Annotated in this window: 52 protein-coding genes, 3 tRNA genes, 1 other RNA gene and 1 pseudogene (2 of these 57 only partly in view); 22 read left to right on the top strand and 35 right to left on the bottom strand. The window is 44.1% G+C overall.

The annotated features are described in order from the left end of the window. Positions 1 to 506 carry the start of a phosphate ABC transporter permease subunit PstC gene (gene pstC / locus HOP38_RS04265; protein WP_198557483.1) on the bottom strand. The gene continues 880 nt to the left of window position 1, outside the view, so 506 of the gene's 1,386 nt are visible here — the first part of the coding sequence; its start codon is at positions 504 to 506; the stop codon falls past the left edge of the window. Positions 507 to 512: 6 nt separating this feature from the next. Further along, positions 513 to 1,544, bottom strand: coding sequence for a PstS family phosphate ABC transporter substrate-binding protein (locus HOP38_RS04260; RefSeq protein WP_198557482.1), 1,032 nt, complete (start codon positions 1,542 to 1,544; stop codon positions 513 to 515). A gap of 316 nt (positions 1,545 to 1,860) precedes the next feature. Between HOP38_RS04260 and HOP38_RS04255 the strand changes: the two genes are divergently transcribed. Continuing rightward, a complete protein-coding gene (locus HOP38_RS04255) occupies positions 1,861 to 2,331 on the top strand; it encodes an arsenate-mycothiol transferase ArsC (RefSeq protein ID WP_198557481.1) in 471 nt (156 codons plus the stop codon). Positions 2,332 to 2,541: 210 nt separating this feature from the next. Here HOP38_RS04255 and HOP38_RS04250 read toward each other — a convergent pair. Continuing rightward, positions 2,542 to 2,831: pseudogene (locus HOP38_RS04250) on the bottom strand (putative quinol monooxygenase). Between the two features lie 51 nt (positions 2,832 to 2,882). On the opposite strand from HOP38_RS04250, the gene HOP38_RS04245 reads away from it, so the two are divergent. After that, the gene (locus HOP38_RS04245) at positions 2,883 to 4,067 is read left to right on the top strand and encodes a radical SAM protein (protein ID WP_242456503.1); all 1,185 of its coding nucleotides are present in this window, start codon (positions 2,883 to 2,885) and stop codon (positions 4,065 to 4,067) included. A 15-nt stretch (positions 4,068 to 4,082) separates the two neighbouring features. Then, positions 4,083 to 4,631, top strand: a complete 549-nt coding sequence (locus tag HOP38_RS04240; protein WP_198557480.1) for a beta-xylosidase family glycoside hydrolase — start codon at positions 4,083 to 4,085, stop codon at positions 4,629 to 4,631. 264 nt (positions 4,632 to 4,895) lie between these two features. Here the strand turns inward: HOP38_RS04240 and HOP38_RS04235 are convergent, their stop codons facing one another. Continuing rightward, complete coding sequence (locus HOP38_RS04235; protein ID WP_198557479.1) at positions 4,896 to 6,623, bottom strand: CocE/NonD family hydrolase; 1,728 nt, start codon at positions 6,621 to 6,623, stop codon at positions 4,896 to 4,898. A 98-nt stretch (positions 6,624 to 6,721) separates the two neighbouring features. Further along, on the bottom strand, positions 6,722 to 7,063 hold the full coding sequence (locus HOP38_RS04230) for a Crp/Fnr family transcriptional regulator (RefSeq protein WP_198557478.1): 342 nt from the start codon (positions 7,061 to 7,063) through the stop codon (positions 6,722 to 6,724). 592 nt (positions 7,064 to 7,655) lie between these two features. On the opposite strand from HOP38_RS04230, the gene HOP38_RS04225 reads away from it, so the two are divergent. The 5 genes from HOP38_RS04225 (at position 7,656) to HOP38_RS04205 (ending at position 13,634) form a co-directional block, all read left to right on the top strand. After that, positions 7,656 to 8,867 (top strand): TniQ family protein, encoded by a 1,212-nt coding sequence (locus HOP38_RS04225; protein WP_198557477.1) that lies wholly within the window; start codon positions 7,656 to 7,658, stop codon positions 8,865 to 8,867. Between the two features lie 2 nt (positions 8,868 to 8,869). Beyond that, positions 8,870 to 10,957, top strand: a complete 2,088-nt coding sequence (locus tag HOP38_RS04220) for a type I-F CRISPR-associated protein Csy2 (RefSeq protein ID WP_198557476.1) — start codon at positions 8,870 to 8,872, stop codon at positions 10,955 to 10,957. A gap of 6 nt (positions 10,958 to 10,963) precedes the next feature. After that, on the top strand, positions 10,964 to 12,001 hold the full coding sequence (csy3, locus tag HOP38_RS04215) for a type I-F CRISPR-associated protein Csy3 (protein WP_198557475.1): 1,038 nt from the start codon (positions 10,964 to 10,966) through the stop codon (positions 11,999 to 12,001). Next, a complete protein-coding gene (cas6f, locus tag HOP38_RS04210) occupies positions 11,976 to 12,611 on the top strand; it encodes a type I-F CRISPR-associated endoribonuclease Cas6/Csy4 (RefSeq protein WP_423250080.1) in 636 nt (211 codons plus the stop codon). The genes csy3 and cas6f overlap by 26 nt, the downstream gene beginning before the upstream one ends. A 549-nt stretch (positions 12,612 to 13,160) precedes the next feature. Then, a complete protein-coding gene (locus HOP38_RS04205; protein ID WP_198557474.1) occupies positions 13,161 to 13,634 on the top strand; it encodes a hypothetical protein in 474 nt (157 codons plus the stop codon). Between the two features lie 265 nt (positions 13,635 to 13,899). Here HOP38_RS04205 and HOP38_RS04200 read toward each other — a convergent pair whose 3' ends face one another. The 4 genes from HOP38_RS04200 to HOP38_RS04185 all read right to left on the bottom strand — a co-directional run bounded on the left by HOP38_RS04200 (position 13,900) and on the right by HOP38_RS04185 (position 19,969). Then, on the bottom strand, positions 13,900 to 14,763 hold the full coding sequence (locus HOP38_RS04200) for an AraC family transcriptional regulator (protein ID WP_198557473.1): 864 nt from the start codon (positions 14,761 to 14,763) through the stop codon (positions 13,900 to 13,902). A gap of 430 nt (positions 14,764 to 15,193) precedes the next feature. Then, complete coding sequence (locus tag HOP38_RS04195) at positions 15,194 to 17,530, bottom strand: AAA family ATPase (protein WP_198557472.1); 2,337 nt, start codon at positions 17,528 to 17,530, stop codon at positions 15,194 to 15,196. A 514-nt stretch (positions 17,531 to 18,044) separates the two neighbouring features. Next, entirely contained in the window at positions 18,045 to 19,427 is a 1,383-nt protein-coding gene (locus HOP38_RS04190; protein ID WP_198557471.1) for a DEAD/DEAH box helicase, read from the bottom strand. After that, entirely contained in the window at positions 19,421 to 19,969 is a 549-nt protein-coding gene (locus HOP38_RS04185; RefSeq protein WP_198557470.1) for a hypothetical protein, read from the bottom strand. Before HOP38_RS04185 ends, HOP38_RS04190 begins: the two co-directional genes overlap by 7 nt. A gap of 101 nt (positions 19,970 to 20,070) precedes the next feature. On the opposite strand from HOP38_RS04185, the gene HOP38_RS04180 reads away from it, so the two are divergent. After that, the gene (locus tag HOP38_RS04180; RefSeq protein ID WP_198557469.1) at positions 20,071 to 20,373 is read left to right on the top strand and encodes a helix-turn-helix domain-containing protein; all 303 of its coding nucleotides are present in this window, start codon (positions 20,071 to 20,073) and stop codon (positions 20,371 to 20,373) included. A 6-nt stretch (positions 20,374 to 20,379) separates the two neighbouring features. On the opposite strand, the gene HOP38_RS04175 is transcribed toward HOP38_RS04180, so the two are convergent. The 5 genes from HOP38_RS04175 to HOP38_RS04155 all read right to left on the bottom strand — a co-directional run bounded on the left by HOP38_RS04175 (position 20,380) and on the right by HOP38_RS04155 (position 25,132). Next, positions 20,380 to 21,486, bottom strand: coding sequence for a TniB family NTP-binding protein (locus tag HOP38_RS04175; RefSeq protein ID WP_198557468.1), 1,107 nt, complete (start codon positions 21,484 to 21,486; stop codon positions 20,380 to 20,382). A gap of 1 nt (position 21,487) precedes the next feature. After that, positions 21,488 to 23,344 carry a Mu transposase C-terminal domain-containing protein gene (locus tag HOP38_RS04170; protein ID WP_198558246.1) on the bottom strand — a complete coding sequence of 619 codons (1,857 nt, stop codon included), beginning with the start codon at positions 23,342 to 23,344 and terminating at the stop codon, positions 21,488 to 21,490. 12 nt (positions 23,345 to 23,356) lie between these two features. Next, the gene (locus HOP38_RS04165) at positions 23,357 to 23,980 is read right to left on the bottom strand and encodes a TnsA endonuclease N-terminal domain-containing protein (protein WP_198557467.1); all 624 of its coding nucleotides are present in this window, start codon (positions 23,978 to 23,980) and stop codon (positions 23,357 to 23,359) included. 121 nt (positions 23,981 to 24,101) lie between these two features. After that, positions 24,102 to 24,198: signal recognition particle sRNA small type (ffs, locus tag HOP38_RS04160), an RNA gene on the bottom strand. A gap of 193 nt (positions 24,199 to 24,391) precedes the next feature. Then, positions 24,392 to 25,132 carry a VP0952 family biofilm-associated protein gene (locus tag HOP38_RS04155; RefSeq protein WP_031496556.1) on the bottom strand — a complete coding sequence of 247 codons (741 nt, stop codon included), beginning with the start codon at positions 25,130 to 25,132 and terminating at the stop codon, positions 24,392 to 24,394. Between the two features lie 51 nt (positions 25,133 to 25,183). Here HOP38_RS04155 and HOP38_RS04150 point away from each other — a divergent pair, with 51 nt between their 5' ends. After that, positions 25,184 to 25,486 carry an MGMT family protein gene (locus tag HOP38_RS04150; RefSeq protein WP_124940781.1) on the top strand — a complete coding sequence of 101 codons (303 nt, stop codon included), beginning with the start codon at positions 25,184 to 25,186 and terminating at the stop codon, positions 25,484 to 25,486. Between the two features lie 20 nt (positions 25,487 to 25,506). Here the strand turns inward: HOP38_RS04150 and HOP38_RS04145 are convergent, their stop codons facing one another. Continuing rightward, positions 25,507 to 25,962, bottom strand: a complete 456-nt coding sequence (locus tag HOP38_RS04145; RefSeq protein ID WP_006071391.1) for a YbaY family lipoprotein — start codon at positions 25,960 to 25,962, stop codon at positions 25,507 to 25,509. Positions 25,963 to 26,167: 205 nt separating this feature from the next. On the opposite strand from HOP38_RS04145, the gene tesB reads away from it, so the two are divergent. Beyond that, complete coding sequence (gene tesB, locus HOP38_RS04140; protein ID WP_038222333.1) at positions 26,168 to 27,043, top strand: acyl-CoA thioesterase II; 876 nt, start codon at positions 26,168 to 26,170, stop codon at positions 27,041 to 27,043. Between the two features lie 51 nt (positions 27,044 to 27,094). Here tesB and HOP38_RS04135 read toward each other — a convergent pair whose 3' ends face one another. The 3 genes from HOP38_RS04135 to HOP38_RS04125 form a co-directional block, all read right to left on the bottom strand. Further along, on the bottom strand, positions 27,095 to 28,534 hold the full coding sequence (locus HOP38_RS04135) for a coniferyl aldehyde dehydrogenase (protein WP_198557466.1): 1,440 nt from the start codon (positions 28,532 to 28,534) through the stop codon (positions 27,095 to 27,097). Further along, positions 28,534 to 29,709 carry an iron-containing alcohol dehydrogenase gene (locus tag HOP38_RS04130; RefSeq protein ID WP_198557465.1) on the bottom strand — a complete coding sequence of 392 codons (1,176 nt, stop codon included), beginning with the start codon at positions 29,707 to 29,709 and terminating at the stop codon, positions 28,534 to 28,536. Before HOP38_RS04130 ends, HOP38_RS04135 begins: the two co-directional genes overlap by 1 nt. A 108-nt stretch (positions 29,710 to 29,817) precedes the next feature. Then, positions 29,818 to 30,279, bottom strand: a complete 462-nt coding sequence (locus HOP38_RS04125; RefSeq protein ID WP_063605778.1) for an Lrp/AsnC family transcriptional regulator — start codon at positions 30,277 to 30,279, stop codon at positions 29,818 to 29,820. Positions 30,280 to 30,402: 123 nt separating this feature from the next. Here HOP38_RS04125 and HOP38_RS04120 point away from each other — a divergent pair, with 123 nt between their 5' ends. Then, a complete protein-coding gene (locus HOP38_RS04120; protein ID WP_198557464.1) occupies positions 30,403 to 31,470 on the top strand; it encodes a PLP-dependent cysteine synthase family protein in 1,068 nt (355 codons plus the stop codon). 70 nt (positions 31,471 to 31,540) lie between these two features. Here HOP38_RS04120 and HOP38_RS04115 read toward each other — a convergent pair whose 3' ends face one another. The 4 genes from HOP38_RS04115 to HOP38_RS04100 form a co-directional block, all read right to left on the bottom strand. Continuing rightward, positions 31,541 to 32,635, bottom strand: coding sequence for a methyl-accepting chemotaxis protein (locus HOP38_RS04115; RefSeq protein WP_006071397.1), 1,095 nt, complete (start codon positions 32,633 to 32,635; stop codon positions 31,541 to 31,543). Positions 32,636 to 32,845: 210 nt separating this feature from the next. Next, positions 32,846 to 33,166, bottom strand: a complete 321-nt coding sequence (locus HOP38_RS04110; protein ID WP_006071398.1) for a DUF1244 domain-containing protein — start codon at positions 33,164 to 33,166, stop codon at positions 32,846 to 32,848. A 124-nt stretch (positions 33,167 to 33,290) separates the two neighbouring features. Continuing rightward, the gene (gene vexH / locus HOP38_RS04105; RefSeq protein ID WP_198557463.1) at positions 33,291 to 36,419 is read right to left on the bottom strand and encodes a vibriobactin export RND transporter permease subunit VexH; all 3,129 of its coding nucleotides are present in this window, start codon (positions 36,417 to 36,419) and stop codon (positions 33,291 to 33,293) included. After that, a complete protein-coding gene (locus tag HOP38_RS04100) occupies positions 36,419 to 37,504 on the bottom strand; it encodes an efflux RND transporter periplasmic adaptor subunit (protein ID WP_081875878.1) in 1,086 nt (361 codons plus the stop codon). The genes vexH and HOP38_RS04100 overlap by 1 nt, the downstream gene beginning before the upstream one ends. 321 nt (positions 37,505 to 37,825) lie before the next feature. Here HOP38_RS04100 and HOP38_RS04095 point away from each other — a divergent pair. From HOP38_RS04095 to HOP38_RS04085, 3 genes are all read left to right on the top strand, one after another. Continuing rightward, positions 37,826 to 37,910: transfer RNA gene (locus HOP38_RS04095), tRNA-Tyr, on the top strand. Positions 37,911 to 37,991: 81 nt separating this feature from the next. After that, positions 37,992 to 38,076, top strand: a tRNA-Tyr gene (locus tag HOP38_RS04090). An 81-nt stretch (positions 38,077 to 38,157) separates the two neighbouring features. Beyond that, positions 38,158 to 38,242, top strand: a tRNA-Tyr gene (locus HOP38_RS04085). Between the two features lie 101 nt (positions 38,243 to 38,343). On the opposite strand, the gene HOP38_RS04080 is transcribed toward HOP38_RS04085, so the two are convergent. From HOP38_RS04080 to HOP38_RS04070, 3 genes are all read right to left on the bottom strand, one after another. Continuing rightward, positions 38,344 to 38,856 (bottom strand): GNAT family N-acetyltransferase, encoded by a 513-nt coding sequence (locus HOP38_RS04080; RefSeq protein ID WP_198557462.1) that lies wholly within the window; start codon positions 38,854 to 38,856, stop codon positions 38,344 to 38,346. A gap of 82 nt (positions 38,857 to 38,938) precedes the next feature. Continuing rightward, on the bottom strand, positions 38,939 to 40,111 hold the full coding sequence (locus HOP38_RS04075; RefSeq protein WP_198557461.1) for a BamA/TamA family outer membrane protein: 1,173 nt from the start codon (positions 40,109 to 40,111) through the stop codon (positions 38,939 to 38,941). A gap of 112 nt (positions 40,112 to 40,223) precedes the next feature. Then, on the bottom strand, positions 40,224 to 41,108 hold the full coding sequence (locus tag HOP38_RS04070) for a Tim44 domain-containing protein (protein WP_006075271.1): 885 nt from the start codon (positions 41,106 to 41,108) through the stop codon (positions 40,224 to 40,226). A 263-nt stretch (positions 41,109 to 41,371) separates the two neighbouring features. Between HOP38_RS04070 and HOP38_RS04065 the strand changes: the two genes are divergently transcribed. From HOP38_RS04065 to HOP38_RS04055, 3 genes are all read left to right on the top strand, one after another. Continuing rightward, entirely contained in the window at positions 41,372 to 41,962 is a 591-nt protein-coding gene (locus HOP38_RS04065) for a TetR/AcrR family transcriptional regulator (RefSeq protein WP_006075270.1), read from the top strand. A 15-nt stretch (positions 41,963 to 41,977) separates the two neighbouring features. After that, positions 41,978 to 43,852, top strand: a complete 1,875-nt coding sequence (locus tag HOP38_RS04060; RefSeq protein ID WP_038229821.1) for an MFS transporter — start codon at positions 41,978 to 41,980, stop codon at positions 43,850 to 43,852. Between the two features lie 170 nt (positions 43,853 to 44,022). Next, a complete protein-coding gene (locus HOP38_RS04055; protein WP_198557460.1) occupies positions 44,023 to 44,949 on the top strand; it encodes a YeiH family protein in 927 nt (308 codons plus the stop codon). Here the strand turns inward: HOP38_RS04055 and HOP38_RS04050 are convergent. From HOP38_RS04050 to HOP38_RS04020, 7 genes are all read right to left on the bottom strand, one after another. Beyond that, positions 44,894 to 45,103, bottom strand: coding sequence for a hypothetical protein (locus tag HOP38_RS04050; RefSeq protein WP_006075267.1), 210 nt, complete (start codon positions 45,101 to 45,103; stop codon positions 44,894 to 44,896). The genes HOP38_RS04055 and HOP38_RS04050 overlap by 56 nt on opposite strands. Before the next feature lie 72 nt (positions 45,104 to 45,175). Continuing rightward, positions 45,176 to 46,561, bottom strand: a complete 1,386-nt coding sequence (gene menE, locus HOP38_RS04045; RefSeq protein WP_198557459.1) for an o-succinylbenzoate--CoA ligase — start codon at positions 46,559 to 46,561, stop codon at positions 45,176 to 45,178. Positions 46,562 to 46,564: 3 nt separating this feature from the next. After that, positions 46,565 to 47,566 carry an o-succinylbenzoate synthase gene (gene menC, locus HOP38_RS04040; RefSeq protein ID WP_198557458.1) on the bottom strand — a complete coding sequence of 334 codons (1,002 nt, stop codon included), beginning with the start codon at positions 47,564 to 47,566 and terminating at the stop codon, positions 46,565 to 46,567. A 194-nt stretch (positions 47,567 to 47,760) separates the two neighbouring features. Further along, positions 47,761 to 48,627 (bottom strand): 1,4-dihydroxy-2-naphthoyl-CoA synthase, encoded by an 867-nt coding sequence (menB, locus tag HOP38_RS04035; RefSeq protein ID WP_198557457.1) that lies wholly within the window; start codon positions 48,625 to 48,627, stop codon positions 47,761 to 47,763. A 3-nt stretch (positions 48,628 to 48,630) separates the two neighbouring features. Beyond that, a complete protein-coding gene (gene menH / locus HOP38_RS04030) occupies positions 48,631 to 49,485 on the bottom strand; it encodes a 2-succinyl-6-hydroxy-2,4-cyclohexadiene-1-carboxylate synthase (RefSeq protein WP_096441645.1) in 855 nt (284 codons plus the stop codon). Further along, positions 49,478 to 51,190, bottom strand: a complete 1,713-nt coding sequence (gene menD, locus HOP38_RS04025; protein ID WP_198557456.1) for a 2-succinyl-5-enolpyruvyl-6-hydroxy-3-cyclohexene-1-carboxylic-acid synthase — start codon at positions 51,188 to 51,190, stop codon at positions 49,478 to 49,480. Before menD ends, menH begins: the two co-directional genes overlap by 8 nt. Continuing rightward, positions 51,187 to 52,494 carry an isochorismate synthase gene (locus HOP38_RS04020; protein WP_038230150.1) on the bottom strand — a complete coding sequence of 436 codons (1,308 nt, stop codon included), beginning with the start codon at positions 52,492 to 52,494 and terminating at the stop codon, positions 51,187 to 51,189. Before HOP38_RS04020 ends, menD begins: the two co-directional genes overlap by 4 nt. Before the next feature lie 228 nt (positions 52,495 to 52,722). On the opposite strand from HOP38_RS04020, the gene HOP38_RS04015 reads away from it, so the two are divergent. From HOP38_RS04015 to HOP38_RS04005, 3 genes are all read left to right on the top strand, one after another. Beyond that, positions 52,723 to 53,937 (top strand): pyridoxal phosphate-dependent aminotransferase, encoded by a 1,215-nt coding sequence (locus HOP38_RS04015; RefSeq protein WP_006075260.1) that lies wholly within the window; start codon positions 52,723 to 52,725, stop codon positions 53,935 to 53,937. An 83-nt stretch (positions 53,938 to 54,020) separates the two neighbouring features. Beyond that, positions 54,021 to 54,605 (top strand): 5'-deoxynucleotidase, encoded by a 585-nt coding sequence (gene yfbR, locus HOP38_RS04010; RefSeq protein ID WP_006075259.1) that lies wholly within the window; start codon positions 54,021 to 54,023, stop codon positions 54,603 to 54,605. Between the two features lie 18 nt (positions 54,606 to 54,623). Next, positions 54,624 to 55,955 carry an anti-phage deoxyguanosine triphosphatase gene (locus HOP38_RS04005; protein WP_198557455.1) on the top strand — a complete coding sequence of 444 codons (1,332 nt, stop codon included), beginning with the start codon at positions 54,624 to 54,626 and terminating at the stop codon, positions 55,953 to 55,955. 20 nt (positions 55,956 to 55,975) lie between these two features. Here the strand turns inward: HOP38_RS04005 and HOP38_RS04000 are convergent, their stop codons facing one another. Further along, complete coding sequence (locus tag HOP38_RS04000) at positions 55,976 to 56,596, bottom strand: tRNA-uridine aminocarboxypropyltransferase (RefSeq protein ID WP_198558245.1); 621 nt, start codon at positions 56,594 to 56,596, stop codon at positions 55,976 to 55,978. On the opposite strand from HOP38_RS04000, the gene rrtA reads away from it, so the two are divergent. Further along, the gene (gene rrtA, locus HOP38_RS03995; protein ID WP_198557454.1) at positions 56,595 to 57,158 is read left to right on the top strand and encodes a rhombosortase; all 564 of its coding nucleotides are present in this window, start codon (positions 56,595 to 56,597) and stop codon (positions 57,156 to 57,158) included. The genes HOP38_RS04000 and rrtA overlap by 2 nt on opposite strands. Here rrtA and HOP38_RS03990 read toward each other — a convergent pair. Beyond that, positions 57,141 to 57,434: a ComEA family DNA-binding protein gene (locus tag HOP38_RS03990; protein WP_006075255.1), complete on the bottom strand. Its 294-nt coding sequence runs from the start codon at positions 57,432 to 57,434 to the stop codon at positions 57,141 to 57,143. The genes rrtA and HOP38_RS03990 overlap by 18 nt on opposite strands. Before the next feature lie 171 nt (positions 57,435 to 57,605). After that, on the bottom strand, positions 57,606 to 57,671 hold the final stretch of the coding sequence (gene ppiD, locus HOP38_RS03985) for a peptidylprolyl isomerase (protein ID WP_198557453.1). Its footprint extends 1,794 nt past the window's final position; the window shows 66 of its 1,860 coding nt (coding positions 1,795-1,860); its start codon lies off the right edge, out of view; it ends in the stop codon at positions 57,606 to 57,608.

Raw genomic sequence — 57,671 nt, 5'->3', positions numbered from 1 at the left:
AGAGCGAGTCGCACAAAAACCTCAACCTTGTTTCGTGCTTTGAAAGTTGCTGAGGTGCGAGTCACACCATAAAACCCACCTGCAAAAATTAGACTGACTAAGCCCACGTATAGTATTGCATTGCCGGTTGTGGCGATTGAGTCGTAGTAGCGTGCGGACGAAGCTAGTGCATCAAAGTAGGAGAGGTCTCTGAACTCTCGGTCGAGAGATGCGACTATTTGGGAGTAAACTAAGTCTACACTGACGCCGGTCTCTTGGATGGAGTACAGTTTGTCAAAGTGTGCCAGTGTCAGCGATTTAAGCAGTATTGGAGTCGAAAACACCCACAATAAAAGGAAAAACAAACTAGGTAACAAGGTTACCCAAGCTGCGTACCATCCATAATAATTGGGTAATGAGTGAAGGTGTTTGATACCACCGACATGCCCTGCTAGTTGTAATGCACGATATCGTCCGATTACAAACGTAAACAGGGCACAAGCGGTGAGTATGACAAGTATTGTCATGGCAAATTACAAGTTTGGTTTCATCGTCGTTGCGTACTCTCGTACTTGCTCCCACTCTCGCACGGCAAGCGGAATGAGTCCACGATCGGCTAGGTAGCCATCCTCGCCAATCGCATCTTCACTCGTGAAGGCGTTGACGTACTCTTGGATCCCCGGAATTACGCCCAGGTGAGCTTTCTTAACGTAAAAGAAGAGAGAGCGGGATACGGGATAAGAGCCATCACCAATAGCTTCGAATGTTGGTTCTACACCACCGATTTTAGCACCTTGAACTTTGTCTTTGTTTTGGTCCAAAAAACTGTAGCCAAATATGCCGAAGGCATTAGGGTTAGCAGCGAGCTTTTGAACAATTAGATTATCATTTTCACCAGCCTCGACAAACGCACCATCTTCTCGAATACCGTGGCATGCAGCTTTGTATTTCGTCTTATCAGTCTTAGAAAGAGCCTTCATTATGGGATTGGAGTCACATCCGGCTTCCATTACTAGTTCTACGAATGCATCACGAGTTCCTGATGTCGGTGGCGGACCAAGTACTTCGATTTTGGCGTCAGGCAGCTTAGAGTTAATTTGGTTCCAGGAGGTATATGGGTTAGGTTTTAGCTCACCGTTTTCATCAGGTAATACATTTGCAAGAGCCATGTATATTTCTTGAGCTGTTACATCTAGTTGAGGGCCTTTAACTGAGTTGGCAAATGCTATTCCATCATAGCCAATCTGAACTTCAATGATGTCAGAAACGCCATTGGATTTACATTTTTCTATCTCTGAAGATTTGATTTTACGAGAAGCGTTAGTGATATCTGGAGTATTCTCACCAACTCCAGCGCAAAAAAGTTTCAGACCGCCACCTGAGCCAGTTGACTCGATTTTGGGGACGCTAAAGTCACTCGCTTTACCAAACCGTTCCGCAACAACGGTCGCGAAAGGATAGACGGTTGATGAGCCTACGATACTGATTTGATCGCGAGCCTGTGCGATGCCACTTGCAGAAACGACCATTGCCGCAGTTAACAGTCCACTTGTTATCTTACGCATTTCTATTCTCCAAAACAGAGTATTGATTAAGTTGTATACCAACATAAGCGTAGTAGGTGAACTGTGACTTTTGACTGATTCATAAATTGTTCATTAAATGTTCAAACTGACTGTTTTATAAATATCTATTTTCATTTAAGTGAATGAAATTATTTATAAAAAAACTTTTCTGTATACCGGCTCGTCAAGGTAGATAGCAAGTTGAATGTCTGTTCGTAACTTATGATGCTGAAGTGATGTAGTAAAATTATGGTCAGCGAACTGTGCTTGACCTACTCCCGAAACATGAGTAGGTACCGGATTAGAAGGGGTTGGCATGTACAAGATATTGTTTATCTGCAGACACAATGCTGTTCGAAGTGTGATAGCACAATCACTAGCAATGAACACGCTCTCAGAGCAATTTGAAATTGAGAGTGGAGGCTCAGAGCCGAAAGGGCAAATTGATCCAGTGGTTCAGTCTTTTCTTAGTGACAATGAGTTGCCGCAAGCTCATCGGTACTCCCACTCTTGGGAAGAGAGAACAAAGTTTCTGCCGGATGTTGTGATTATATTGTGCGATTCACTACACCAAGAACCTGTTCCTAAGTGGTTATCTGGAGGGATTAGAGTTAACTGGCAACTAGATGTTATGCCCAAAGATGCAAGTGACAGCGAAAAGTATGCTTATTGTGAACAGGTTGCTCTTTCATTGCAGCGGAGAATAGATAGGCTTGGTGCAAATCTTGTTAGTGGTCTCAGTAAAGAGAGTATTCGTCAATGTGTTGGAGAGCTAAGTACCTTGTAATCTTGGGGTATGCAGTAGGTTTTGTTCACTCCTGTGCAATATGGGTAAGCGACTGTATATTGTTGTTTTCAGAGACGATGCGATGATGACTCCTTCGAAAGAGGATGCATAACGAGTGTAACTGTCACTGCCGTTCGGGGTACGCTGAAACATCGACAGACAAAATAGAAGGCCATGATGTCCTTCCTGACACTAGAGTCTTAATCGTACTTACGCGATTTGCGTCATCTCATTCAGTGTGAAACTTGCAACACACCCTCTTGTTGCTGCCATGTATTCTGCAAGGTGTGTATTACCTATATGAGCTTACCATAATTCACGAGATACCCAGTTCTCGTAAAACATGAAATGTGCTGGATTTTCATTATCTTGGTGAAGGTCGTTTTAATACAACCTTCTTCTGCGCGAGTGATATATATCAGCTTCAGTCGTTCAGCTTTTACCAGTTCAATTTCATCTTCATTTGCAACGATGTTAGTGATAAAAGTTAGCTTGCTCATAAGACTTTCCCCATAGTAATCAGTGCAACCTTCTGAGGTTGCCGTGTTTTGATGGCTGGTTGGTATGACGTGATTGGTATTGGAAAAACAGGGATGAAGAAGATTCATTATCAAACACAATTTGATAATGAATCAAAACGTACCTTGTTTTTGATTTACCTTGTTTCAAGTAGCATGAGGATACTGAGTTTACTAACAAGATTCGCTATGACACACATTCAGTTTCAACAAGGTCCTATTCGTCCACCCTCTGAAGCAGACAGTCTGCTGATAAGAACAACACAAGGCTGTCCATGGAATAAATGTAAGTTTTGCACTTTATTTGAAGGAATGGAGTTTGCTATTCGACCAGCTGAGGATATTAAGCGTGATATTTGGGCGGCAAAAGCCTTCTATAAAAATCGACAGTTTGAGAGCTGTTTTTTACAAGATGGTGATTCGTTTGCAATGGAAACGGACGATCTACTGGATGTGCTTAATACACTAAAAGAGGCGTTCCCAGAACTCAAGCAAATCAGTTCCTATGGCAGAGCTCAAACCATGACTAAAAAGTCTCCAGATGAAATGAAGGCGATTTGCGATGCAGGGTTAAACATGCTGTATTGTGGTATGGAGTCGGGCTCACTTGAGGTACTCAAGTTGATGAAAAAAGGGGTCACTCCTAAGTCAATTTTAAAGTCTGCCCAGTACGCGAAACAAGCGGGTATGAAGATGATGACATTCATCATTCTTGGCTTAGGTGGAAAGTCGTTGTCTGAGCACCATGTTGTACAGACTGCCCAGCTATTAAATCAGATCAATCCTGATGAGATCCGGATATTATCACTAGCTGTTAAACCCGATACCGAATTGGATGACATGGTTCAAAACGGCCAGTTTACGCCACTTACCGAGCGTGAGATGCTTGAAGAGCAATATCAATTGCTCAGTCAATTAGATGGCATCAACAGCAATTACGGTAATTATCATGGGATAAACTTGCTGATGGAACTCAATGGACAACTTCCTCATGATAAAGAGGTCTTTTTGCGTACTATTGATCAATTCATGATGATGAACGAAAACGATCAAAATAACTTTATACTAGGTCGTCGCACCCACCATTATGCGACATTGAATGACATGAACAATAAGCTTATGTATGACACGGTGCAGCAACAACTTCGACGCATTGAGCAGCAAAAACTTGGCGACCTAGAAGACATTTTTTATAGCCTTCGCCAACGTATGATCTAAACCCAAGGAGCCAAAATGATGAATTTAGACGACTGGTACATTCAAAATGAGAACCCAAGCCATTGGTCATTTGATAACGGGCTGTTGTCGATGCAAGTGCAGGAGGGCAATATTTTTGGTGCGGGTTCAAGTGACGTGGATAACATTTTCATCCACCCAGTATCTCAACCCAATTATAGTGCAGAGGTCACTATCGTCTTAGAGCCAAGATTGCCATTTGAACAAGCTGGTCTAGGCGTTTACTGGGACAACAATAATTACATCAAAATTAGCAAAGAAATGTTCATGGGCGAGCCTTCCATTGTGTTTGTTGTAGAGCAAAATGGTCAGCCTGAGATCAAACAACGTCGCTCGTTTAAAGGAGCAACAGCCTCAGTTAAGATAGAAAAACATGAGGACACTATTACTGCTTACTTGGGATGTAATCAACACGGTGCTTGGCAAATCATTGGATCTACGAAGACATTAACCGGCCAAGCAAAAGGACTTATGCTTTATACCTTCAGTGGTGGTTCAAACACACCTAATTTTGCTAAGTTTAGTAAATTTCAACTAATGAGTTGAGCCAATTTGGTATATATCAATTGGTTTTTTGTATTAGCTTTATTTTTGAAAAAGTCATATTAGTCGGTAGCGCTTAGTGGGGGCGCAACACACAATGGGGCACTTTCGTGCATCATACCCCGCTAGCATGGCTTTGAACAAAACGTCCTTGAGTTTCCACTAAACTGTAATTAGTTTTAGCAACGAAAAACAAAAACCACCTCTATCACGGTGGCTCTTGTTTATCAGGTTTGAAGTCTGATTCGGTTGTAGCGGAATTCCGTGTTATCTGATCAATGGGAGTTGTAAAAGCGCATCGTATTGACCACCAAAATGAATTCGGTGTTTACCGTCTATATTCGCATCAGGACGCTTGAAAAATGGCGCTGATTGGTACGTTTCATGAGAAGATAGCGTTAACTCCAACGCCTCTCCTTTCTCGAAAAATACGGACACTGGTGGGAAGGGTATCGTAAGCTCCACAACCTCGTTTTCTGATAGATACTGATGCTCATCAAACGCCAAGAAAGGAATGATATCCGTTGATTTCTGCTCATCCAACTTCCTTAGCGATGCACGTTGATAACCACGACTTAGGGTATCTTGTTGATTACCAACCGTGCCATTAAACGGAACACGATTGCCTGAGCGATCGCGCTTGTTTAACACTGCAAATAGATCAATGTCATTCGATGAGCTTTCTTCAAGTGATACAAACAATTTAAGCTTAGCGTGTCCGGTGATTTCAGTATCTTCATCGAACGTTATCGAGAAACTGGTTTCGCCTTTTTTTGCTTCATAAGTCACTGACATTTCCTGCTCAGCCTTATCCGTTTGTAGCGCCTCGCTTACCCCCAAGAAATATGGAATATATTGAGTTCTAGCCAGTGGCCACTCGTGCTCATCACGAATTTCATGAACCGTCGTACGATCTTTTTGAACTTCTAGATGAACAGGCGGAACACTGTCCATGCCATTCTCTTTGCCTTTTAAGAAATGGTCCATGAAACGTAAAGTGAGCGCTTGAACCTCGCTGCTGTAGTATTTGTCCCACTTTCCATCACGGTGCATGTACATCCACTTCTGAGTACTAGCCACATCAGTGAAGCTACGGTAAGCACCGCCGCTGTGAAGCCCAACATCAGAGAAAGAAGCACAAGTTAAAATTGGGACCTTAATGTGCTCCAGAGGTGTCTGCTTCTCTTTCCAGAACTCATCGAAGAGTGGGTGTTTAAACGCCCAATGCTCAGGCTTGCCACCTTCAGTGTCTAAAAATGTCTGAATATCATCGGTGACGGTGCCTTTGAGCTCGAGCGGATACCAAAACGCTGGGAAGCCAATCTGTGGTATTCCACCGTTGCAGAAGATATCACGATAGGCATCAGTAAGACCTTCCCAAGGGACGATGCACTTCAAAGCATCAGGGGCTTCATAACCATAGTCTTTAGTTGCAGCTACATGAAACTGGGTAATTGCAAGGAAGCTCACGCCATTCAAACCCACATTCCCATCGCACCACTCTTGTGCTGCTACCCAATTTATTGCCTCGTAGTAAGCCTTGGATTGGTTGTAACGGAATGTGGTCGCTTGCCCTTCTGAACCGGCATATCCTGGCATATTCATATTAACCACAATGTAACCATTCTTAACCCAAAAGTTTGGATCAGGGGACTCCCAGCTCGTTTGAGTCGAAAACGTAGGTCTGCCATTTTGATTGATAATTCGATACTGAGATGGCGGTGTATTTTTATCACCTTTTAATGCGGCAATATTGTGATTGTCATAGGGGTGGGCACACATCACCACTGGCAACGCGCGATCTTCTGCCATTGCCTTTTTCGACTTAAACACATTGACTAAAACGTGGGTGCTATCAGAGAGTAGCACTTTGACATCATACTCGGCATGAACATCATCAATTGGGTTGGTCACGTTAGCTTTAGGGTTAAAAATTTGCCCTGACTTGAATGCGTTTTTCACCAATGGGAATACGGCTTTGATGGTATCTTTCATATCACTCTCCTATGCAGTGATGTTAGTTTATGAAATTAGCATTTAAGAAAGATCAACCTAGGTTAACTATGCGGAAATCTGGAGGCTGAAAGTAGCTTCTACCCACTTTTCCCATGGAGGAAGCGACTGTACCCCTGCGGTGTAAGCCCAAGAAAACTTGCAATATACTTCTGAGGAACTCTTTCTATTAACCACGGTAAATCTTTCTCTAAGATTTCTTGTTTAGTTTGCGCAACTGATTGAGATTTGATTGAGATGATCTTTTTTGTCGTTAGCGTATTCAATAACAGTTGCTTCCGTAGATATAAACCGAAGTGCTCGGAGCCTAAATACATCTCTTCAAAACGTTTAAAGGGGAGTGTTAAAACTTTTGCTTGGGTAATAGCAAATAGAGTGTCCGATGCATATTCGCTCTGAAAAACACTTTCAAGTGTTGGCACATAAATCTCCCTCACAAAAGAATCGAGAGATAGAGCTTTCATCGTTATTGATGAACTCTGATGCTAATACTCCGTCGATAACGATTCCGATGTGACTAGCAACAACTGCTTGACTGAACACAACCTCACGCTTTTTGTAATGGTGAACACGCGCCTCTTTATTCAGAATTGTGAGTTCTGAATCACTAACGCAATGACCGTTCCCTCTTAAGTGATCTATGAATAACCTTACTTCGTGACATGCCACTATTCATTCCCTTTTTTGTCATGAGCTAGAGTTAATTTCAACATTACTGGCATTACAAAAAGTAAGTCAAGTTCTCGCCCATACGGTGGGTTCTTTGGGTTGTCTAAATGATAATGGGGCAATTTCGTGTTAACCGTCCCAGTCAGCACTGTATTCTTTTAGATATAAGCAGGCTAGGCTTGTGTATCAATAGCATTCAGCAACCAGATTATGATAGTCATGAAGATTGTTACAGCTTAGTGTGACGCACCAGATCAGGTTAACAGATTTGTAGACTTGAATTTGCTTTTTGTGCCAAGGGACCTAACACTAAAACTTAGATTTTCTAAGTTTTAGTGGTGGCATGTGAATACGAACATTCAACTTTACCCTGATGAATCGCTTGAAAGCTTTCTGTTGCGCTTGAGCCAGTATCAAGATTATGAGCGCTACTCTCACTTCGCAGAAGATATTTGGTATGAGACGCTAAACTTACATGAAGCCATTCCCGGTGCTTTCCCATTAGAGCTCAATCGCGTTAATACCTACCACGCTCAAACCACAAGCCAAATGCGGGTTAGAGTGCTGCTCCAACTTGAAAAGCGACTTAAGCTTAATAATTATGGCGTACTTAGGCTTGCGTTAAATCACTCTAAATCTGAGTTCTCTCCTGATTATAAAGCTGTTCACCGTTTTGGAATCGATTACCCCTTCGCTTTTCTTCGAAAACGTTTTACGCCGATCTGTCCACTTTGCTTGGCCAAAGCACCTTATATTCGACAAAGCTGGCACCTTGTTCCTATCCAAGCTTGTGAAAAGCATCAATGTGAATTGATCGCTCGCTGTCCTGAGTGCAAATCGTTACTTGAATATCAAAATACCGAGAGCATCACACATTGTGAATGTGGTTTCGATCTGCGAGAAAGCGAGGTTGAAAGAGCACCGAACACGGAACTATTGACGGCAAAGTGGCTAATTGGAGAGAACTATTTAGAAGCAGGTTTGATGAGCAAAGCAATGACCATATCAGAGCGATTCGGTGTTTTACTTTGGTATTTGAATCGGTACGGTGACACTGGTGATATTAGCTTTGACTCATTCGTTGATTATTGCTCGGCTTGGCCTACGGGTCTTGAACAAGAGCTTGATGCGTTGGTTGAAAAAGCGGACGTTATTCGAATTAAAGACTGGAGAAACGTCTTTTTCTCAGAAGCGTTCGGTAGTGTACTGAAGGATTGTCGCCATCTACCGAGCAGAGAGCTAGGTAAAAATGTAGTTTTGGCGGAAGTGCTCAATCACCTATCTAAGCTTGTAGCGGACAACCCAGCGTCATCGAAGGGAAACATTGCAGATGTGCTGTTAAGCCCTTTAGATGCTTCTACTTTGCTTTCCTGCACAACGGACGAGGTGTATAGGTTGTATGAGTTCGGTTATATCAAGGCGGCTATCAGGCCGCGTATGCACACCAAAATAGCCAGCCATGAGTCCGCCTTCACTCTAAGAAGCATTGTAGAAACAAAGTTAACTCGAATGTGCTCGGAAACCGATGGGCTTAGCGTTTATTTTCCGGAGTGGTAAGCATGACTAAATTTGCAGATTTGCTAGGAATCGAAGATGTTGCGGTAAAACAAGCGGCAATGAAAAAATGGTTTATGCCTTACACTGCCGACGTAGAAGTTGATGGGCTTGAGGAAGAGGCGTTAACGGTACTAGCTAACCTAAGCTCTCATCATAAAGGCGATAAATGCAAGGATTGGTTAGATAAAGTCCGTGCGAAGCAGCATTTGAGCAATTCAGAAAACATAGAGTCATCATTGGCAGAGTTGAAATGGTTTCACTCGCACAATTTGAAGTTTCCGGACTGCCGAGTAAGAGAGCAAAGGCTCATCGCAAAACCGCTTCCAACGGATGAAGTGTTTATTTCGGGAAGAAGTCTTGAACCGAGTTTAGGCTGGGCACACAACTCAGCATATTACCGACATGTATTGTGGTTATTGAATCCTTTTCGTTGGCAATCCAAATCAACCAATGTTCTCACGGTAGTGCGAGAAGGACAGCCGATTTGGTTGGCGTTATTGCAAGAATTTGGATTGGAGGTCAAATCGCTCGTCTCTTTGCAAAAGGCGATTAACGCACAAGTTCCAGATTCAACCTTTCCAACATCAGTCAGTTCGTATAGTAAGCAAATGCGATTTCCGTGTGGTGATGATTATGTTTCCATCACGCCAGTCGCGAATAATTCAATACAGCGAGAGTTAGAAGTTCGGGCTCGTGATAAAGACAGTAAGCTTAGTTTTGTAACCTCTTCACTGCCTAATTCTGCCAGTATTGGTAGCTTGTGTGGGAGTCTTGGCGGCATTATGAAAGTGATGAACTATCCGCTTGAGATTAAACCAACACAGCAAGCTACGTTGGCAGCAAGCCGCAATAAAAGTGGGCGTTACCTTGATGACTATCAGGTGACGAATTATCAGATTTGTCAGGTGCTCAATAGGATGATTGGCGCCGAACCCCTTAAAACCAAAAAGCAAAGAGACAAAGCGCGTAACGTTCAAAGCAAGATCCTAAGAAAGCAGATAGCACTATGGATGCTGCCATTGATTGAACTGCGAGACCGAGCCGATTTAACCCCAAGCGAACAGCTTTTAGAACATGACGATCCTTTAGCTCATGATTTTTCGACGCTGCCTGAAGTAGAGCTGAAATCACTCGCAACGCAATTCAACCATCGGCTTCACTATGCGTTTCAGGAGAATAAATTTACTCATAAGTTCGCCTACCACCCAAGGCTGCTACAAGTTGTTAAAGCTCAGATAGTGTGGGTACTTAGCAAACTGAGCAAACCAGGCACTAGTGATGAGACGGTCCAAAGCGAGCAATACATTTATCTTTCTTCCATGCGAGTTCAAGATGCCGTGGCGATGAGCTGCCCATATTTGTGTGGCGCACCATCACTTACGGCCATTTGGGGCTTCATGCACCACTATCAAAGAGAGTTTAATCTGTTGATAGGAAGCGACTCACCGTTTGAATTTTCAAGCTTCTCATTTTTCGTTCGAAGTGAAGGTATACGGTCTACTGCAAAACTGACCGAGCCGAATTCAGTTGCAACCAAACGAACGGTTTCTAATGCCAAACGCTCAACGATTCGCAGTGAGAGATTAGCCGATTTAGAGATAGATATGGTGATTCGAGTCAATGGTAGCGAGCGATTGTCGGACTACTTATCTGAGTTAAAAGCAACGTTACCAACGGCCTTTGCGGGAGGATATTTATTTCAACCGCAGATTTCAGCTGAAGTTAATTGGTTGAAAACGTTTAGCAGCCAATCTGAACTGTTTCATACTATTAAGGGCACTCCGGCTTACGGGCGTTGGCTGTACCCTATTGAGCAGCAACCGATTAACTTTGATGAACTTGAAGAAATGATTGTTGATGATAGCGATAACATCCCTGTTTCCCTTGGTTATCATTTGTTAGAAAAACCGGCAGTCCGTGCGAACTCGATAATGGAACATCATGCCTATGCTGAGAATGCGTTAGGGATTGCGAAGCGAGTAAATCCGATCGAAGTTCGATTTAGTGGGCGAGATCACTATTTTGAGAGAGCATTTTGGTCGCTAGAATCCAGTGGCGAAACTATTCTTATAAAAAACTATAGGAATTAGATGCTTATGGATTTGTGTAGCCAGCTTAACTATGTTCGTTCTCTGTCCTCAGGGAAGGCGTATTTTTACTACTTATCAAAGAATGATGAGATGTGTCCTATTGGTGTTGATAAGACACGATTACGAGCACCAAAAGGAGGATATGCTGAAGCGTATAAAGGCAGTAATTTCTCTCCTAAAAACGTGGCTCCTCAAGATTTAGCTTACGCCAACCCTCAGTATATTGAAGAGTGCTACGTTACCCCTGGGGTAGATGATATTTATTGCTCTTTTTCTCTTCGTATTCGAGCCAATTCCCTAAGCCCTGAGGTTTGCAATGATGATGGTGTTCGCGATAAGTTGCTGTTGCTGGCCGCTACCTATAAAAAGCTTAATGGCTACCAAGAGCTGGCGCACCGTTACGCCAAAAATATTTTGTCAGGTAAATGGCTGTGGCGAAATGAAGAGTGTCGAGGTTTGTCTATTGAGGTGACGACGAGCGACAAAGGAAAAATAGTGGTGGTGGATGCCACTAGGCTCTCTTGGTATGGTAAATGGGATGAACCATCTACGCAAAGCCTTGAGCTGTTGACGGCTTATCTTACTCGTGCGTTGTCAGAGCGTTCTGAGTATTTCTACATGGATATTCGAGCCAAACTGTCTGTTGGATGGGGAGATGAAATATACCCGAGCCAAGAATTCCTAGACAGCAGAGAAGATGGGGTTCCGACTAAAAAATTAGCAACGGTAGAACTGAAAAATGGTAAAGAAACCGCTGCGTTTCACGGACAGAAAGTTGGCGCTGCACTGCAATCAATCGATGATTGGTGGCATGAAGATGCAGATAAACCTCTACGGGTGAATGAGTATGGTGCTGACCGAGAGTATGTGATTGCAAGAAGGCATGTTGCGCTAAAAAATGATTTCTATCACCTGATTAAAGACACGGAGAGCTGGATTAAATCGATGAATGACACCCAAGTCATTCCCAATGAGGTGCACTTCATTATGTCTGTATTAGTGAAAGGTGGTCTATTCAATGGTTCAAGTAGCAAGGCTAAGTGAGGAGAGTATGAAGCAAAGGTATTATTTCGCCATATTATACCTATCCGAGCATGCGGACTGTTGTCTTCTTGCTGGAAGATGCATAAGCCAGATGCACAAGTTTATGGTTAACAACAAGAAGGCCATGAACAAGATTGGAGTGAGTTTTCCAACTTGGGGCGTCGACTCAGTTGGTAGCAGCATCGCTTTTGTTGCCGAAGACAAAGAGCTTTTGATTGGATTGTCCTTTCAGCCTTACTTCTCAGTCATGGTACAAGAAGAACTTTTCGAGCTTTCTGCCGTCAGCCCGATTCCAGACGGGGTGGCTGACGTAAGGTTTGTTCGAAATCAGGCCATAGGCAAAAGTTTTATCGGCTCCAAAAAACGAAGAATGAAACGCAGCATGGCTAGAGCCGAGTTGGCAGGTGAAGAGTCAATTCCAGTCGCAGACGAAGAGCGAGAGTTTGAACATTTTCATCGAATTCCAATTTCAAGCGGCTCGTCAAAACAGGAATTCTTTTTGCACGTTCAAAAAGAACATGTTGATGAACGTAACGCGGTCAACTTTAACACTTATGGTTTCGCCAATAATCAAGATAGGCGCGGCACGGTGCCTGATATTCGGTTTTAACCCTTTTTCTACAGCTACACTTATAGTCAATAGAAACATAGGTTTACAACAATGTTGTAGAAAAGGGTTAATTTTGGCTTTTGTGATGCAAATGGAGTTCTACCAGTTGGTTAGGGTCTATAATTAACGGTGACCTGCCGTATAGGTAGCTAAGAATTCCCATTGTCGGCCTTGTCTGTCGCCAGAGACGTGACCTGCCGGATAGGCAGTTAAGAATAGGTCAGGAAGAGAGCAACCCATCTGCTGAATAAGCAGTAGATAATCAAAACCATTGAGTTTAGGCTTGATGGTTTTTCTTTGTTAGTGCGTGGCAAACGCTGTGGAGAGAGGATAGTATCAGATTGTTGACCAACAAATTAATACTCGGGTTCTTTGGCATTTTGGCCAAATACGCTAACGCACTTTTGTCTCCTTCCATATTTTAGGGCAATCATTACGTTGTGGCTAGTAACTCAGAGTGTTACAAAATTACTGATCCACGATAGTATGTTGTGACTATTCACATCCCAGAAGCACTTTCTAAATCAATTGATAAGGGTTCAAACCTCAGTGAATTTAATTAAACTTAATAAGTTGGATATGGGTTATCAGGATTTTGAACCCGGTATGGAACGTTCTGTCAGGTGCATATGGGGCCTACATATGTACATGCAGCATGTGTTTCGTGCAAAGCTTTCAGATTCACTTGTTCAAACGATCAACAAGACGAATGAAGCTATGGGGATTACAGTACAGAGCATTGATTTAAATGACTACAAACATGACTTTACGACATCAGAGACTCTCAATAAATTGATTGATGAAAACGAATATCCTAAGTTTTTATGGATTTATGGTGTGGACGCTTTAAAAGATTCCCGTTATTCAGGTTGGTTACGATCTAAATTAACAGTGAGAGCCATCAAAAATCTGAGAGTAGTTTTTGTTGCCGATTCTCGTCAGGATTATCGGGAGGTTTTTTGTGATCAAAGAGCTCGCTTTTATCAATCTACGATGTTACTTCAAGCAGATGATAGTAACTAAAACCGCATATTAGTGAGAACGACTGAATTTGTTGCTCCGCAAGCAAGGAAAGGCCTGTCCCAGAGCCTTCGAAGTCCGATTTCTAACTCGAAAATGCCCCGAAACGCGTTAACGTAATTACTCAGAAGAGAACCATGTCACTGAAGTCGCCTTATTTTTCCTCATGGTTAGCAACAGAGAAACCGCAATAAAAAGCACCTATACCAAGCAACATGTAACAAATCGGCGGTGGTTTGATACGCTGACCAACGCTCATAGCCACATACTATTTAATTGGTAGGTAGATCTCCGTTAACAACTCACATTCATTTACTTCATGAACAAAATTTAAGTAACGGAAGTAACAAGGGTAGTCTCTTAATTCTTCTTCACTATTTGGCAGCCATTTTTGATATAAGTGATAAACGGTATCGCCAATGCTGTCATGGCTTCCTTTATGGACTGCCATGGCGCACCTCCCACTTGGTATTGTTCCAGATTTAATTCCATAGGCATTATCTGGAACCTCTCCTTCGTGCGAGCCACAGATATCAAACTGAAACTGATCATCTGGCGTATCGCTTGGGTCTGAGTGAGGAATACCAAATGTTTCGCTGGTTTTTATTGGAGATAAACCTGTTGATTTTCGCCAATTTATAAACTTAGCTGCTGTCTCGTATACTAGTCGTGGGCTACCTTTATGTTCAATTAATGCAACTTCTCTTTTTTCGAAATCTACGATTTGAACATCCATTACACTTTCTCCTGTTATTGGTGGATGATATTCATACTTTGAGTGCCAAGAACGCCACTCAGGCTGATTTCTAAATTGGGAAGGTGTTTGCCCAAATATCCTTGAAAAAGCACGGGTAAAAGCTTCTAGGCTTTCGAATTGAGCTTCAAAAGCAATATCAGTAACACTGAACTCTGACTCAAATGCTAACCTAAAGGAAGCTCGTTTCATTCGTGCAAGTAACACATACTGCATAGCACTGATCCCCATAAACGCCTTAAAGATACGGTGAAAGTGGTACTTTGAACTGGCAGCCACAGTACTGAGATGCTCAAGTGAGAACTCGTCGTCTAGGTTACTATCTATAAAGTCGCACACTTTCTTTATCTGTCGTTCATGACGTTTTATCGCGCTCATTGTTTTTGATACTCCCACTCAGAAATCGTAGAGATGATACCCACGAAGGTTTAATTATGCCTGATTGAAATTGCTGGATTACGGCTAGAATAAAGCTTATGGAGGACGAATAGGTATGCTTAGTTACCACACCAACAAGTAATAACGCACTTTTTAACTGCATGGTACTCAGTGCTTACTTCAGTCCAGAGTTTTATCAGCAATGATCATCGTTAGCAAAGTTCTGCACCATTCCGTTCCAGTGACGCTCAACCTCTCAAACCACAGTGATGTGGTTTGCCCTACTTTCTCTCATACCTCGAAAGTGTCTGCTGATTGGCATTAACTGCGCACCAAGAGTATAAGATGGAAGATTGCCAAACGCGCCACCTGTTCAGCGCAACCAATTGAACTGTATAAAAGCCGAGCATTTGCTCGGCTTCCTTATGTTTTACATGCGGTTATAAATCAAATCCATCATATTAGTTGCGGTATTGCGAACATCTTCAATATTCATCTCCATCAACTCGTGCATTGGTGGGTTTAAAGTTGTTCTAAAAGAATGAATCTCGCTTGCTACTGCCTCCGTTATAATGCCACTGTCCTTAAGGGTATCGATACAAACTGAAAAATCGGTTCTCAAAGTGGCTCCGTTGGCTCTAAGTTGGTCTTTGTATCGATGGCGAAGCTCTGTTTCCAAGAACGGTCTAAGTATCAGTATCTTGTTGTCTTGGGTTTCATTGTTTATAAATGCAGTGATTTCGTTGTATGCGTCATCATGCTCCGTCGCTGTCATCTCTGCTTCTGTAGTAGCAGCAAAGTCCGAACCATTCGCTACTTTTACAATTTTTAGTGCGCTCGTATTAGCGAACTTCTTAATTGCTGTCGCGGCCATTCCACGGTAGTGGGTTGTTATGAACAACTGCTTTATAGTTGGCGAAATCTCATAGAGCTTATTCAAAATGCTAGAGATTCGTTCATTATCAAAGCTGGTCACAGGGTCGTCCATTACTAATATCGCTTTGGCTTTATCCTCATTTGAAAGCTTGTTAATTTTAGCTAGGTAGATGCACAGCGCCAAAGCGCGTCTATCAGACTCGCTGAACAGGCAGTTCATCTTGTTTCTTGGAATTGTTGTGCCGTTGAAGCTGACCTCTAAGTCATAGACTATTTTTCTACCACTATTGTTTTGCTTTCTACTGATGTTGAAGTTCCGAGAGCCAAGGCTTTGGAATAATAGATTAATCTCATCAAAGTAGTTATCTAGAAACTCCTCTTGTGATGCTTCTAATGTTTCCTTGTTGTTATTGTATGTTTCTTGGTCTTGTACCGCTTGAGTGCTAAGTTGCCTATAAGTTGCGCATTTTTCTTCTAACGTATGACGTAGCTTTTTATTCTCTAGTGCTTTCTGATTCGTATTTTCAGCGGTTTTAGTAGCAGTTAGCGCCGCAGAATCAAGACCGTCTTTAAACTCAATAAGCTTTTCATTTATCGATTTGATTACGATCTTATAGGCTTCTTTGGCATCATTAAATGAGTCTATCGCCGACTGTAGAGGCGAGAAATCAATTGCTTCAACAGGGTTGTATGCTGTTTCGATTTTAACATTTAGAAGCTCAAGAACTTGAGGCTTTAACTCATTGTGTTTTTCGCTTAACTGTTCAATCGACCCCTTAACTACCTCATACATATCATCGACAAGCGGAATTAGCTCCGCTATTTGCTCAGTCACAGATTGTTCAGGGTATAGATCAAGTATTCCTTTATTTTCTTCGTGAATCCTATTAATGGCTTGCTCATCAATTGTAATCAATTGCTTGGTCAGTAGTTGTGTAGCACTTGCTTTGGTTTCCCTAATGAAGTTAGAAAAAGCTTCATTGAATGCAACTTTGTAGCTTTCGATTAGTTCTAATGAATCGCCTTGAAGCTCTTGACCGCAAAATGGACAATTTTCATCTAAATGAGTCAGACCACTGGAAGCCCAGCCTTTGAAGCCGTTTCGCTCTTTTAGGTGTTCCATATGTGCTTGTACTAGAGCTTTCGCGTCGGTGTGAGCTTCTTCCATGCTAGTAGCTAAGCACTCATTGATTTCATTGCTTGTCGCTGTGATATCAAAAGTAGTAGAAATCTCTTTTAAGTTCTTTCGTGCTTTAGATTGAGTGACGCTACCAATCTGTACCGTTAATGATTCTTGCTCAGCGATAGATGCGGCAATTGCAACATTCAGCTCTTCGATAGACTCTGTTGGAATTTCAGAAGCAACGTATGTTTCTACATCGGTGATACCGCTCGCTTCTAGTGCAGCCTTAGCTGTTCGTAAACTTGCATTTGTAGTAGCTAAAGCCTCTTTTTCTGCCTTGAGGGCTTCAAAACGCTCGGTATTCTCTTCACCTAGAATGAAGTTTGAAATGTTCTCTGAGTTTTCACGGTTATTGACCGTACCGCTCATTACATTTCGATGAATGAAGTTGTGGTCAAAGATATGCAGTTCACAATCAGCAGGTAATCCAGGTGCCCAAGTTTCGTTTGCAAACACAGAGATTGGCGCATTATCGAACTGAAATTCGACTTTCATTGCATTAGCCGCTGTTCCTTGCCTTGGTATAGCTTTGCGGTCTTTGATTAGCTCAGGGTTGTTCGACGCTAGAGAATAGAAAATGTCACATAGCGTACTTTTACCATTTCGGTTTTCACCATAGATTATGTTCACGTCAGAAAATTGCGTGCCACCAGCTCTTGCGCTGTGATAGCTACCGATGCCTTCAATTTTTCGTATTCTTCTTAGCATTATGATACCCATTTGACAGATGATGTTTCATATTACCAAAGGTTCATATCTAGAAAGTGGTCGATAGTCACAACAACCGTCAATCGGAAGCGGAACAATAAGGATGGCAGCATATTAGGTTGTTGGGTAGTGCTAATATATGTGAACTAATAGTATGAATTTGATAGTTATTAGGTGAATTTTACGTTTTGCTACGTGATATAGGCTTACTTTCCCTAATCCAAACCAGCAGAGTTTGAATAGAAACTCTAACTCACTTTTGTCCAAAAACGTTATAAAGACTATCTGTTGCAAAGACTATCTGCATCTTACATAACTAAAAGCACTACCTAAGCTTCAACAAGTCCGAGTTAATATTTCTAAGGCTAAAGCGGGAGCGTTTTTATATCTGCCAATAAGCAATATATTGCTTATTTCAGTGACAGCTAGCATTCGATAAAGAACTTGGTGAAGGCAGCAGATGTTGTTTTATCAATCACATTACCGCTATATACATAAGCACGATTGCTTTAACTTAACTATCAAAAAACGCCGAAATAACACGTTGCTTGAATTGGCAAAGTTTCAGATCTTCTTGAGATAGAGTTGAAGTCGATACTCCTGCCGACTGTGCTTCTAAGTCTTGCCAATTGAGATAGGAACTAGATGTTTGAAAAGGAGTTTTACCTGTACTTACACTTACGCTCACTTCTGGCTCACCAGTAAGACAACTTAATTCCTTAGAATGTTGTTTTAGATACAAACATGTCTCAGGGATGTCTTGCTCAATTCGCTCAGCGAAACCTATTAGCTTTTCTTCGGCAAATGTATACAGCCAAGCTTCTTGGTTCGAAGCCTTATTGACCCTCAAAATTCGCCCTAACACTTGCCTAAAATACAACTCGGTTTTTACTGCGCTCAGATGACAGCAAACTTGCAACCTTGGAATATCAGTACCCTCACTTATCATGCCGACACTGACAATCCACTGAGTATTGGAGTGTCGAAAAACCTCAATCTCCTCTAAGGGATTCTCATGCTGATACGTCACTATACTGGCTGATTGCCCCAAATAATGGATCAACAATGATTGAATAGTTTTAGCATGTTGCACAGAAGCTGCGACGATCAACCCACCGGCCTCTGGAGAGCTTTGTCGAATCTCATTCAGCTTGTTAACGCCTAGTTCGAGTAAGTGGGTCATCGCTGACTCGTTTTGAATCACACTACGGTAGGAAGCGTTTGATTGCTTGAGCATTTCCAAAATAGATGCGTACTTTTTAACTTCGGTACCTTCCGTTAGTGAAAGCTGCTCGCTGTCTACCAAGACAATCTTGGGAGCACGGCACACTCTCTCTTGTACTGCACGTCTTAAATCGTATTGATAATCGCAAAGCAAACAACCGTCGGGATCGGTATACTCCGCCATCGCTATAGGTACGCTATCTGAACGCCATGGAGTCCCTGATAATGCTAATGTGTAACGAGCAAGACCCTGTATCTTAGTGATAATTTGCTCGCCCCAAACATTTGAACGACCTTCGTCATCAAATGAACAGTGATGGATTTCGTCAAAAACAACCAAGACGCGATACTTTCTTATAGTGTTCCAAAAAGCATCATCTAAAAAACGGATAGACTGGTACGTATAGGAAGCGCCCACAGCTCCCATACCACCATCAAAAGAACAATTTAAATGCCTAGCAAACGTCTCTTTAATTCCAAGTGCGACGATGGAAGATGGAGAGAAACAGAGAACAAGGTCAATTTTGTCCTCTCGAATTAAGCACTTCGTCAGTTCAGCTGCCATCACCGTTTTACCAGCACCGGGCGTCGCTTGGCAAAAAAAGTGCCTTGTTGAAGTCTTATACTTTTCGAGTGCAGCGGCAACACACTCTTCCTGCCACAACCTCAGCATGAGAATGAGCCTTCTGTTTTGGACACCAATAGAACCTTAGATAAGGCATTAATCTTGCCCAACAACTTAGCTGAATACTCCTTACTTTCAGTAAACATGGTCAGAAACATATCTTTTTTCTTCGGAAATCGTTCCATCAAAGATTGATACTCTTCGACTTCACTGAGCACAATAGCAAGCTCACCTTCGTACTTGCTTTTCTCTTTTTGCAAAACCCTCAAGTCTACGTGTTCTAGTGTATTTGGGGTGGCTACAACTTCACTTAAATCACTTTTTAGCTTACGCGGAGTCAAAGAGAGAGACTTCATCAACTCAGTTTTTTGATACTTTTTCGATCTATTGTCCCCCTTGGATACTAGCCAACCTTTGCGCTCAAACGCCAAAATTTGCCGATAGACATACTTCCTAGCTTCCTGTTGGTTTTTAAATTCTTCGCTTAGGTCCATCAAAGCATCTCTTGCCTCTGTTACCGAAAAGTTATCCATCTCTTTTTTTATCAGTAGGTTAAACATGTAGGCATTGATTTTTTGGGGCTGTGTCATTTGATCATTCATACGCATAAAAACTTAGGATTGCTAAGTATACAAAAATCAGTAAAACTTAGACAATCTAAGTTATCGAAAGGTTGATAAGAAATGTCTAAGTGCAAAAAGACAACCCAATCCCAGCGAGGCTCAAAGCTGCGCGTAAAAAAGCCAAGATCACCCAAAGAGATTTAGGGGTGAAAATTGGCATGGAACCAAGCTCAGCGAGTGGGCGGATGAACCATTATGAGAAAGGTAGGCACGTACCAGATATTGGTACACTCGAACGAATGGCTGAAGAGTTAGATGTACCGCTGAATTACTTTTTCTGTAGGAATGAGTTGAGTGCTGAGTTGGCGTGTATCATAGATAAATTAAGCGATGAAGAGAAAGCCACCTTGATAGCTAAAATAAAGCAATAAACGGAGCTAAATCAATTTTAGTGGCTTTTTGCTTAGTAGCAATTCTATAGGTAAGATGTCTGTGAACGATTGATTTATAAGGCGTTCTTCTTTTTTCTTAGCTAGGTGGTTGTAGTCAGTTTCAATGGCTAACTCAACAATCTCAAGGCCTTCAAGACGACAAGTAAAGGGGTTGCTCGGTGCATCTGGGAATTTGAAGTCATAAGTTTGAGCCAGCAAGGACTTATCTACAGTTCCCTTGGACTCTTGAAACGAACTCAGAAGCGCATCCGCTAGGAAATGCTTTAGAGCCCTACATTCTCCTCTACACATCGCAAATAAAGGTAACAATATATCATCACTAGTAAGATTCGGCCTTTGCTCAAAACCCATCCTAGTAGCCAAACCCGCGACGAACTTGCCAAAATGCAGCTTTCCAATGGGGTCCGCCAGATAATACTTACCCGATTCCGTTTTTATTGCCCCATCAGCAACTTTGTCAATAGAGGAGTCTAACCTTTTAAAAAGCCGAAAGTAGTCTAGGCTTCGCCTCCAACCTAGCCGAGAACTCCATTGAGCTTCATCCGCTAGTAAGTTAGCATAAGGCATCCCGACTAAGACAAAGGACACCTTCGCTTGATCACTAATCATCTTCAGGGTATTGACAATAGCCTGGCGATCTTGAGCATCTTTGAACTCTATTAGCTCCTGAACCTCATTTACTATTACCAATCTCACTTTTTTCCTCTGAAGGTGGCTAATTACACTCTTCTCTAAAGATGCCTCTTTTAATCCTCGCCTTGCACGAACCGATACCTGACTATCGAGATCTTCAAGAAACCTTTCAAGCATGTTTTTTTCGTGAATCTGGCTTGGGATCCCTGTTTTAAGAACCGGAAGTTCTGACCAACGTGTGTGGGGTTTTGTGTGCCCTGAAACATAATTATCTATCAACGCTGACTTTCCTGAGCCAGTATCTCCCGTGAGCAACATAGATTGTTGTTCACCTCCATACAAACTGTTTAATGCCAGTCTGTCGAATATAGCGTAGATATCCGTAATTTGTTGGTATTCAATGAAACAGTCACGAAACGATGTATACTGCGCTTGCTGGGCCAAAGTCAGGTTATTCAAATCAATAGCCCTCAATATCACTCAAATCATCATTTATGATCTCTGTTTCATTAACACTCCGCACATTAGTTCCCTTGTGCTCTTTCGGTTCAACGACTATCGTTCCGCCTCCTTCACTCCCAACTCCTCGCTGCTTGGCAATCTTAGAGGCGTGAACGGATTTGGGTAGGGTTTTGTTGTTAGACCCAGTACGAGACATTTTGTCTATTGCACGATCCATAGCTCTATCAATTTCTAAAGATGCGACCGCGAGTGAAACCTCATTTTCTCCCATTTGTACTTTTTTCCTCTTAGCCGCGCGAATTCTATCGTGTTCATATAAAGAACGCCCCTTGGTATAACCATCTAGGTCAACAGCCGGAACTTTTATGTAACGCTGTTCTTCTTTGAGAAAAACATATATCGAGCCAATATCATTTGGATCAGTCTTAGTGATTACTTTAAGAGAGTCCGATGTGCGGCTAGGATAGCGCTTCCCATAAGCCTCTAGCTCATCAGATTGATATCGTAGAGAATGCACTTGCACAGCTCCTCTAGATAAGGTTCTTTCCTTTACTATCCCTAGTTCAATTTTTAATTGTTCCGCTTCTAAACCCTCGCAATAAGTAACCTTGTCCTGTGACTCTAACCACTTTTGATAAGGGATACGTTGGTAACGGGTATCGGCTTTTTGGTGGTAAACATCTATTAGCCACTTGTGCAGTAGTGATAAAAAAGTAGAAACAGTGACAACCGCATCTCGTTTCGGATTGTAGTCGTATAACTGCGTAGGGTTGGTGAATGTTTTGCCTGGGAAGCGACTAAAAAGTTTCTTGTAAAACGTATCAAAAGACTTCTCTACACCCGCTTTTCTCCATGGCTTCCCTCTCTGGTTATATAGAATGTCAGTTACTAGCGGCTTTAGCGCTGACTCTAGGCTATCGCTCCAGAACTCAGCACCATTATCTACGATCAAATATGAAATATTGCCGTGACATGGCCACTTCTCTTTAACATCCGGATATCTACTTTTTACCCAGTCCTTTTTCAACACTGCATTAATAAATGCCGCTCTCACAGTTTCATAGCTCGGGTTGCGATAGTTTACAGAAAGACCGACTATACATGCTGAATATCGATCGTAAAGGATCGTAAGATGAGGACGACCCAACGGAATTTCTAATTCATCATCAAGTAGAACAACAGGGGCGGTCGTATGATCGATCTCTACATATTCCATCGGTCTAGTTGCAGGAATGTTAGACCCGACTTGCTTATACTTGCTATCAGCATACCGCTTACCGTATCTCGCCAAATCTACTTTATAAGGCTCTAGATTATTGATTCGGTTGTAAAATGTTCGTTGAGAGATGGCTCTTAGTTTTTGAGCTATGTTTGATTGGTTTACTTCTGTAACTCTATTCTTATAGTAATCATATGCTGTGTTAACCGAAAAGCGTTCTTTAGTCAGATATTTACTGTCTATCGCTTCTTTAATCAGCTCGTCAGTTGGATGGTCCTTTTGACGACAACCCTTTTTATGATGCAATGGAGTTAGTGAAGAGAGGCGCTTTCCTGACTCGTAGTAGTCTTTTTTCCAGTCAGCAACTGTTCTAGCCGATGGCACTGTTGAGTTTTGCGAGTCTGCAAACTCTTGCAGTAATGGATTCAAATTTTTCGGAGTCCATCCTCCAGACAAACGTTTTTCCAGATAGCGAATTAAATCACGCCGAAAAAGCGCAACATCTCTGGCTTTGTCGTCTATAAACTGACCTTCTAGAGATTCTTGCTCATCGAATAGGTCATCGCACACTAGCTCGCCAGAGCGATCTAGTGTCGATTTAAACTCATCAACGAAGTCAAAGAAGTCATCTTCCATAATGAGCAATATCTAGCACCAAACATGACTATCCAAGCCAAAGCGGACTGATTTCAAATCTGCCTTTATGTCACCAGAGGCTAACCAACAAAGGGCAGAAGTTACAGCTTGATCATCCGATATACAAAGCTCATTTGCTACGTCAGATAGAAGCACAAAGCGTTTTTTCTTAATAATTTGCAAAAGACGCTTTTGCAAAGGTGTGACGGTTCTCAACCCAGAATAGCTATGTAACAGTTTTAAGTTGGCGAGAAAAAAGCCTGTTCTTATCTGCTTTTCTGTTACGAGTATCAGACTCTTTTGATGTTCCTGCTTCGCCACTCTTTGTTTCTCCGAAAATCTCGCTCGAAAATCAGCCTTGTTAATTTGGCTAGAGTGCTTAACTTCAACGAGTGTTGAAAAATTGTCATAATTACATATTTGGAAATCTGGTGTGTATCTGCACTCACGTCCATTAAACCGATATTTAAAGCCGAATGGCTGAGATTCGAATCGCGTAACTTTGGGGTTGTATTCAGCATGAAAACAGAAATCAAACTCTAGCATCGACATTGTACGGATCACTGAATCATTTTTCAGACTCATGAACTTACAAATATTATGAACTGCCGATGATTTTTTGGTTTGGTCGTACATAAAAGATTCCACTTTTTGTTGTAAACCTACAACAAAAAGTAGTCTATGCAGACTTATAGTGCAAATATGCGAAGAAGCCTGCAATTTATGCGAACATATATTGCAGGCTTCAGATGGGTGGAAGCCCCAGCCACATCCCGGCACACAAGTCACTCGCTGCGGCTGCTTCCTTCCGGACCTGACCGAGTTCACGAGCTATTGTTGCGGGAGGACCAGGGCCTCCATAGATTTTGTTGCTTTGCTTGGTGAAGGGTCACTGTTGCAAGGCGTGGGAGGATTATCAGGTATCGTGACGATGAATGCAAGGCCATCACTGCAAATTTGTACCATAAGTAGATTAAGTGCTTACAGAATAGTCAAAGCGCAGACACTGTAGTCAATGTCTGCGCTTTGACTTGTTCAAAAAGGGCTTTAAGGTTCTTGCTGTTCTTCGTCTATGCTCAGAATGTAATCGGTCATCCATGCTGTGCCCAATAAACAGAGCCAAACAACAAATACTGGTTTAGGCACCTCTATCGATGGCACCACGACTAAGGCGGCAAAACCTACCGTGGGCAGTGTCCAGCACAACAGCTTGTTCCAACGAAATGTTTTCAGCCTTCCGAGACTTTCCATCGAAGCTAAAATTCCGGTCATACACAAAGATACCAGCGCGGCGTATGGCAAACCGGCCGCCCAAATTGGCAATATCAATGCCAATGACCACCAGCTATGCTCAGTTGAACCTTTCCAGTTTCGCGCCGCATACCAAGCAACGAAAACTGAGAAAGCTTGAACGAGTGTTACCATAGGGGTGCCACCTAATTTACCCGCGGATTGGGTGAGCATAATACCCACATTCAGGGTCAAGACTATGAGCCCTATGATGCTGACGACCCATATATTACTTCGTTTGGAAAACGCGACAGAAAACACTGGGATTAGTATCCAAACCGCCACCGACATCGCAATGGACTGAAGGGGCAAAGTGAGGCCATATACCACCATTGATGCAAGCAGCATCAGTCCTGCTATGCCACCCTGAGGCAAGATCCACAGCGCAGGGATCATCATCGCTAGCACAGGGATATCCCCTTCGGTAACGCTGATAGTTCTAGCACAAACTACAACAAGTAGACTTGTGATTATGAATTGAAAAACGGAAAATACCATAGCTCCTCCTTATTACCTATCCTTGGCAAAATGAACTAGGACATCTTCAGTATGGATCAATTTAAGGCGCAAATCTTTGCAGTAATTCACCAAATTCCACTTGGAAAAGTCGCGACTTACGGCCAAATTGCCAAAATGGCGGGCTATCCGGGTTATGCGCGCCATGTTGGTAAAGCCTTAGGCAACTTACCTGAAGGCAGTACATTACCTTGGCATCGAGTGATTAATGGCAAAGGGGAGATATCGCTGAAAGGAGATGATTTCTTGAGGCAGAGAGCGCGATTAATGGAGGAAGGTGTGGCGTTTTCAATCAAAGGTAAGGTTCGTTTGAAAGAATTTGGATGGCAGCCATAACTGCCATCCAGTGATAGGTATTAGCGCACGCCAACTAACATCATATTTACGTTTGCTGTTTGGTTCGCGTCTGTGATAACAGGGTATGAGGTGTCACTGATAAAACGCAGCTTGCCATCTACTTCAATGCGAGCGCTCACACTATAAGTATGCTTCGCTTTAATATCTGCCATGTCGTAGCTTAACTCAAAATCAAACGGCACTTGTGCACCATCGGTTGTAAAGGTTTGCTCACTGATCACTGTGGCAGCAACGTCTTGTAGCGATACATCTTGAAGTTTCACTGTCACTACGGCATTAGGCGGTAATGCAATACGCTCTCTGTAAGCAATTGTGCCTTTCACTGATGACATACTGTCTTCCATCTTCTTCTGTTGTTCAACTTGAGATGCCGCGTCTGATTGAGGTGCAGATTGACACCCTACCAAGCCTAGACCTAAAGCAATAACTAGCGTGCCGATGAGTGTCTTTTTCATGATGCCTCTCTTGAGTTTTTGATTACAACCTGTGCAAAAAACAGGAACAATATGCAATAAACATATCAGATATACGGTATCTCGCTTAACAAAAACACGCTTTTTTTCAATAAATTCACCCAATTCCTACATTTTTCTCTGCTTGACGAAATTGACAGCAAAACCCACACTTGGCTAATAAAGTTATGAATAAAAGATGGGTGCTATGAGTAAACCACTAAGCGATTTATTAGAACTATTACAGCTAGAACAGCTCGAAGTTGACTTGTTCCGAGGGCAAAGTGAGAACCTTGGTTTACCGCAAGTTTATGGCGGCCAAGTGATTGGACAAGCGTTGTCTGCAGCGCGTTATACCGTAGCTGAAGATAGAACAGTTCACTCCTTCCACAGTTACTTTCTCTACCCCGGTGACCCAGAAAAGCCCATCATTTACGATGTGGAGAACTTGAGAGATGGTAAGAGTTTTAGTACTCGCCGCGTCAAAGCCATCCAAAATGGTCGCCCCATTTTCTACTTAACGGCAAGTTACCATGGCGAGGCTCCAGGCTTTGAGCATCAAAGCGCTATGCCAGAAATACCGGGACCAGAAAACTACGCTTCAGAATCTGAATTGGCAGCACGAATCGCTGACTTTCTCCCAGAAAAGCTTCGCAAAGCTTTTTGCGGTGAAAAACCGATTGAAATGCGTCCGGTGACCGTCATCAATCCATTGAAGCCAGAGAAGGCAGAGCCCAAACAATACCTTTGGATTCGTGCGAACGGTGAGATGCCAGACAATCAGCTTATCCACCAATACCTACTTGGATACGCATCTGATTGGGGTTTCTTAACTACCGCACTGCATCCCCATGGTGTTACCTTGTTAACCCCTAAATTTCAGGTTGCCACCATCGACCATTCCATCTGGTTCCATCGTCCTGTAAAAATGGATGAGTGGTTGTTGTACGTAATAGATAGCCCGAACGCTAGTAACTCTCGAGGATTGGTTCGTGGCGAAATTTTCAACCAAAAAGGTGAGCTCATTGCTTCTTCAGTTCAAGAAGGGGTTATGCGCTTTACCGACGAAACGTCACGATACTAATAAAAAGGCGGGGAATCATCCCCGCCTTTCGTCCTGACTCTGATTCTCAGGTTAGTGAGGGTATTTGCCCCACTTTCGATTGATTAGATAATTCACCACACGACGAGCGAATCCTGAGTAAGGTGAATGCAAAAAGCCAATCGCTGACATCTTGCCTTGGTGCATAATTGGACGCAGTTTAGAAAAAGTCTCAAACCCTTCGCGCCCATGATAATGCCCCATACCACTTGGTCCTACACCACCGAACGGCAAATCATGCTGTGCCACATGAAGCATCACATCATTGATAGTTAGCGCGCCGGACATGGTGTTTTCCAACACCGCTTGTTGCAGTTCTTTATCATCAGAGAATAGATACAGCGCCAGTGGTCGGTCACGTTCATTAATGAAATGGTAAACATCGTCCATGGATTTGTAAATCAGCACTGGCAAGATAGGACCAAAAATCTCTCTGGTCATGACAGGCTCATCGCAAGCGGGGCTTACCACTAAATGTAAAGGAAAACGTCGAGTCTGAGCGTCTGGCTCACTTGCTGGGATAAGGTTAATCACCTCGCCCTGCCCTTCCTTCGCCGATTGAAGCGTCTCGTTAAGACGAGTAAACGACACCTCATCTATCACTGCAGTGTAGTCTGGGTGGTCAATGGTTTTATAACGACTCTTCATCACTGATTTCGCCGCTTTAATCACCTGCTTGAGCTTGTCTTCCGGTACTAACAAATAATCTGGTGCCACACATGTCTGCCCAGAGTTATACACTTTGCCGCCAAGGATACGCTTTAGTGCTTTCTTCACATCGTAATCTGGTGCGATGATGGTTGGCGATTTTCCGCCCAATTCTAAGGTCACCGGTGTTAGATTTTCTGCCGCCGCCGCCATAACCTTGCGGCCCGTCGCACCTGAACCAGTAAAGATAAGATGGTCAAATGGCAGTTTTGAGAACGCTTTACCCGTCGAGCCAGTTTCGGAGATAAAACACACTTCATCTTCGGTAAATGCACTGGAAAATGCTTGCGCTAAAGCTTGGCAGAGATGAGTTGAGTTCTCCGACATTTTTACCATGACACGGTTACCCGCAGCTAACGCGGCGGTCATAGGCCCCACAGCCAAATAAAGGGGATAGTTCCAAGGTACGATAATCCCAACGACACCTAACGGTTGAGGCACGACTTTATTTTTCGCAGGCCAGAACCAAACTGAAGTATGACGTTGTTTTGGACGCATCCATTTTTTTAGCTGCTTTCTGGCATCAATAATGCCATCAATGGAAGAAAAAATTTCTAGCAGCGCTGTTTCTGTTGAAGAACGATGCCCAAAGTCCTTAGCGATGGCTTCACAGATCTCAGATTGATTCTCTCGCAGGATTTTTTCCAGTTTGAGCAGGTTGACGCGTCTGAGTTCGCGACTAATACAAGGAGACTCTTTAAATGCGACTTTCTGTTCTTGAAGCCGCTCTATCATCTGTTGTTCATTGAGTTCAACTGCACTCATTAATGCGCTCCTGTATCAAGTAATGTGTCTAATAGTTGTTGGCACTCCGGTACCGTCATCTCTTCAGGTACCGGATACTCACCAAACGCTTCCTTAATCGCTTGTTTTGCCAAGCGAGGAATGTCGGACTTCTTAAGCTCCGGTATCACCGTTGGAATATTCAGAGTACGGAGCAACGAATCGACATTTTCAATAAAGTGATGACTGTCTTTATATCCCAAGGCCAACGACAGCTTTGTCAGTCTTGCGTTATCTCTTTGTTCAATAAAGCGAAGTACATGGGGCAATACCACCGCATTCGCCCTACCATGAGGAACATGGTAAAAAGCCCCTAGTTGATGGGCAATTGCATGAACATAACCAATATAAGTTCGGGTAAACGCCAAGCCAGCCTCATAACTCGCTATAGCCATTTTTTCTCGCGCGTCTTTGTCACTACCTTGCAGATAAGCAGCTGGAAGATAGTCGAAAATTGCTTGAATTGCGTTGATTGAGCACGTTTCAGTAAAGGTATTTGAATATTGGCTCAGATAGGATTCAACGGCATGAGTTAAGGCATCCGCCCCCGTTTCTGCGGTAATTTGTGGGGGTAAGCCCAACATAATATCAGGGTCTAACACCGCCACTTTCGGGACTAAGAACGGATCGGTAATAGAGCGCTTCATTTTGGACTCTACATCGCTGACTACCGCCGCTACCGTCCCTTCAGAGCCTGTGCCTGCTGTTGTTGGAATCGCAATAATGGGCATCAGTGGACGGTGTACTTTAAGCAATCCCGTCAGCTTAGAGACATCTTTGTTAGATTTCGCACTGCCAGCAATCGCCTTAGCGCAGTCCATTGGTGACCCACCTCCGAACGCAATAATGCCATCGCAACTCTGCTGTTTATAACGCTCAACGCCTTTGCGAACCGTGGCAAAGTCGGGGTCAGGAAGGACTTCATCAAACAAACTGTATTCAATAGCGGCGGCGTCTAATGCGGCCAGCATATCATCGAGCAGCCCCAGTTTTCTCAACACTCCATCCGTTACCACTAACGGCCTTTTCACTGAATACTGATGACATAGTGATGGAACGTTAAGTACTTGACCAGAGCCCGACAAGCACTCTGGCTTAGGCACTGGTACCATTTTGATAAACGGTTTTTTTACCGACACCATTAACTGATGCAGCATATGACACTCCTTTGCCTGCCAATTTTGATATGAATCTAGTCTATTTTTATAGAGTGATTACTCAGACGAAGCAAGCTTGATGGCAATAAGTTGAGAGCTTTTACTGAATCAACGTATCGGTAACGCCGTGGTGTACTTCAACGGTTCCATGGCAAATGTCGAGGTCACATTAGATAAACCATCAATACTATTGACCAACTTTTTGTAGAACTCATCAAAACATTTCATGTCTTTAACCAGTACTTTCATCATGTAGTCATACTCACCCGCCATGCGATAAAACTCCATCACTTCAGGAAAAAGTGATGCGGTTTCGACAAATTCTTTATACCACTCATGTGAGTGATCAGTCGTTTTGACTTGCACGAAAGCGGTGAATGACAAGCCAAGCTTTTCTGGGTCTAGCAAAGCGACGCGCTTTTCAATAATGCCGTTGTCTTCAAGCTTTTTTAGGCGCTTCCAGCATGGGGTCGTGGTCAGGTTGACGGCCTCTGCCAGATCGTTCAACGACAAGGTGCCGTCTTGTTGCAACAGCGCTAACAACTTCTTATCAGTATTATCTATATCCACAAACAGCTCCAAATAGAAAAGTTTTCTACCTATAGGGGAATTCAAAGTCAATATAGCAAAGTTTTTCTCTTGATACGTAGGTAAATTATCACCATACCGATAACAAAGTAGGAAACAAAACTTATGTGTACCGATATTAAATGGATTAACAGCGCCGTTCGTAAAATTGAGGCAGACTTCCAACGCTCAGCCGATACGCACCTCATCAAACTCGATCTTCCAAGCATCGAGGGTATCGATGTTTATCTAAAAGATGAAAGTACACACCCTACTGGTTCGTTAAAACACCGCTTAGCGCGTTCTCTTTTCCTTTATGCGCTTTGTAACGGTTGGATCGGTCCAAAGACGACAGTTATTGAATCATCATCAGGTAGCACTGCGGTTTCTGAAGCTTACTTCGCGCGCCTACTTGGTTTGCCATTTATCGCGGTTATGCCAAAGAGCACAGCTCGTAAGAAGATCGAGCAAATCGAATTCTACGGCGGTAAAGCTCACCTAGTTGATCGTCCTGACCAAATCTATGCAGAGTCTCACCGCTTAGCGAAAGAACTTAACGGTCACTATATGGACCAATTTACCTACGCAGAGCGTGCTACAGACTGGCGCGGTAACAACAACATTGCCAACTCGATTTTTAATCAAATGGAGCTAGAAGATCATCCGATTCCTACATGGGTAGTAATGAGCCCAGGAACTGGCGGTACATCTGCAACAATCGGACGCTTTATACGTTATCAAATGCACGACACTAAATTGTGTGTTGTCGACCCAGAGAATTCCGTGTTCCATGACTTCTTCAAAACAGGTAATGCTGATATTACCGGTGACTGTGGTAGCAAAATTGAAGGCATTGGCCGTCCTCGTGTGGAGCCTAGCTTTATCCCAGGTGTGGTCGATGAAATGCGCACCATTCCTGATGCGGCAAGTATTGCTACCATCCACTGGTTGGAGAAAATGTTAGGTCGTAAAGTCGGGGCATCGACAGGTACTAACTTATACGGTGTGTTGCAATTGGCTGGCGAAATGAAAAAGCGCGGCGAGAAAGGCTCTATTGTCACCCTACTATGTGACAGTGGCGAGCGTTACCTAGACACTTACTACAATGCTGAGTGGATTAATAACAACATTGGCGATCTACAACCTTACACTGACAAGCTACAAAGCTTCGAAGCGACAGGTGAACTGGCTTAATCTTCAATGAAGACCAAACGCCACTTCGGTAAGCGAAGTGGCGTTTTTATTTGTTACGATTCAAACAGTATTAATAGCGCTGATAATCAGATTTAACACGCTCTTGAGCTTCCGAAATATAGTGTACAAGGTCTCTATAACTATCATCTAACTGGCCAATCAGTTCCACATCAGCTTCATCATTCGCCACGCGCTGCAGGCAATCATGATAAGACTTGGCTTTGTCACCGAAAAACTGCAAAGGCCCGCCAACACTAGCTAACTGGCGGGTTTCATCATGATGAGCCACTATTTGACCAAAGATGGTTTCGTGTTCTTTGAGCTCTAATAGCGAATGTTCGTATTCGGCGCCGATGAGTTTAGAATGGGCAGTCGTCCACATATTGGTGTATTGTGCGATTGCGCTTGAAGCGTAAATATCTACTGTGCTTTTGTAAATCACATCTACCGTATCAGATGAGAGAGACAAAATAGACTGGGTATCTTGCACTATCTCTGCCGCACCTCGTGACGCTTCCGCGACTTGGCTTGAGACCAATTCAATATTGTCTCCCGCTCGATTCGTGCTACCTTCAATGCGTTCAACCAATCCGGAAATTTCACTGGCGGCTTCATTGGCTCTACCCGCCAATGAACGTACTTCATCCGCGACTACCGCAAAACCACGTCCATGCTCACCAGCGCGCGCCGCTTCAATGGCAGCATTTAACGCCAGTAAATTCGTTTGCTCGGATATCTGGTGGATAATACTAATAAACTGAGTGATATCGCTGGTAAGTACCTGAAGAGCTGCGACGGTTTCTTTGCTCGTTGCCGCTGACTGAGAGACTTCATCCAGCGACTGATACATAGCATGCAACTGCTGCTGAGTGCTTTCAAACACGCCAAGATTAGCCTGCAACTGATCACTTTGAGCGATAAGTTGGTTATTGGCCTGTTCAATATTGGCGGTGGTGGAGATCAGTTGCGTCGTCACGCTATTTAAGAATCGACGCGAACGGGTTTTCTGCGAAGACAACTGCTGCTCCAGCCGCTCGATAGTTTGCTCACGAAGCGCCAACTCTTGCTGCAATTGCTCAATCTGGCAAGCGAAAGTGTCCGTCTGTTGTTTTTGCTGTTGCAACTGCTGCTGAGTGTTTAGTAACTGTTTTTTGGATGCAAACATAAATCATGACCACTGCGGTTCTTGTTATTCTTTATTAACGTTAGCATTGAGGTGCTAAATAGAAATGGACTAAAGAGTAAGTTGTGATTAGTGGCAGTGGGTATACCCCGATTAGGGTATGGACGGGTGAGCGTCTTGCGGCGATTTATCGACTTAAATGGCTATCACAAAAAAGTGATTCTCTTCCTCAAAAGGAAGAGAATCTAATGACTATTTCTTGTTTTGACGCGCTTCAAACGCGGCCAACTGTTCAGGTGTCGCTTTAGGTTGGTGGTTGGTTTTCCACTCATCATAAGTCATACCGTAAACACGCTCTCGGGCATCATCGATGTCCAGCGCCAATCCTTCATTTTCAGCTTCTGCTTTATACCATTTGCTAAAACAGTTACGGCAGAATCCTGCAAGAATCATAAGATCGATGTTCTGCACATCTTTGTTTTCATCAAGGTGAGTCAACAGCTTACGAAATACCGCCGCATCCAGTTTATCTTGCTGCTCTTGAGGAAGATCTTTGTATTTAAATTCAGCCACTTTACTTTCCTTATTGATTGTTTTTGTACTCAACAATCCTAACCAACAAACGAAAAAATGCCCAGTCGAAACTGAGCATTTTATGAGACTAATTGAAACCGTGATTTTAATTTAATCTGTGGTTTTAGCTGTCGGTTAACTCGCCATGGCTGGTTCGCGCTTTAACGTCGTGACTCAGCGCTTTATTGAGTTCAGCTTCAACATGCCCTGGCGCTTTGGTCTTAGCAGAGATAAGTCGATACATCGCTGGGATTACAAACAAGGTCACTAAGGTAGCGAAAGCCATACCAAAGAAGATTACCGTACCCACTGCGACTCTACTTTCATAGCCTGCTCCAGTCGACAGAATCAGCGGAATTGCCCCTGCGAGCGTGGTAAATGCCGTCATCATGATGGGTCGTAAACGTCGTGCTGAAGCATCGATAATGGCTTTTTCAAACTCAACGCCTTTATCACGTAACTGGTTGGCAAATTCTACAATCAGGATGCCGTTCTTGGTCACCATACCGATCAACATGATCATGCCGATCTGGCTGTAGATATTCAGTCCTTGCTGCATGATTACCAGACCTAAGAAGCCACCAAAAACACCCATAGGTACGGTAAACATTACCACGAGAGGGTTTACGAAGCTTTCAAACTGAGCGGCTAGTACGAGATAAGCCACCAGCAGAGCCAAACCAAACACGACTAAGATACTGGATTGGTTTTCTTTGAAGTCTTTCGATTCACCCGCATAGCTTACCGAGATATCACCAGGGAGCATTTCCACAGCTTGTTGATCCATGAAATCGAGCGCTTCACCTAATGTGTAACCATCCGATAGGTTGGCCTTAATGGTGATCGATTTCTGCTTGTTGTAGTGTGACAAACGAATTGATGATGCCACTTCTTCGATGGAAGTCACCGCATCTAGAGTAACCAACTCGCCGGACTTAGTTCGCATATAGATCTGACTTAAATCATTGGCGTTATTAAAGTTATTCTCATCACCACGCAGATACACGTCATACTCTTCGCCGCGTTCTACATAGGTGGTTTCACTTTTACCACCAAGCATGATCTCTAACGCATCCGAGATATCAGACACACTAATGCCTAATTCTGCGGCACGCTCACGGTCAATCGTCACAACAAGTTCAGGCGTTTTCTCAGAATAGTCGGTACTTGCCCCTTCCATAAACGGAGACTGTTCCGCTGCCAACTCTAGTTTATCCGCCCATGTTTGTAGCTCGTGATAATCCGAACCACCAATAACAAACTGCACAGGTTCGCTCGACCCTCCTCGGAAGCCCGGCATAAATGGGAAGACACGGACATCGGCAATACCCGCCAAAGACTTTCTCACCACATTGAGAGATTCTTGTGCCGTGATATCACGATCATTCCAATCCTCTAAGATCATGATAACAAAGCCCGTTTGGTCACCCGCATTACCGCCAAAGGCAGGCGATTGAATACTAAACGACTTCAAGAAACCTTGCCCTAATAGCGGCATAAGACGTTTCTCAACGATGTCCATATTTGCAGCCATACGGTTATAACTGGTCGCATCGGCACCGCGAACGAAGGCAAAAATAACGCCACGGTCTTCTGACGGTGTTAATTGGGCAGGGACTTGTTGCATCAATTGGAAACTACCGCCAATACAAGCCACTATGATAATTGGTGCCATCCATCTCAATTTAAGGGCTTTAACCAAAGCCGCTTTGTAGCCGCGCTCAAGCTTTCTAAATCCCTTGTCGACAAACTGAGTAAAGCGATTCGGTTTCACATTGGCTTTTAGAATAGTGCTTCCCAACACCGGCGTTAGCGTCAATGCTATCAATGAGGAAAAGATCACCGACATCGCCAGTAATACCGAAAACTCAGTAAACAGCAACCCGATCATGCCATCCATAAATGAGATAGGCAGGAACACCATCACCAAAACCAGTGTAGTGGCAATAACGGCAAACCCTACCTCACGCGTCCCTTTATAGGCCGCTAACAGAGGTGACTCCCCTCGTTCGATATGGTGGAAAATGTTTTCGACTACCACAATGGCATCATCGACCACCAGACCGATTGAAAGGATCAGTGCCATTAAGGTAATTAAGTTTATAGAGAAGCCAAAGAAATATGCCGCGATAAAAGACGAGATGAGCGACACTGGAACCGTCACGGCTGGAATCAATGTAGCTCGAGCTTGGCCAATAAAGATGTAAAGCACGAGGATAACCAAACCGCCGGTAATAAACAGCGTGTTATACACTTCTGAAATCGAGCGATCGATAAAGACGGTAGAATCGTAGTCAATCGCCAGTCTTGTCCCTTGTGGAAGGAACTGCTGCATGCGCTCAACTTCTTTATGAACTAAGTCAGCGACTTGTAGCGGATTTGCGTCAGATTGCGGCACAATTCCCATACTAACGTTAACAACGCCATCACTCTTAAAGGTCGAGTTTTCGTTTTCTGCGCCCACATAAACATCAGCGACATCTTTTAGGTAGATAGGTGTATTATCACTAGCGCGCTTAACTACCAGATACTCAAAATCGACAGGTGTGTTGTAAGCGCGTGCGGTACGCACTGACATCACAGTGGCATCATTTCGAACTTCGCCGCCTGGGCTTTCGATGTTTTCGCTGCGTAGTGACGAGGTAATATCTGACGTTGTCACACCGCGACCAGCCATATAAGCAGGCTTGAGCTTAATGTACATCACCTGATATAGGCCACCTGAAATATCCACCGAGCTCACGCCAGAGATAAGACTGAAACGGTCGACCAAAACACGGTTCACATAATCAGTAAGCTGAGTGCGGTCCATCTCTGAAGAGCTAAGGTTGATGTACAGCGACGCTTCACCACTACCATTGTTCTTAAACACCAGAGGATCATCCGCCTCATCTGGAAGAGCGCGCTGCGCACGGGCTACGGCATCACGAATGTCACTAACACCGGTATTCAAGTCATAGCCGAGTTCAAATGTCACTGTAATACGTGACATGCTGTTTCGCGTGGTCGACTCTATTTCATCAATACCACTGATACCAGAAAGTTGGTCTTCAATCACAGAGGTGATCTGACTCTCAATGATGGTAGCCGATGCCCCTTCATAACGAGTAGAGATAGAAACAACTGGGTTTTCAATGTCCGGCATTTCACGAACGGCGAGTTTACTAAAGGAAACAATACCGAACACGCAGAGCAGCAAGCTCAATACGATTGCCGCTACCGGACGTTTAACAGAAACATCAGATAACAACATTAGCTCGCTTCCTTGTCATTGCCCGCTGGCTTGTCACCGGTGCGACCTGCTGTCGGTTCGGATTTCACTTCTTGAACCGAGGCACCATCACGCATATTTACGATACCTTGAACCACAATACGCTGGCCGATTTCTAAACCCTTTTCAATCACCACTTGGTTACCAACGCGCGCACCTAAGAATACTTCCGTGCGATGTGCCTTGTTATTTTCATCAACGACGTAAACAAAACGCTTAGTTCCCGAGTATTCCAAAGCCTGAACTGGAATAATAGGTGCTTCGATTGGAGGAAATTCCATTCTAGCCTGCGCAAGCATGCCTGGTTTTAGGCGGTTTTCATCATTTTCAAAATGAATTCGAACTCGAAGGTTGAGGGTTTCCTGATTCACTCGGGTATCGATTGCAACCACTTTACCTGTGAAAATACGTGTACCCCATGCTGATGTTCTGGCGGTCACATCCATACCTTTTTCAAGCATAGGTAAGTAGTGTTCAGGAACTTGAAGGTCGAGTTGCATCGTTGAGAGATCATCTAAAGTCAGCAGCTCAGTACCCACACTGACCAGTTTTCCTCGGCTAAAGTCAATTAAGCCCACTGTACCTGTGAAGGGAGCTTCGATATAAAGATCGTTAAGGTTTGCATTAGCCGCGTCTAATCGTGCATTACCAATTTCTACCGCAGCTTTCTGAGCATCAATTTCGGTTTTAGTAATTGCATTGCGGTCTACTAGACGCTCAAATTCAGCAAGGATACGCTTTTGATCACGGGTATAAGCCTTTGCTTCAGCGACAGCAGCTCGCGCTTTATCGTCATTAAGTAAGACCAAAGGCTGACCTTTTTCAACCTTTTGGTTAGCGGTGACTTTGATTTCATCGACGATACCGTTGACTTCCGAGGCGATAATAACTGACTGATCCGCTTCTAATTTGCCAACTAATGAGAGAGATTGAGAAACTTGATGGATGGCAACAGGTTCAGTCACTACTGAGATAGCCTTGGAGCCAACGTTCCTTTTGGCGAAGGTTGCTGGTGAAGCACTAAGAATAGACAGTGCCAGCAAACCGATTATTGTTTTGTTTTTCATCGTGTTTGTCTTCAGTGTAAAAACTACAGATAGTGTAGCGAGTAATACGAGGAGTAACGTCAAGAAGTGTAAATGTAATCTAAAGAGATTATTTACATTTGATGCTCATCTATTTAGAAACCATCCACGTACAATCAATGTAACACCGCGCTGGTTAATAAATAATGACTAAAAACACGCTTTTTAAGCGTCTTTGTCCAAAAAGGCACCATTCAATTCAAAATCCTCAAAAAAGGGTTTACAGCTATGCGCAGTTTGTTATGATGCGCTCCGCACTTGAGTGATGTGTTGGGAAAACATCAAACAAGTATAAAAACTCCTGGGGGGGTTCCCGAGTGGCCAAAGGGATCAGACTGTAAATCTGACGGCACTGCCTTCGATGGTTCGAATCCGTCCCCCCCCACCATATTCTGTTTAGTTGTTATCAACAATTAGACAAACTTGAAGCGCTGCGTTGGGAAAACGGCGAAACAAGTATAAAAACCCTGGGGGGGTTCCCGAGTGGCCAAAGGGATCAGACTGTAAATCTGACGGCACTGCCTTCGATGGTTCGAATCCGTCCCCCCCCACCATATTCTGTTTAGTTGTTATCAACAATTAGACAAACTTGAAGCGCTGCGTTGGGAAAACGGCGAAACAAGTATAAAAACCCTGGGGGGGTTCCCGAGTGGCCAAAGGGATCAGACTGTAAATCTGACGGCACTGCCTTCGATGGTTCGAATCCGTCCCCCCCCACCATACAAACGAAAGCCGACTCACTGAGTCGGCTTTTTTGTTATTACCACTTTGTATTGCTGACACCACTACCTGCCAAGCTATTTTCGAGTTTAGTTTAGACTCTAAATCTCACGCTGATATAAATATGCATCTGAGCAGATCTCATGAAGTACCGCAAAATCGTTGATCTTTTCTATGCGCTTGAACTGATTATTCTCAAGCACTTTTTGTGAGGCCAAGTTCGACGTTAATGCGTGCGCTTTGAGGGTTTTCAGACCGGCAGTTTTTTTTGCGTAATCTACAAGCAGTGACAACGCAAAACTAGCGACACCTTTTCCCGTATAGGCCTCGCCGATTCGATACCCCACCTCTGCATAATTCATGTCGGCTTCAGAGATATTGAGATTAATTCGACCGCAAATCTCTCCTTCGTTATTACGAATGAGCATTGGGTAGCAAAGTTTCGCTCTATGAAACAGTACCAGTTCACGAATATGCTCTTCCACACCTTGTTGACTGTAGAAGCCGTCATCCCTTGGAGGAATATGCTGCTCAAACCACGCTTTGTTCTGCCGTTCAAACAATAACAAAGCGTGACAATCTTCCAGCTCAACAAGCGATATGGATATGTCCATATAAGCTATCAACCCTTAATATTTTTGATTGCGCTCGCTAAATGCATAACACTAACGCACAAAACCAACGCAAAAATTCTGTTTAGAAGACTTCGTTAACATGGAAATAGAAGGTACCACCATGTTCACCGTAACCGATATCAGCACGCACATTAACCTTGTCTTTGATCTTTAAGCGCAAACCCGTACCAGCACTCGCAAGTGTATTGTCCCAAAGTCCTGAAACGTCATCGGCAACGGTGCCAGCTGCACCCCAGAACACGACACCTACTCTCCAATACACTGGCAAGCGGTACTCGACTTGTCCCATCATCATCTGGTTGTCACGGTAGCGACCAAGTATGTAACCACGCATAGCATCAGCACCACCAAGATCGGGCAGTTGATTCCATGGCACATTCCCGGAAGTTAAGTTCGCTTGTACTTGCCAAGCCAGTAATCCTGGCACAGGTGTTAGTGAATGGTACTGTGAAGCTTTCAGTGAATATTTACCAAAATCTGCGGAGTTGGTTGCATCATGGTAATAACCGATATCCGCTTGCAATAGCGTTCCCTTAGAGGCATTGGTCACATTATCACGTGTGTCATAAACATTAGATAAAAACACACCGTAGCTAGTGTTATCGGTTAGCTCATCAGCAAGGTAGTCCGCTGACTGATTATCAAATTCCTTTTCATGAGGGCGCACCGATTTGATGTTACCACCGAGACCTAAGAAATAATCGCCTTTCACTCTCGTAAGCCACGTAGGTTTGATATCAATGACTTGCTCTTTAAAGTTGACCTTATTATCGTCTTGTTGACCGTTCTCGTAGCCGCGACCGTAGTAGACGGCGGCATCATCAAACACTTTTATGTCAGTGAATATACGGTCGTTACCCGAATTGTAGAAGTGCTTGTTACTGAACGTAATACCCATTGAACCGTTACTAGAAGCATATGGGTTGATAACCATAGACGAAGGTTGCCCCGCCCCCTCTGACAGTTCACCATAAAGGCCAACATACAAAAGACCAAGCCCTAAACCTTGTTCTGGGGTATAGAACACGGCCGGAATATAGCTCGAGTTAAGTCCTTGCTGAGCGTCGTACTCTTGCTCTGCACCAAATATACTCAACACATCATCCAGAGTGTCTGTTGTTGGATTAGGTGTCGCCTCAAATAAAGGCACCACTGATTCTTCAGCATGCAATGAAGTCGTGGTCGCCAAAGAAGCGCAAAGCACAAGTGCGAATCTAGAAAATGTCTGGTGCATGGATAATTTATATGTATCAGAAAAGAGAGGCCAAATTATAGAATAAAACAGCAGCAAAATATAAAAAAACCGCAGTGGTCAGACTGCGGTTTTTGGCATAATTTTTAGGTAATTAACCTTGAATACCGACGATCAGCCATGGCGCGTTAGGTACAGTAAGATCGCGCTCTAAGTGCCAAATATCTTCGATATCTTCTTCGACGTTTTCTACCGCATCACGATAGCGACCCGAGAACTGCAAGCTCAGCTGTGCTTTGTTTGCATCGAAGTCTGCGCGAACAATTTCCGCATCTACGTACATAACGTCAGTATGCTGCTCGCCCTCTAGTTTTGCACGCTCAGCCATAAGATCTTGAAGTAGGCTTGGCGATACATACTCTTCAATGGTATGAAGTTCGTTATGGTTCCAAGCACCTTGCAGGATTCGATAGTGTTCACGAGCACCATTTAGGAATGCCGCTTGATCGAAACCCGGTGGGTAGTTATGTGGAACATCGCTGTGACCAGCTGCACCAAAGCCACCTGTCGCTGCGCCACCGTTTTGCGGCTGCTCGAAGTTTTGGAAGTTTGGTTGCTGTTCAAACTGGTTACGCGTGTTGCCACCAAACGCCGGCTGCTGTCGCTGCTGATTCATGCTGCCTTGCTTGGCACCAAGCATCCCTCGCATAAACTTGAAGATTACGAATGCAATTAGGCCAAAGATTAGGATGTCCATGAAGTTGATGCCTTCAAATGCACCACCAAAGAACGCCGCTAACAAACCACCAGCCAATAGACCGCCTAGAAGACCGCCCATCAAGCCCTTTTTGCTGCTACCAGCTTTGTTTTGATCCTGTCTGCTGATGTTATTTGTATTCTGTTGCTGTTGTTTCGGAGCAGGAGCTGTTTTAAAGCTCTTACCGAATGATTTACCGCCACCGAACTTCTTCGCTTCAGCTACCGGATTCACCGCTACTGCAAGAACAAGCAGAGCGACGAAAGAAAATAAACGTTTCATTCTAGACCTTTAGTTATATTGTTACGTTAAGCCGTAACCACTATACATGAACTACGACCCATCAAGCATAATATACTGAGCTTAGCATTAAAGGAAACACTCTGATGCCTCGACATGTTTCAGAATATTGCACGTATGTTACGAGCTAGATAGAACCGCATTCAAAACTATGCGCAAAGCCTGCAATACAAGGCTTCATTAGTTGACGCTTAATCATGACACCTCTAAAATAACGAACCGTGTTCAATTAACGATCCGCAACCATGGCCCGCAGAAACGATCATACCAGGGAAGAGCTTGTTGAGCTTACGCTCACGACGGTAAAAGACTACCTTAGCGAAAACTCTTATCACACGCTTAGCCTTCGGAAGATTGCCACTCTGATTGGTTATGTTCCCAGCACACTAGTGAATGTATTTGGCAGTTATAATCTGCTACTACTGCACGCTGTCGCTCGCACTCTAGATGAGCTGTCACAGGAAGCAAAAGCGGTTGTGGATGAAGCTGATAATGTCGAAGAAGCCTTATATGCTCTCGCGAGCTGTTATCACGAGTTTGCCAAGAAATACCCGTATCGTTGGCAATTAATTTTCGAACACAACATGAACGGTGATACGCTCCCGGAATGGCAATCACAACGTATCGATGGGATGACAGGCATGCTGGAGAGCTTGCTTTCAGTCTATAAACCGGAAAAGTCTCACTCAGAAGTCCTTCGTGCCAGTCGCGTACTGTGGGCTGGAGTTCATGGCATCACACTGCTCAGTGTTGACGACAAATTCTTTGCTTCAGAGCCCGTCGATGGCGATGAGCTAATCAAAGATCTAATCTCAAAGTATTTACAAAGCTGGTAATCAAAAGGAAAGGTAATGCCACATACGAAATCTGCGTCTCTGTTATCTCAAAGGCGCTTTCTGCCCTACTTTGTGACTCAGTTCTTTGGCGCGTTTAACGACAATATTTTTAAAAACGTTTTATTGTTGTTTGTCGCATTTGCAGGACCACAGGTTCTGCCAATCTCTAGTAACCTGTTTATTAACTTAGCGGCCGGTCTATTCATTTTGCCGTTCTTTCTGTTTTCTGCCTCAGCAGGTGTACTTGCCGACAAATACGAAAAGTCATGGTTCATCAGAAAAGTAAAGCTGGCTGAGATCGCAATTATGTGTCTCGGCGCAATTGGCTTTATTACTGAAAGCTACGGCATTTTATTGTTATTGCTGTTCTTAATGGGCACACAGTCTGCGTTTTTTGGTCCAGTGAAGTACGCACTTCTGCCACAACAACTGAAACCGAACGAGCTCTTGTCCGGCAATGCATTGGTTGAAACTGGCACCTTCCTTGCCATCTTGTTGGGAACCTTAGGCGCCGGCATTATAGCTTCAGCAGAAAGCGCGAAATACGTCGCTGCTGGATGTGTAGTTTTGTTTGCCTTGGCTGGCTACATTTCAAGTCGCTCTATTCCAGAAGCGCCTGCGGCTGCACCGGAACTAAAATTTCGCTGGCAACCCGTAAAACAAACTAAAGAAACACTTAAAATTGCTCACCAAGACCGCGTAGTATTCCAATGTATCATGGCCATTAGTTGGTTCTGGTTCTTGGGCGCAGCTTACCTAACGCAGTTTCCGAATTTCACCAAAATACATTTGATGGGTAATGAAGCGGCCGTTTCATTCCTACTTGCACTTTTTTCTGTAGGCATCGCTCTCGGATCTATGTTGTGCGATAAGATGTCTAAGAATCGCATTGATGTCGGCATCGTGCCAATAGGCAGCATTGGCATTACCATTTTTGGTGCGCTTATGGCTTTTGCAGTTCCATCAGAGCTGCCTCAGTTTACTTCATTCAGCGAGTTTATTTCCCACTCTAGCTTATGGCCTGTTTTTGGCTATTTATTGTTACTCGGCATGTCCGGTGGATTGTTTATCGTCCCTTTGTACGCGCTGATGCAACAACAGGCTAAAGAAACTGAACGTGCCCGAGTGATTGCTGCCCTCAATATCTATAACTCGCTATTTATGGTTGGAAGTGCAGTTTTAGGTATCGTAGGACTGTCAGTGCTGGAACTCACTATTGTCGAACTGTTCCTTGTGCTAGCTCTGATGAACTTTATGATGGCGACTTACCTATTTTTGCAAGCTCCTATCTTCGTGGTTCGTTTCCTTATTTGGGTACTCACTACCATCATGTACCGTATCACCCATAAAAATCTGCATCACCTACCAGAAAAAGGTGGCGCCTTGATTGTCTGCAATCATGTGAGCTATATGGATGCGTTGGTGATGAGTGCGGCAAGCCCAAGACTCATACGTTTTGTCATGGAAGAAGACTACGCGAACTACAAACCCGTTCGTCGCTTTTTACGACGTGCAGGGGTCATACCTATCTCCTCCTCTCGCAAAGGTTCCATTCGAAGAGCGTTTAACGATATCGAACACGCTTTAGCTGAAGGGGAGATTGTCTGCATTTTCCCTGAAGGACGTCTAACCTCAGATGGTGAGATGAATGAATTTATGCGTGGTATTGATATTGTCCTGCGCCGCTCTCCTGTACCTGTCATCCCAATGGCGTTAAAGGGATTATGGGGCAGCTACTTTAGTCGACATAAAGGCCGCGCGTGTAAAGGGCTCCCAACTCGCTTTAGAGCTAAGTTGGAATTAGAAGCGGGAGCACCGGTAGCACCTGAAGAAGCATCAAGTGCTGCGATGTTCGAAAAAGTCGCAACACTTCGTGGTGATTATCGCTGATCGCCATAAGCGATTTTGTTCGTTTATTTCGATGTTGTTCATATCAAAACAACGAGCGTTTAGTTTTACTGAACGCTCGTTAAGAAATTTTAGGTTTTGTTGATCTAGCGAAATTCATACAATTCCTTTATGTGGCGAGAAAATTCTCGCCTTTTTATTAAAGGTACTCCATGTTCACCCAGTTACGCTCATACCCTCTGTTTTTTCTCTCAATTCTTGCTTGTCTCACTCCCTGGGTTTCCTCGCCAATTGCACTGATACTTGGCTTCTTTTTAACGACTTTCAGCCTAGTGCCAACCACGCTACCATTAGCAAAATTCACTAAAAAGTTACTCGCCTACTCCATTGTTGGACTTGGTTTTGGGATCCATTTAGATCAAGCCATGCAAGCCACCAGCGATGGGATTGGAATCATCGTAGTGACTATAGTTGGCACGTTAGTCATCGGTTGGTTCTTGGCACGCCGCATGGGATTGGACAAACAAACGGGTTACCTTATTTCATCAGGTACTGCTATCTGTGGTGGTAGTGCTATTGCCGCTGTTGCACCGGCGATCAACGCAGATGATGAAAAGATCGGTATCGCTCTTGCAACTGTATTCGTACTAAATTCTGTCGCCTTATTCGTATTTCCCGTCATTGGTCACGCGCTAAGTCTCGATCAACATACTTTCGGTACGTGGGCAGCGATCGCCATCCATGACACGTCATCCGTGGTCGGTGCGGCTTCCGCTTATGGTGAGGAAGCACTCACGACGGCAACGACACTAAAGCTGGCCCGTGCGCTATGGATTATTCCTGTTGCCCTAGTAAGTGCAGCTATTTTTAGCAACAAGCAAAATAAAATCACTATCCCTTACTTCATTTTATTTTACTGTGTCGCAATCTTAGTAAGCGACTACTTACCTCAGTTCGAAGTGGTATATCAGGGAATTTTTGATGTCTCGAAAAAGCTGTTGGTCGTGTGTCTATTCTTGATTGGTTGCAGTATCTCAATTGAGAAGCTTAAACAGGCAGGGAGTAAGCCGATGGTGTTTGGCGTTACGATGTGGTTGTTGATTTCGGCGACTTCTCTAGCTTGGCTAACGCTCGTTTAGTCTCAGGGTCTGCTGTTTTTCCTTGTTTTACATTGAAGAACAACACTACTGTCAACAAAAACGCTGTCAGTTCCGCAAGCGCTCTTGTCAGTCCATCTGTTGAGAAGGCAAGCGCCAGTTGAAGGGCAATTGCGATAACCAGTAATTTGTTCATTCCATAGGCTCACTGTTTTTCCGTGTCTCATATTATGGTGAGCCTATTAGGTAATGAAAATTCAGTTTTGGACTATGAAATAACTACATAATTGGATTGATACTGCGATAGCCACTTTTTCACTTCAGCACGTGAGACTTTAATTCCCGATTGCGAAAGAGACTCAGGCAATAAGAAATAGGCGACCGGCTGTTTGAATCTTGGTAACGAATCCGCAAGCTTTTTCCGCTGTTCAGAGACCGTCGGCAATGCAGTTGACTGCACTACTGCAACACATCGCGCCCCATATTCTTCATCTTCTACCGCCACTACAATGCTCTGAGTAATCGTTGGCTGTACATTGAGAGCAGCTTCGACCTCCTCGCAATGTACGTTTTCGCCACCTGAAATAAACAGATTGTCAGCACGACCAACCACTCTAAGCTCATTGCCGTTGACCCACTCTCCGAGATCTCTGGTATCCAGCCATTGCCCTTCCAATGCCAGTGGCAGAATTTGACCTTGCCAATAGTAGCCTTTGGCTAAGGTCTCACCCGACACAAAAATACGATTACCACTTAATTTTAGCTCTCGTCGCGGAAGAATATGCCCTGATGATGGCCACTCATCTACTGGTTTAGCGGTCACTGTCGAAGCGGTTTCCGTCATACCATAGCCCATCCATGCATCGATATGTCGGGCTTTTGCTTGTTGGATTAGTGACAAAGGAATGTGGCTACCACCGAGTAGTACTCGCTCTAACTTGGTCTGCCATTGATTATCAATAATCCGTTTAAGCTGCGTAGACACCAGCGAGGCATGACTTACATCTGAAATGTCTTTGCAAAAGTCACCGCTAGCAATTTTGAGCGTTGCACCAGCTTGTAGCCAACGCCAAACAATACCTAACCCTGAGACATGGTACATAGGTAGGCTCAATAACCAGCAATCTCCGACAGTGAAACTAAAGCGCTCAAGTAAGCCACTAGCAGAGGCTATGTGTTGCTCTCTACCATGGACAACGGCTTTTGGACACCCTGTCGAACCAGATGTAAAAATGATGGAGGCGATATCAACATTTGCGGAGACCAACGACTGTCGCGATGCAGTCCCTCGTGAAAGGAAGTGCAAACTTGGTAGCGACGTCGAGTTACTGCAATTCCAAACCACAGCACGCTCACCCTCTAGATATAGAGAGGACAGTTTGGCTTCAAGTAATTCACGTGATTGCACGGCAATAATCGCAGGCACCGCACCATGAGCGAGGCAAGCGAGATAAGCGAAGACTAACGCTTCCTCAGCACGACCAATAAGGCAAACCACCTGACCCTGACTGATGGCCTTATTAATAAGCAACTGTCGATATTGATCGACTTGTTGTTTAACATCGACCCACGTCAGTTGGCGTTGAGGAGTAATTAAGGCAATGTCGTTGGGAGCAGACTGAGCCCAGTGCTCCCAAAAGTGTGATGAAACCACTGACTAGCTGTCCACGGATTCAGATTGCCAAACCAAAGTTTGGTCTGCTAGACGCTCGACAGGAAGCAAGCAACCTGGCCACGGTGTTTCGAGCTGAGCACCAAAAAGCTGCATGGTATCCAAACCTGGTGTTTCTGCTGGCACTTGCCAGTGAGCAAAGCGAGCTAACTGTCCAAGACCAATGCTACTCTCTAAGCTTGAGCTAATAACGACTCGAATAGCATGGCTTCTCGCTTCTTCGATCAAACGAATACATTTATCAAAGCTGCCGATTAAGGTTGGTTTGATGATTAACGCTTTGACACCTGTTAACTCTTTCACCGAAAAGTCAGGCTCTTTAATCGCGGCCTGTAGTGTTTCATCCCAAGCGATAGCAATCCCCGTATCTAAGGCAAACGACACGCTATCACCGGGTGTTTGGCAAGGCTCCTCAACAAACGCGATACGCTGTCTGAGCGATGGGGAAATGTGTTTGGCAAACTGCTTAGCTTTGTCCAAAGTCCATGCTTTATTAGCGTCAAGTCGCAGAGTAAGGTCTGGAATCGATTCGAGGAAAAGACTGACTAACATCCCGTCTCTTATCGTTTCGTACAGCCCTACTTTAAACTTGGCAACTTTAGTACCTTGCATGTTATTCAAGATAGGTATCAGTTCGTCCGGGTCACCACTACACAAAGGAGCCGCACGATAATTGCCGGTTTGAGGAAGCGTGTGAGCAAGCTCCATTAATGCGGCAGACAGGCCGAACGCGACAGAAGGCACACATACTTCCAAGTCTATGTCTTTGCCATTGACCCATTGCTCTAATTGGCTTTGTGCTTCTATGCCGGCTTGTTCAAACGTTTCTTGGCTGAATCCAGGTAGAGGGGCTACCTCACCTAAGCCTGTCTGGCCGTCTTCAGACAGTTCTACAATCCAACCGTCTCGGTGAGTAAGTTTTTGTTCTCGAAGAATAACACCGCTGTCCATAGGCAGACTGTAGCGGTAGAGTTTTGCTTGTCTCATAGTAGAGTCCCACTTCATAGGAAGTATACGTCGTCAACTAAAAATGAGAGAGTCGACGACGTTGAATACACCGTTGTTAGGCCACATTTCACTACAAGAGTTCCCAAATTACTTGAGCAAACTATCGATAAAATGTATCTAAATATGGCCAAACAAACATGACGCCAAGGCTGATAGTGCCTTGGAGCCGATGGTTACGGGTTTCTTGGGAACTTATTGAAGTCTGGACGACGCTTCTCATTAAATGCATTACGTCCTTCCTGACCTTCATCAGTCATGTAGAACATCATGGTCGCGTTGCCCGCTAGCTCTTGTAAGCCAGCTTGACCATCACAGTCAGCGTTCAGAGCGGCTTTCAAGCATCGAAGTGCCATTGGGCTATGTTGAAGTACTTCACGACACCAACGAACAGTCTCTTTGTCCAAATCCTCTAGTGGCACAACCGTGTTCACTAAGCCCATATCCAGAGCTTCTTGCGCGTCGTAGAAGCGGCATAGGAACCAAATTTCACGCGCTTTTTTCTGGCCAACGATGCGAGCCATATAAGACGCACCCCAACCACCATCAAATGAACCAACTTTAGGACCCGTTTGACCGAACTGTGCATTTTCTGCTGCAATCGTTAGATCACACATCATGTGTAAAACATGACCTCCACCAACAGCCCAGCCAGCTACCGAAGCGATAACAGGTTTAGGGCAAGTACGAATTTGACGTTGGAAGTCCAACACATTGAGGTGATGTGTACCTGAATCATCTTGGTAACCGCCATAGTCGCCACGAACACTTTGGTCGCCACCAGAACAGAAGGCTTTTTCACCTAATCCAGTAAGAATAATGACTCCAATACCCTCGTCGTAACGAGCGTCAGCCAGTGCTTTAATCATTTCACTGACTGTTTTTGGGGTAAATGCATTGTGAACTTGTGGGCGTGCAATCGTGATTCTCGCGATGCCATCTTCAGATTTATGATATTGAATTTCTTCAAAATCGCCCGTTACGTCCGCCCAATTAACCGGTGCGTAAAGTTCTTCTTCTGTTAGTCCAACTGTTTTAGCCATGATCTATTCCAATTTTTCTTTTGGGTTTAAACCCATTTGTTCTAGATAACTCAGCAACACCGAGGCAAAGGCCTTAGGCTGCTCTTTGTGTACATTATGCCCAGCTCCCGCAATCACCTTAAAATCAAGGTTGCTATCTTGAGCTAACGCAGTAAATTTTGTGTCTCGTTCACCCACGATATACAGAGGTCGATTACCGTTACTAAATCGAAGCTGCTGGATTTTTGGCAGCAGGTTAGGCTGGTGAGCTAGTGAAGTCGTCATCAGCATATGACTTAGCTTGTCACCAAGGTTAACACTACGTTTAGCAATCAAATCTTGTCTTTGCTCATGATTTAAGGAAGAAAACACTGGTTGTTGATACCAATCGCCCAAAACCTCTGCAATATCATCATTTTTGAAGCGATGCGCCCATGCTAAGTCATTTGCAAATCTATCCTGACGGGCATGTTCTGAGCACAGTCCAAAATTTCCACCTTCAATGACGACACCAGCCATAGTGAGTGGCAGCAGTTGATTATCTGCTCCCTCATACTCACAGAGAAAGTACATCGACAACCTAGCACCTAACGAGTACCCCACCAAACAGATGGGCACTGTAGCACTGAGGTTTTGTGTTTCAATACATTTTAGTATGGTTGAATGGATCAATCTGCAAACATCACTAAAACTTGTGCTTTGGATCGACTGACTTTGACCATGTCCCGGTAAATCGATAAACAGCTTGTTGTAGTTTGGAAGGTATTTACTAACGGTGTGAAAGTCGTCACCCGCCCCTAAAAAGCCATGTAAGAAAACCAACAGAGGCTTATCTTCAGCATGAGCTTGGAGGGACGCTGTGAACTGACTATTAAGCATGAGTCTGATAAGTACTGATGTCTTGGCTTAGTTGGCGAATCAAACTTGCCACTTCGTCGGCAGCGGTAAGCACTTCAATCAATAGAGTGTCTTTTCCGCTTAATAGATGATGTTGAATTTGTGTTTCTAAGTCTTCACGTGATTTCGGTGAGCAATATTGCAAACCAAACTGAGCCGCCGCATGTTCAAAGTTTAGGCCATGGGGCATTTGATAACAGCTTACTTTTTTTTCTTGCGGTACAGGCAACATGTCAAATATCGCCCCCCCATCATTGTTAGTCACAACGATTACGCAAGGTGCTTGTGTACGACTAAAAAGTGACAGCGAATTCAAATCATAGAGCAGCGATGTATCACCCAAATAGAGCACCATCGACTTACCTTTATCGCGATGAACACCATTAGCAGAAGCGACTAAACCATCGATACCGGATGCGCCTCGATTGCTATAAGTTTCGATGCCTAGGGGGTTAGTTAACATATCCGCTAACCTTACGATAAGGCTATTACCCATAAAAACACTAATGTCTAGCGGTAATCGCTCAATGCTACGGGCAACATCAAATTCGGTCAGATGTGAGCGAGTAGGCATTAATGTCGTCACGAGTTGGGCATAAGATTTTAATTCATCTCCCCACCCGATATTTCTGCTGTGCTCCACTGTTTCTAAGGCTGACTCTAACCATAGAGGAATTGACACCTGACAATGTTTCAATGCAACGTGATCTGGGTTTAACCGCTCGCCAAATTCACTCAGCACTAGGTAATCACTGTCTAGAGATTGCTGCTTTAGCCAAGCATTCAGCCTTTTCGAAACCAGCCTTGCACCTACTTGGAGTACAGTATCGGCACTTGAAAGCATGTCTGCTGCTTGCGGATTCTGAAGCCAAATATCATAACGCTGCCAGTCACCTCCCAAACCCGATTGAGGGTCGAGCAGAATTGGCCAACCTAACTTCTGCGCCAGTAACTTTGCTTGCTTGGCAATCGCGAGAGTTACACTGCCTACGACAATGACACCTTTTCTGTCACCGAGTCTTAATGCACTATGCTCCGCCGTATAGTCAGTAGCGCTAACCGTATGGTAGTCGACAAAGCAGGCCTTGCTATTTCGCCATTTCGCTATGGGTTGCAAATAGGCTGAGAACGAACGCTTATCGTCTCCACCATATAATGGTTCAGGGAACGGACAGTTGAAGTGAACACTACCGCCATTCACTTTTTGAACTGATAACGCATGGTCAACTGTAGATAATATCCACGTTGGCGAAATCTGGGTTGTCGGCGATGGCAGATTAACGGTCTCCGCCACATGTTGTGAGAAGATTCCAGACTGCACGATGGCTTGATTAGCACCACAATCGACTAACTCAATGGGACGATCAGAAGTCAGTAAAACCAGCTTCTCTTTAGTCAACTTCGACTCAGCAACCGCAGGAAGTAAATTAGCGACTGCAGTGCCAGATGTAACAATAACCGCAACAGGTGATTGGCTTGACTTGGCAAGACCTAACGCCAAGAAACCTAAACCACGCTCGTCAAAGTGTGTGTGAACGGTCAACTCAGGGTGAGCAACAGCCTCAAGAGTAAGCGGGGTTGAGCGTGAACCCGGAGCAATGCATACGTGTCTTACCCCTTGGCGATAGAGTTCTTCTATCAGTATTTCCGTCCAAACCCTATTTAAAGCAGCTTGGTTGTGGCTCATGACGCAACACCTAATGACGGTTGGTCAGAAATTAGACTTAATAACGTGGACATCTTTTTATCCAACTCTTGCCATTCATGTTCGGCGATGGAACCAGGCACGATCCCCGCACCCGCGAAGAGTTGTAGCTCATCTTTGACCAATAGCGCGCTTCTAATCGCGACACAAAACTCTGCTTTTTCATGGCTAAGATAGCCCACAGAGCCAGCATACCAACCACGTGCAAAAGGTTCATTCTGCTGGATATACTGCATTGCTTCTGCTCTTGGAAGCCCTGCAACTGCCGCGGTTGGCTGCAACGCTTGAAGCAATTGCACACCGTTAATGCCCTTGTGCAAATGGGCCAAAATGTTTCTTTTTAGATGTTGAACTTTGCGCAGCCGAACCAAGCGAAGCTCGCTTTCAAGATGAACTTGGTCTGAGTGTGGCGATAGGCTTTGCAGAATATCATCTACAACGTACTGGTTCTCATTGATGTTCTTGTCATCTTGAGTCAACCAATTAGCAAGTTCCATATCTTGAGCGGCATTGCCGCCTCGACCAATCGTCCCCGCCAAGGCTTCTGTCTCTAGCTCTTGCCCTACTCTTCGATAGAGACGTTCAGGCGTTGAGCCTACAAATGCGTGACCAGGGGACAAAGCCATCAAAAAATGGAAGCTATGATGGTTTTGAGCATAACTTGCTTTGAGTAGCTGCGCAGGAGATATGGAGTGCTTGAGATCAACGCAGGTTTTACGAGCCAAGACCACTTTCTTGAATTTATCTTGTTGAATTCCTGCTAAAACATCATCAACCAAATCACACCACTGTGTTTTCTCTGGTGTATGACGCAATGAGACGATGTCACTCGCTAGCGGCGCGAGTTCTTTTGCATCGGCAACGAGTTGCTTCAAGGCTCTAATTGATACCTCTTTGCTCATTCCAATGTTAACCGCCAAACGCCATCCTTCATCGAAACGAATCAACTCAACTTGAGGTAGGAAAAAGAATGCCGACATACAACGACGGTTTTTGTCTGAATGGCCATCAAAAGAGCGACCACCCCATACTCGTTGGTTTTCACTGAGAATCGTATAAGCAGGAGCTGCTTCAGAAAAAGTATGAAGCTGACCGAGAGCAACCACTTCTTCACGGGTATCTCTCGACTGCCAATAGAACTTAGGATAATGAGGCTGAGCGTCCAACCAGTCGATGCCATGAGTCTTTGGTGAACCCTGCAATTCTTGCTCTAGTCGTTTGGTGCCTTGTGGCGCACGCTCTAGTTTTTCAACAAGCTGAGTGATGGCTTTTGTTAAATGAGACAAATCAACCTCAAAACTGTAACTTTTAATCTTATATACACGAGATACTCTATTTATACCAACTACATAGATCAAGCAACACGCGCTTTAATTGTTCGCAATGTTAAGTGGCTCATTGCCACTGAATTCATATCCAATCTTTAATTTTCACTTTAGGCAGATTTTTATTCTTTCAAAAGCCAATTTAGTGTAATTTAGTAAAGAAATAGCCGTTTTTTTAGGAATATAGCAATGAAAAATATCGAGATGTCGTCAAAACTCGATAATGTCTGCTACGACATTAGGGGACCTGTACTCAAACATGCTAAGCGCATGGAAGAAGAGGGACATAAAATACTGAAACTCAATATCGGTAATCCCGCCCCTTTTGGTTTTGATGCCCCTGATGAAATATTAGTCGATGTCATCAGGAATTTACCTACATCTCAAGGTTATTGTGATTCCAAAGGTATATACTCCGCGCGCAAAGCTGTGGTTCAACACTATCAGCGTAAAGGCATTCGTAGCTTAGACGTTGAAGATGTTTACATTGGCAATGGCGTTTCGGAGCTCATTGTAATGGCGATGCAAGCTCTGTTAAACAACGGAGATGAAATGTTAGTTCCCGCTCCTGACTATCCACTATGGACAGCGGCGGTTTCTTTATCCGGTGGTAGCCCAGTTCACTATCTCTGTGACGAACAAGCGGATTGGTATCCAGACCTAGATGATATCAAGAAGAAAATCACGCCTAAAACTCGTGGTATCGTGCTTATCAACCCGAACAACCCAACCGGTGCAGTGTATAGTCGTGACTTCCTACTCGAAGTGATTGAAATTGCACGTCAGCATAAGCTTATCATCTTCGCAGATGAGATTTACGACAAAGTTCTGTATGACGGCGCGACTCATACCTCAGTTGCAACCCTAACCGAAGATGTACTCGTAGTGACCTTCAATGGTCTTTCTAAGTCTTATCGCGTTTGTGGCTTCCGTGGCGGTTGGATGTTTATGACGGGCCCTAAGGAGCATGCCACTGGGTACATTGCCGGTCTTGAAATGCTTGCCTCGATGCGCCTTTGCGCTAACGTTCCGATGCAACACGCGATTCAGACCGCCTTGGGTGGCTACCAAAGTATCAATGAATTGATCTTGCCGGGTGGTCGTTTATTAGAACAGCGAGATAAAGCCTACGAGCTTATTACTCAAATTCCAGGAATCTCTTGTGTGAAGCCCAAGGGGGCTATGTACCTGTTCCCCAAGATCGACACCAAGATGTACAACATCAAAGACGATCAGCGCATGGTGCTCGATTTTTTGAAGCAAGAAAAGGTTCTCCTCGTGCAAGGCACTGGTTTCAACTGGCCTAAACCTGATCACTTCCGCATCGTTACTCTACCTCACGTAGAAGATCTAGAGATGGCGATTGGTCGATTTGAAAAATTCTTGGCAACATATAGCCAGTAACTCTTTCATAACACTGATATAAAGCCTATTCTTATTGAGCGCCGAATAAATAGTTCGGCGCTAGTATTAAGGGATTACGCTGTATGAAAGAAAGTCACTTTTTTGCTCACCTTGCTCGAATGAAACTGATCCAACGCTGGCCATTAATGCGTTCGGTTTCAACGGAAAACATCTCTGAACACAGTCTTCAAGTCGCCTTCGTTGCTCATGCTTTGGCCATCATAAAAAACAAGAAATTTGGCGGTAAAACCAACCCTGAAAGAATCGCGATTCTCGCGATGTATCACGATACCAGTGAAGTGCTAACTGGTGATCTTCCAACACCAGTTAAATATTACAACCCAGAAATCGCAAAGGAATACAAAAAGATAGAGTCTGCAGCTGAGCGAAAGCTGCTGTCTATGTTACCCGAAGAATTTCAGGATGATTTCCGACCTTTCTTAATTTCAGAATACGCTTACGAAGAAGACACCCAAATTGTCAAACAAGCCGATTCTATCTGCGCATATTTGAAATGTCTTGAGGAGCTGAGCGCTGGAAACCATGAGTTTGCTCTCGCCAAAAAACGTTTGGACCAAACACTGCTTGAAAAGCAAACCGAAGAGATGGACTATTTCCTAAACACCTTTGCACCAAGCTTTGAGCTTTCTCTTGATGAAATCAGTTAGCCAACTAGAGGAATTGAGATGCCGTTAGAATCCATGCAAATTTGGCAAGCCAGACATAGTGATGAGCACAAGCTCAGACGTAATGATCATCGCGACCCCTTCCAACGTGATAGAGCTAGGATTCTCCACTCTGCAGCGTTTAGGCGACTGCAAGCTAAAACGCAGGTGCACGGTACAGGTGTTAACGATTTTCACCGCACACGCCTAACACATTCGCTCGAAGCGGCTCAAATTGGCTCAGGCATCGCAGCTCAATTAAAACAAAAACAGCCAGAACTCGAACCATTATTGCCTTCTGATGCACTCATTGAAGCACTCTGCCTCGCTCATGATATCGGTCATCCACCCTATGGGCATGGCGGTGAAGTCGCACTCAACTACATGATGCGTGAATATGGTGGTTTTGAAGGTAACGCCCAGACGTTTCGTATCGTCACCCAACTCGAACCCTACACCGAGCATCACGGAATGAACCTCACCCGCCGCAGCCTATTAGGTTTACTTAAATATCCCGCCCCTATTAGCCAAACTTGCGCCGACAAACAGCCCCACCCGGTGAGCAGCCAACGCCAGTTAAAAGCGAAGGACTGGGCGCCTGCAAAAGGGATCTACGATAAAGATAAGCCCCAGTTTGATTGGGTTATCGACCCACTATCTGACAGCGATAAATTATTGTTGCAAACCATGCGATTTGAGCAATTGACACCACTTCAACACAACAAGACGCAATTCAAATCTCTTGATTGCTCTATCATGGAGTTAGCTGACGATATTGCTTACGGTGTGCATGATTTAGAAGACGCAATTGTGCTTGAGTTGGTGGACAAAGATATGTGGCAAGCCAACGCCGCGGCGCAGCTTAAGACACAAACCAACACTTGGCTCTCAGAACATATTGACTCTATCACTGAACTGCTTTTTTCAGGCAAACACTACGAGCGAAAAGACGCCATTGGAGGCATTGTCAACGCTCTATTAACTAGCATTGAAGTCAAAAAGGTCCCCGAGGTAAATTTCGACGATCCTCTACTTCACTACAATGCCTACCTTGATGGTGATATGGAATGTGTCTTGGCGATTCTGAAACGATTTGTCAGTGAGTACGTGATTCAAGTACCAAGGGTACAAATCGTCGAGTACAAAGGCCAACAAATCATTATGGATCTTTTTGAAGCATTCAGCGCCGACCCTGAGCGCTTACTTCCTGAGTCAACACGCAACCTTTGGCGTAAAGCCAGTGGACAACAAGATAACGGAATGCGTGTGATAGCCGACTATATTTCCGCCATGACTGACGGCTATGCCCAAAAGATGCATCAACAACTGTTTGCGGCGCATTCGAATTACTAGTGATTAGAAAGGGTAAAGCCTTATTCGTTGGAGTCCGGAGCGCAATAGTTTTTTTCATAAACACCTGAAGGCATTTGCTGAATCTGGAACTCTATCATTTTTTCAAATGCAACCAGCATAGCGTCGAAGTTCCGTTCAGGCTCTAACGTTTGAATAATATGATGGCCCGCTTCAACCGTGGATAGTGCATTAGGTGATGGTGCTTTGCGAATCCGATAATCGCCCTGCAAGGTCTCTGGCAATTTAACCAACGGTAAAGCATGCAAATTCGTAGACAGTTTCCACATCTTAAACGCTTTCTTCCACGTTCCGTCTAGTAGAATGACACGCAAGTGCTTGTTAGACGCTGCGAGTTGTACTTGCGATAATTCAACAGAGTCTTCACCCGGATACAGCACCACTGACTGGTATCTATCATCAGCCAACAGATCATTAAGCGCCTGATGGGTCGAGAAATCCTCACCAACAAAAAGATGTCCGTTTGGCAATGACAAGGACAGAATTCGCGCCGTCCCAAGCGGACGCTTTTCTTCACTTGGATGCTGCAAAATGATCAATTGTGTGTCACAGTGAACGGGTTGAATCCACTGACAAATACAAGCGCGCTTAGCTTTCAAGCACTTGGGACAATATCGAGATATGGACACTTCTTTCGTCATAAGACTATTGCTGTTTTCTCTGCTTTGCGCATTACTGCAAATTCCGAGCTTACAATCCTTAGTAGAGTGGAACAAGCTAGCAATACACGCGGGTCAATGGTGGCGGATAGTATCAGGAAATTTCTCGCATACCAACCTAGCACATCTGGGCATGAACCTCGCCGGACTCTGGGTCATTTGCTACGTATTTCGTCCTTCGTGGCGGTCAGTGGTGGCTGTTACGCTAATTAGTGCGACCTCTATTGGTTTCGCTTTGTTGTTCACAAACTTAACGTATTACCTAGGCCTATCAGGAGTACTCCACGCTCTATTTGCTTATTGGGCGCTACAAGAGGCACTGAGTGGAAGAAATTCAAGTTGGCTGTTGGTCTTGGGTATCATCGGTAAAGTGGCCTGGGAAAGCTTATACGGCGCGTCAGAAGCGACCTCGCAGCTAATCGCGGCTCCAGTTGCGACACAAGCCCACGCAATAGGACTTGGCGTCGGCTTGATTTTGGCACTCTCGGTAAGCGTCTATCGTCGTAAGTTACAAAGTGATTCTTGAACGGTTCTTCTCTACCGTTGCTTCACCAATACCTTTCACTTGAGTTAAATCATCTGCCGATTTAAAACTTCCGTGTTGATCGCGATACTCCACAATATCTTTTGCTTTTTCCTCGCCAACACCTTTGAGCAGTTCCGCTAGTTCCTCAGGGCCCGCTTGGTTGATATTGACTGTTATCTCTATCCCCTCTAGTTTCTTCGCTTCAGATGCATAGGAAAAGCTCACTGGGGCAACTAACAAAACTAGTAGCAGCCAAACGTTTTTTAGATACTTCATTTGAATTCCTTTTTCTCACTAAAAGTCGCCATTCAAGATACCCAGAAAAAACAAACTGAAAAGTTTTGTCTACTGAAAACAAAACGGACCGCGAATGCGGTCCGTTTTTATTAGCTTATCAGTTACACAAGAACTGTGAGCTGAATTGCGTCATCGAATCTGTTAATGCTGTTATTCAGCATCAAGCAAATATTCGATGTCCGTATTTTTGCGCAGAATTGAAAGTACGGAAGCTAA

This window comes from Vibrio mediterranei (genome assembly GCF_013364395.1).
Taxonomy (GTDB): domain Bacteria; phylum Pseudomonadota; class Gammaproteobacteria; order Enterobacterales; family Vibrionaceae; genus Vibrio; species Vibrio mediterranei.
This window is presented reverse-complemented; position numbering and strand designations above follow the sequence as displayed.

What these genes read in the sequence shown, in the direction of transcription:
- HOP38_RS04015 (WP_006075260.1), top strand. Translation starts at nt 52,723, where the DNA reads ATGAAAAATATCGAGATGTCGTCAAAACTCGATAATGTCTGCTACGAC.
- HOP38_RS03990 (WP_006075255.1), bottom strand. Translation starts at nt 57,434, where the DNA reads ATGAAGTATCTAAAAAACGTTTGGCTGCTACTAGTTTTGTTAGTTGCC.
- HOP38_RS04235 (WP_198557479.1), bottom strand. Translation starts at nt 6,623, where the DNA reads ATGAAAGATACCATCAAAGCCGTATTCCCATTGGTGAAAAACGCATTC.
- HOP38_RS04005 (WP_198557455.1), top strand. Translation starts at nt 54,624, where the DNA reads ATGCCGTTAGAATCCATGCAAATTTGGCAAGCCAGACATAGTGATGAG.
- HOP38_RS04155 (WP_031496556.1), bottom strand. Translation starts at nt 25,132, where the DNA reads ATGGTATTTTCCGTTTTTCAATTCATAATCACAAGTCTACTTGTTGTA.
- HOP38_RS04055 (WP_198557460.1), top strand. Translation starts at nt 44,023, where the DNA reads ATGTTCACCCAGTTACGCTCATACCCTCTGTTTTTTCTCTCAATTCTT.
- rrtA (WP_198557454.1), top strand. Translation starts at nt 56,595, where the DNA reads ATGGACACTTCTTTCGTCATAAGACTATTGCTGTTTTCTCTGCTTTGC.
- menB (WP_198557457.1), bottom strand. Translation starts at nt 48,627, where the DNA reads ATGGCTAAAACAGTTGGACTAACAGAAGAAGAACTTTACGCACCGGTT.
- HOP38_RS04070 (WP_006075271.1), bottom strand. Translation starts at nt 41,108, where the DNA reads ATGAAACGTTTATTTTCTTTCGTCGCTCTGCTTGTTCTTGCAGTAGCG.
- vexH (WP_198557463.1), bottom strand. Translation starts at nt 36,419, where the DNA reads ATGTTGTTATCTGATGTTTCTGTTAAACGTCCGGTAGCGGCAATCGTA.
- HOP38_RS04115 (WP_006071397.1), bottom strand. Translation starts at nt 32,635, where the DNA reads ATGTTTGCATCCAAAAAACAGTTACTAAACACTCAGCAGCAGTTGCAA.
- cas6f (WP_423250080.1), top strand. Translation starts at nt 11,976, where the DNA reads ATGGTTCAAGTAGCAAGGCTAAGTGAGGAGAGTATGAAGCAAAGGTAT.
- HOP38_RS04100 (WP_081875878.1), bottom strand. Translation starts at nt 37,504, where the DNA reads ATGAAAAACAAAACAATAATCGGTTTGCTGGCACTGTCTATTCTTAGT.
- HOP38_RS04080 (WP_198557462.1), bottom strand. Translation starts at nt 38,856, where the DNA reads ATGGACATATCCATATCGCTTGTTGAGCTGGAAGATTGTCACGCTTTG.
- tesB (WP_038222333.1), top strand. Translation starts at nt 26,168, where the DNA reads ATGAGTAAACCACTAAGCGATTTATTAGAACTATTACAGCTAGAACAG.
- csy3 (WP_198557475.1), top strand. Translation starts at nt 10,964, where the DNA reads ATGGATTTGTGTAGCCAGCTTAACTATGTTCGTTCTCTGTCCTCAGGG.
- HOP38_RS04200 (WP_198557473.1), bottom strand. Translation starts at nt 14,763, where the DNA reads ATGAGCGCGATAAAACGTCATGAACGACAGATAAAGAAAGTGTGCGAC.
- HOP38_RS04075 (WP_198557461.1), bottom strand. Translation starts at nt 40,111, where the DNA reads ATGCACCAGACATTTTCTAGATTCGCACTTGTGCTTTGCGCTTCTTTG.
- HOP38_RS04120 (WP_198557464.1), top strand. Translation starts at nt 30,403, where the DNA reads ATGTGTACCGATATTAAATGGATTAACAGCGCCGTTCGTAAAATTGAG.
- HOP38_RS04050 (WP_006075267.1), bottom strand. Translation starts at nt 45,103, where the DNA reads ATGAACAAATTACTGGTTATCGCAATTGCCCTTCAACTGGCGCTTGCC.
- HOP38_RS04060 (WP_038229821.1), top strand. Translation starts at nt 41,978, where the DNA reads ATGCCACATACGAAATCTGCGTCTCTGTTATCTCAAAGGCGCTTTCTG.
- yfbR (WP_006075259.1), top strand. Translation starts at nt 54,021, where the DNA reads ATGAAAGAAAGTCACTTTTTTGCTCACCTTGCTCGAATGAAACTGATC.
- HOP38_RS04190 (WP_198557471.1), bottom strand. Translation starts at nt 19,427, where the DNA reads ATGCTGAGGTTGTGGCAGGAAGAGTGTGTTGCCGCTGCACTCGAAAAG.
- HOP38_RS04255 (WP_198557481.1), top strand. Translation starts at nt 1,861, where the DNA reads ATGTACAAGATATTGTTTATCTGCAGACACAATGCTGTTCGAAGTGTG.
- menH (WP_096441645.1), bottom strand. Translation starts at nt 49,485, where the DNA reads ATGCTTAATAGTCAGTTCACAGCGTCCCTCCAAGCTCATGCTGAAGAT.
- HOP38_RS04260 (WP_198557482.1), bottom strand. Translation starts at nt 1,544, where the DNA reads ATGCGTAAGATAACAAGTGGACTGTTAACTGCGGCAATGGTCGTTTCT.
- HOP38_RS04245 (WP_242456503.1), top strand. Translation starts at nt 2,883, where the DNA reads ATGGCTGGTTGGTATGACGTGATTGGTATTGGAAAAACAGGGATGAAG.
- HOP38_RS04135 (WP_198557466.1), bottom strand. Translation starts at nt 28,534, where the DNA reads ATGAGTGCAGTTGAACTCAATGAACAACAGATGATAGAGCGGCTTCAA.
- HOP38_RS04145 (WP_006071391.1), bottom strand. Translation starts at nt 25,962, where the DNA reads ATGAAAAAGACACTCATCGGCACGCTAGTTATTGCTTTAGGTCTAGGC.
- HOP38_RS04240 (WP_198557480.1), top strand. Translation starts at nt 4,083, where the DNA reads ATGATGAATTTAGACGACTGGTACATTCAAAATGAGAACCCAAGCCAT.
- HOP38_RS04165 (WP_198557467.1), bottom strand. Translation starts at nt 23,980, where the DNA reads ATGTACGACCAAACCAAAAAATCATCGGCAGTTCATAATATTTGTAAG.
- HOP38_RS04170 (WP_198558246.1), bottom strand. Translation starts at nt 23,344, where the DNA reads ATGGAAGATGACTTCTTTGACTTCGTTGATGAGTTTAAATCGACACTA.
- HOP38_RS04220 (WP_198557476.1), top strand. Translation starts at nt 8,870, where the DNA reads ATGACTAAATTTGCAGATTTGCTAGGAATCGAAGATGTTGCGGTAAAA.
- HOP38_RS04065 (WP_006075270.1), top strand. Translation starts at nt 41,372, where the DNA reads ATGGCCCGCAGAAACGATCATACCAGGGAAGAGCTTGTTGAGCTTACG.
- menC (WP_198557458.1), bottom strand. Translation starts at nt 47,566, where the DNA reads ATGAGACAAGCAAAACTCTACCGCTACAGTCTGCCTATGGACAGCGGT.
- HOP38_RS04130 (WP_198557465.1), bottom strand. Translation starts at nt 29,709, where the DNA reads ATGCTGCATCAGTTAATGGTGTCGGTAAAAAAACCGTTTATCAAAATG.
- HOP38_RS04150 (WP_124940781.1), top strand. Translation starts at nt 25,184, where the DNA reads ATGGATCAATTTAAGGCGCAAATCTTTGCAGTAATTCACCAAATTCCA.
- menD (WP_198557456.1), bottom strand. Translation starts at nt 51,190, where the DNA reads ATGAGCCACAACCAAGCTGCTTTAAATAGGGTTTGGACGGAAATACTG.
- HOP38_RS04185 (WP_198557470.1), bottom strand. Translation starts at nt 19,969, where the DNA reads ATGACACAGCCCCAAAAAATCAATGCCTACATGTTTAACCTACTGATA.
- HOP38_RS04195 (WP_198557472.1), bottom strand. Translation starts at nt 17,530, where the DNA reads ATGCTAAGAAGAATACGAAAAATTGAAGGCATCGGTAGCTATCACAGC.